Source organism: Tsukamurella sp. II2bb, assembly GCF_057815145.1.
In genome coordinates this window covers 290553-344917 of record NZ_JBYPZI010000001.1, presented here as the reverse complement: position 1 = coordinate 344917, position 54365 = coordinate 290553, and the positions used below count along the sequence as shown (strand labels likewise).

The 54365-nt window shown below is 69.8% G+C and carries 59 protein-coding genes and 2 tRNA genes (2 of these 61 cut by a window edge); 39 read left to right on the top strand and 22 right to left on the bottom strand.

Features of this window, described 5'->3' with window-relative positions:
• Positions 1 to 398, top strand: partial view of a prephenate dehydrogenase gene (locus AC21LY_RS01790; protein WP_489044425.1) — the 3' end only. 562 nt of this gene lie to the left of the window's left edge; 398 of the gene's 960 nt are visible here — the last part of the coding sequence; the start codon falls outside the window, past its left edge; its stop codon occupies positions 396 to 398.
• 13 nt (positions 399 to 411) lie between these two features.
• Here the strand turns inward: AC21LY_RS01790 and AC21LY_RS01785 are convergent, their stop codons facing one another.
• From AC21LY_RS01785 to AC21LY_RS01775, 3 genes are all read right to left on the bottom strand, one after another.
• Positions 412 to 1032 (bottom strand): putative glycolipid-binding domain-containing protein, encoded by a 621-nt coding sequence (locus AC21LY_RS01785; RefSeq protein ID WP_489044424.1) that lies wholly within the window; start codon positions 1030 to 1032, stop codon positions 412 to 414.
• Positions 1033 to 1138: 106 nt separating this feature from the next.
• Entirely contained in the window at positions 1139 to 1531 is a 393-nt protein-coding gene (locus tag AC21LY_RS01780; protein WP_489044423.1) for a RidA family protein, read from the bottom strand.
• A 2-nt stretch (positions 1532 to 1533) separates the two neighbouring features.
• A complete protein-coding gene (locus tag AC21LY_RS01775; RefSeq protein WP_489044422.1) occupies positions 1534 to 1974 on the bottom strand; it encodes a DUF6918 family protein in 441 nt (146 codons plus the stop codon).
• 246 nt (positions 1975 to 2220) lie between these two features.
• Here AC21LY_RS01775 and AC21LY_RS01770 point away from each other — a divergent pair, with 246 nt between their 5' ends.
• The 3 genes from AC21LY_RS01770 to exaC all read left to right on the top strand — a co-directional run bounded on the left by AC21LY_RS01770 (position 2221) and on the right by exaC (position 7091).
• Complete coding sequence (locus AC21LY_RS01770; RefSeq protein ID WP_489044421.1) at positions 2221 to 4203, top strand: CocE/NonD family hydrolase; 1983 nt, start codon at positions 2221 to 2223, stop codon at positions 4201 to 4203.
• Between the two features lie 31 nt (positions 4204 to 4234).
• Positions 4235 to 5467, top strand: a complete 1233-nt coding sequence (locus AC21LY_RS01765; RefSeq protein WP_489044420.1) for a GAF domain-containing protein — start codon at positions 4235 to 4237, stop codon at positions 5465 to 5467.
• Positions 5468 to 5567: 100 nt separating this feature from the next.
• Positions 5568 to 7091, top strand: a complete 1524-nt coding sequence (gene exaC / locus AC21LY_RS01760) for an acetaldehyde dehydrogenase ExaC (protein WP_489044419.1) — start codon at positions 5568 to 5570, stop codon at positions 7089 to 7091.
• Between the two features lie 93 nt (positions 7092 to 7184).
• On the opposite strand, the gene AC21LY_RS01755 is transcribed toward exaC, so the two are convergent.
• Both AC21LY_RS01755 and AC21LY_RS01750 read right to left on the bottom strand, forming a co-directional pair.
• On the bottom strand, positions 7185 to 7592 hold the full coding sequence (locus tag AC21LY_RS01755; protein ID WP_489044418.1) for a PIN domain-containing protein: 408 nt from the start codon (positions 7590 to 7592) through the stop codon (positions 7185 to 7187).
• A complete protein-coding gene (locus tag AC21LY_RS01750) occupies positions 7589 to 7834 on the bottom strand; it encodes an AbrB/MazE/SpoVT family DNA-binding domain-containing protein (protein WP_489044417.1) in 246 nt (81 codons plus the stop codon). Before AC21LY_RS01750 ends, AC21LY_RS01755 begins: the two co-directional genes overlap by 4 nt.
• Before the next feature lie 69 nt (positions 7835 to 7903).
• On the opposite strand from AC21LY_RS01750, the gene AC21LY_RS01745 reads away from it, so the two are divergent.
• Positions 7904 to 8656, top strand: a complete 753-nt coding sequence (locus tag AC21LY_RS01745; protein ID WP_489044416.1) for a hypothetical protein — start codon at positions 7904 to 7906, stop codon at positions 8654 to 8656.
• Between the two features lies 1 nt (position 8657).
• Here the strand turns inward: AC21LY_RS01745 and AC21LY_RS01740 are convergent, their stop codons facing one another.
• Complete coding sequence (locus AC21LY_RS01740; RefSeq protein WP_489044415.1) at positions 8658 to 9356, bottom strand: hypothetical protein; 699 nt, start codon at positions 9354 to 9356, stop codon at positions 8658 to 8660.
• A gap of 94 nt (positions 9357 to 9450) precedes the next feature.
• On the opposite strand from AC21LY_RS01740, the gene AC21LY_RS01735 reads away from it, so the two are divergent.
• Positions 9451 to 10161 carry a phosphatase PAP2 family protein gene (locus AC21LY_RS01735; protein ID WP_489044414.1) on the top strand — a complete coding sequence of 237 codons (711 nt, stop codon included), beginning with the start codon at positions 9451 to 9453 and terminating at the stop codon, positions 10159 to 10161.
• A 13-nt stretch (positions 10162 to 10174) separates the two neighbouring features.
• Here AC21LY_RS01735 and AC21LY_RS01730 read toward each other — a convergent pair whose 3' ends face one another.
• Both AC21LY_RS01730 and AC21LY_RS01725 read right to left on the bottom strand, forming a co-directional pair.
• Positions 10175 to 10543, bottom strand: a complete 369-nt coding sequence (locus AC21LY_RS01730) for a DUF779 domain-containing protein (protein ID WP_489044413.1) — start codon at positions 10541 to 10543, stop codon at positions 10175 to 10177.
• A 66-nt stretch (positions 10544 to 10609) separates the two neighbouring features.
• Positions 10610 to 12190, bottom strand: a complete 1581-nt coding sequence (locus tag AC21LY_RS01725; RefSeq protein ID WP_489044412.1) for an FAD-binding protein — start codon at positions 12188 to 12190, stop codon at positions 10610 to 10612.
• Between the two features lie 214 nt (positions 12191 to 12404).
• Here AC21LY_RS01725 and AC21LY_RS01720 point away from each other — a divergent pair, with 214 nt between their 5' ends.
• From AC21LY_RS01720 to AC21LY_RS01705, 4 genes are all read left to right on the top strand, one after another.
• A complete protein-coding gene (locus AC21LY_RS01720; protein ID WP_489044411.1) occupies positions 12405 to 12830 on the top strand; it encodes an STAS domain-containing protein in 426 nt (141 codons plus the stop codon).
• Complete coding sequence (locus AC21LY_RS01715; RefSeq protein WP_489044410.1) at positions 12827 to 13027, top strand: hypothetical protein; 201 nt, start codon at positions 12827 to 12829, stop codon at positions 13025 to 13027. The genes AC21LY_RS01720 and AC21LY_RS01715 overlap by 4 nt, the downstream gene beginning before the upstream one ends.
• A 398-nt stretch (positions 13028 to 13425) precedes the next feature.
• Positions 13426 to 14262 (top strand): Ntn hydrolase family protein, encoded by an 837-nt coding sequence (locus AC21LY_RS01710; protein ID WP_489044409.1) that lies wholly within the window; start codon positions 13426 to 13428, stop codon positions 14260 to 14262.
• Positions 14263 to 14525: 263 nt separating this feature from the next.
• Complete coding sequence (locus tag AC21LY_RS01705) at positions 14526 to 15377, top strand: hypothetical protein (protein WP_489044408.1); 852 nt, start codon at positions 14526 to 14528, stop codon at positions 15375 to 15377.
• Here the strand turns inward: AC21LY_RS01705 and AC21LY_RS01700 are convergent.
• Complete coding sequence (locus tag AC21LY_RS01700; protein WP_489044407.1) at positions 15374 to 15562, bottom strand: hypothetical protein; 189 nt, start codon at positions 15560 to 15562, stop codon at positions 15374 to 15376. The two genes, AC21LY_RS01705 and AC21LY_RS01700, sit on opposite strands and share 4 nt — an antisense overlap.
• Before the next feature lie 96 nt (positions 15563 to 15658).
• Positions 15659 to 16324 (bottom strand): TIGR02391 family protein, encoded by a 666-nt coding sequence (locus AC21LY_RS01695; RefSeq protein WP_489044406.1) that lies wholly within the window; start codon positions 16322 to 16324, stop codon positions 15659 to 15661.
• A 190-nt stretch (positions 16325 to 16514) separates the two neighbouring features.
• Here AC21LY_RS01695 and AC21LY_RS01690 point away from each other — a divergent pair, with 190 nt between their 5' ends.
• The gene (locus AC21LY_RS01690) at positions 16515 to 16883 is read left to right on the top strand and encodes a hypothetical protein (RefSeq protein WP_489044405.1); all 369 of its coding nucleotides are present in this window, start codon (positions 16515 to 16517) and stop codon (positions 16881 to 16883) included.
• On the top strand, positions 16876 to 17994 hold the full coding sequence (locus AC21LY_RS01685) for a tyrosine-type recombinase/integrase (RefSeq protein ID WP_489044404.1): 1119 nt from the start codon (positions 16876 to 16878) through the stop codon (positions 17992 to 17994). The genes AC21LY_RS01690 and AC21LY_RS01685 overlap by 8 nt, the downstream gene beginning before the upstream one ends.
• 79 nt (positions 17995 to 18073) lie before the next feature.
• Here AC21LY_RS01685 and AC21LY_RS01680 read toward each other — a convergent pair.
• The 4 genes from AC21LY_RS01680 to AC21LY_RS01665 all read right to left on the bottom strand — a co-directional run bounded on the left by AC21LY_RS01680 (position 18074) and on the right by AC21LY_RS01665 (position 19552).
• Positions 18074 to 18146 (bottom strand) — tRNA-Arg (locus tag AC21LY_RS01680).
• Between the two features lie 38 nt (positions 18147 to 18184).
• Positions 18185 to 18276: transfer RNA gene (locus AC21LY_RS01675), tRNA-Ser, on the bottom strand.
• A gap of 95 nt (positions 18277 to 18371) precedes the next feature.
• The gene (locus AC21LY_RS01670) at positions 18372 to 18920 is read right to left on the bottom strand and encodes a hypothetical protein (protein WP_489044403.1); all 549 of its coding nucleotides are present in this window, start codon (positions 18918 to 18920) and stop codon (positions 18372 to 18374) included.
• A 71-nt stretch (positions 18921 to 18991) separates the two neighbouring features.
• Entirely contained in the window at positions 18992 to 19552 is a 561-nt protein-coding gene (locus AC21LY_RS01665) for an RNA polymerase sigma factor (protein WP_489044402.1), read from the bottom strand.
• Positions 19553 to 19668: 116 nt separating this feature from the next.
• On the opposite strand from AC21LY_RS01665, the gene AC21LY_RS01660 reads away from it, so the two are divergent.
• From AC21LY_RS01660 to AC21LY_RS01625, 8 genes are all read left to right on the top strand, one after another.
• The gene (locus tag AC21LY_RS01660) at positions 19669 to 20142 is read left to right on the top strand and encodes an Asp23/Gls24 family envelope stress response protein (RefSeq protein ID WP_489044401.1); all 474 of its coding nucleotides are present in this window, start codon (positions 19669 to 19671) and stop codon (positions 20140 to 20142) included.
• A complete protein-coding gene (locus tag AC21LY_RS01655) occupies positions 20139 to 20465 on the top strand; it encodes a hypothetical protein (RefSeq protein ID WP_489044400.1) in 327 nt (108 codons plus the stop codon). The genes AC21LY_RS01660 and AC21LY_RS01655 overlap by 4 nt, the downstream gene beginning before the upstream one ends.
• Entirely contained in the window at positions 20462 to 20647 is a 186-nt protein-coding gene (locus tag AC21LY_RS01650; RefSeq protein ID WP_489044399.1) for a DUF2273 domain-containing protein, read from the top strand. The genes AC21LY_RS01655 and AC21LY_RS01650 overlap by 4 nt, the downstream gene beginning before the upstream one ends.
• A gap of 2 nt (positions 20648 to 20649) precedes the next feature.
• Positions 20650 to 21450, top strand: a complete 801-nt coding sequence (locus tag AC21LY_RS01645; protein WP_489044398.1) for a hypothetical protein — start codon at positions 20650 to 20652, stop codon at positions 21448 to 21450.
• On the top strand, positions 21447 to 22064 hold the full coding sequence (locus tag AC21LY_RS01640; protein ID WP_489044397.1) for an alkaline shock response membrane anchor protein AmaP: 618 nt from the start codon (positions 21447 to 21449) through the stop codon (positions 22062 to 22064). The genes AC21LY_RS01645 and AC21LY_RS01640 overlap by 4 nt, the downstream gene beginning before the upstream one ends.
• 2 nt (positions 22065 to 22066) lie before the next feature.
• A complete protein-coding gene (locus AC21LY_RS01635; RefSeq protein ID WP_489044396.1) occupies positions 22067 to 22276 on the top strand; it encodes a CsbD family protein in 210 nt (69 codons plus the stop codon).
• 118 nt (positions 22277 to 22394) lie between these two features.
• The gene (gene hisC / locus AC21LY_RS01630) at positions 22395 to 23453 is read left to right on the top strand and encodes a histidinol-phosphate transaminase (RefSeq protein ID WP_489045403.1); all 1059 of its coding nucleotides are present in this window, start codon (positions 22395 to 22397) and stop codon (positions 23451 to 23453) included.
• A complete protein-coding gene (locus tag AC21LY_RS01625) occupies positions 23450 to 23884 on the top strand; it encodes an acyl-CoA thioesterase (RefSeq protein ID WP_489044395.1) in 435 nt (144 codons plus the stop codon). The genes hisC and AC21LY_RS01625 overlap by 4 nt, the downstream gene beginning before the upstream one ends.
• Here the strand turns inward: AC21LY_RS01625 and AC21LY_RS01620 are convergent.
• The 3 genes from AC21LY_RS01620 to AC21LY_RS01610 all read right to left on the bottom strand — a co-directional run bounded on the left by AC21LY_RS01620 (position 23857) and on the right by AC21LY_RS01610 (position 27270).
• Entirely contained in the window at positions 23857 to 25104 is a 1248-nt protein-coding gene (locus AC21LY_RS01620; RefSeq protein ID WP_489044394.1) for a hypothetical protein, read from the bottom strand. The genes AC21LY_RS01625 and AC21LY_RS01620 overlap by 28 nt on opposite strands.
• Positions 25085 to 26227 carry an acyltransferase family protein gene (locus AC21LY_RS01615; RefSeq protein WP_489044393.1) on the bottom strand — a complete coding sequence of 381 codons (1143 nt, stop codon included), beginning with the start codon at positions 26225 to 26227 and terminating at the stop codon, positions 25085 to 25087. The genes AC21LY_RS01620 and AC21LY_RS01615 overlap by 20 nt, the downstream gene beginning before the upstream one ends.
• Before the next feature lie 77 nt (positions 26228 to 26304).
• Entirely contained in the window at positions 26305 to 27270 is a 966-nt protein-coding gene (locus tag AC21LY_RS01610; RefSeq protein ID WP_489044392.1) for a GlxA family transcriptional regulator, read from the bottom strand.
• 82 nt (positions 27271 to 27352) lie between these two features.
• Between AC21LY_RS01610 and AC21LY_RS01605 the strand changes: the two genes are divergently transcribed.
• Positions 27353 to 28624 (top strand): MFS transporter, encoded by a 1272-nt coding sequence (locus tag AC21LY_RS01605; protein ID WP_489045402.1) that lies wholly within the window; start codon positions 27353 to 27355, stop codon positions 28622 to 28624.
• A gap of 26 nt (positions 28625 to 28650) precedes the next feature.
• Here AC21LY_RS01605 and AC21LY_RS01600 read toward each other — a convergent pair whose 3' ends face one another.
• Entirely contained in the window at positions 28651 to 29358 is a 708-nt protein-coding gene (locus AC21LY_RS01600; RefSeq protein WP_489044391.1) for a hypothetical protein, read from the bottom strand.
• Between the two features lie 157 nt (positions 29359 to 29515).
• Between AC21LY_RS01600 and AC21LY_RS01595 the strand changes: the two genes are divergently transcribed.
• The 3 genes from AC21LY_RS01595 (at position 29516) to AC21LY_RS01585 (ending at position 32812) form a co-directional block, all read left to right on the top strand.
• Entirely contained in the window at positions 29516 to 30067 is a 552-nt protein-coding gene (locus AC21LY_RS01595; protein ID WP_489044390.1) for an FAS1-like dehydratase domain-containing protein, read from the top strand.
• Positions 30068 to 30585: 518 nt separating this feature from the next.
• Complete coding sequence (locus AC21LY_RS01590; RefSeq protein ID WP_489044389.1) at positions 30586 to 32328, top strand: alpha-keto acid decarboxylase family protein; 1743 nt, start codon at positions 30586 to 30588, stop codon at positions 32326 to 32328.
• 334 nt (positions 32329 to 32662) lie between these two features.
• On the top strand, positions 32663 to 32812 hold the full coding sequence (locus AC21LY_RS01585) for a hypothetical protein (protein WP_489044388.1): 150 nt from the start codon (positions 32663 to 32665) through the stop codon (positions 32810 to 32812).
• Between the two features lie 203 nt (positions 32813 to 33015).
• On the opposite strand, the gene AC21LY_RS01580 is transcribed toward AC21LY_RS01585, so the two are convergent.
• The gene (locus AC21LY_RS01580) at positions 33016 to 34188 is read right to left on the bottom strand and encodes a GGDEF domain-containing protein (protein ID WP_489044387.1); all 1173 of its coding nucleotides are present in this window, start codon (positions 34186 to 34188) and stop codon (positions 33016 to 33018) included.
• A 236-nt stretch (positions 34189 to 34424) separates the two neighbouring features.
• Complete coding sequence (locus AC21LY_RS01575) at positions 34425 to 35117, bottom strand: transporter (protein WP_489044386.1); 693 nt, start codon at positions 35115 to 35117, stop codon at positions 34425 to 34427.
• Positions 35118 to 35407: 290 nt separating this feature from the next.
• Here AC21LY_RS01575 and AC21LY_RS01570 point away from each other — a divergent pair, with 290 nt between their 5' ends.
• From AC21LY_RS01570 to AC21LY_RS01560, 3 genes are read left to right on the top strand one after another with little or no spacing between them, the layout of a single operon-like run.
• Entirely contained in the window at positions 35408 to 36916 is a 1509-nt protein-coding gene (locus AC21LY_RS01570; protein WP_489044385.1) for a flavin-containing monooxygenase, read from the top strand.
• Complete coding sequence (locus AC21LY_RS01565) at positions 36909 to 37808, top strand: alpha/beta fold hydrolase (RefSeq protein WP_489044384.1); 900 nt, start codon at positions 36909 to 36911, stop codon at positions 37806 to 37808. Before AC21LY_RS01570 ends, AC21LY_RS01565 begins: the two co-directional genes overlap by 8 nt.
• The gene (locus AC21LY_RS01560; RefSeq protein WP_489044383.1) at positions 37805 to 39211 is read left to right on the top strand and encodes a flavin monoamine oxidase family protein; all 1407 of its coding nucleotides are present in this window, start codon (positions 37805 to 37807) and stop codon (positions 39209 to 39211) included. Before AC21LY_RS01565 ends, AC21LY_RS01560 begins: the two co-directional genes overlap by 4 nt.
• On the opposite strand, the gene AC21LY_RS01555 is transcribed toward AC21LY_RS01560, so the two are convergent.
• A complete protein-coding gene (locus AC21LY_RS01555) occupies positions 39177 to 39827 on the bottom strand; it encodes a TetR/AcrR family transcriptional regulator (RefSeq protein ID WP_489044382.1) in 651 nt (216 codons plus the stop codon). The two genes, AC21LY_RS01560 and AC21LY_RS01555, sit on opposite strands and share 35 nt — an antisense overlap.
• A 143-nt stretch (positions 39828 to 39970) precedes the next feature.
• Here AC21LY_RS01555 and AC21LY_RS01550 point away from each other — a divergent pair, with 143 nt between their 5' ends.
• Genes AC21LY_RS01550 through AC21LY_RS01515 form a run of 8 tightly spaced genes read left to right on the top strand, consistent with a single transcriptional unit; the run spans position 39971 to position 50122 of the window.
• Positions 39971 to 41398: an APC family permease gene (locus AC21LY_RS01550; RefSeq protein ID WP_489044381.1), complete on the top strand. Its 1428-nt coding sequence runs from the start codon at positions 39971 to 39973 to the stop codon at positions 41396 to 41398.
• Positions 41399 to 41446: 48 nt separating this feature from the next.
• Complete coding sequence (locus AC21LY_RS01545; RefSeq protein WP_489044380.1) at positions 41447 to 42091, top strand: hypothetical protein; 645 nt, start codon at positions 41447 to 41449, stop codon at positions 42089 to 42091.
• The gene (locus AC21LY_RS01540) at positions 42084 to 43448 is read left to right on the top strand and encodes a glutamine synthetase family protein (RefSeq protein ID WP_489044379.1); all 1365 of its coding nucleotides are present in this window, start codon (positions 42084 to 42086) and stop codon (positions 43446 to 43448) included. The genes AC21LY_RS01545 and AC21LY_RS01540 overlap by 8 nt, the downstream gene beginning before the upstream one ends.
• Entirely contained in the window at positions 43445 to 44206 is a 762-nt protein-coding gene (locus AC21LY_RS01535) for a gamma-glutamyl-gamma-aminobutyrate hydrolase family protein (RefSeq protein WP_489044378.1), read from the top strand. The genes AC21LY_RS01540 and AC21LY_RS01535 overlap by 4 nt, the downstream gene beginning before the upstream one ends.
• Positions 44203 to 46629 carry an AMP-binding protein gene (locus AC21LY_RS01530; RefSeq protein ID WP_489044377.1) on the top strand — a complete coding sequence of 809 codons (2427 nt, stop codon included), beginning with the start codon at positions 44203 to 44205 and terminating at the stop codon, positions 46627 to 46629. Before AC21LY_RS01535 ends, AC21LY_RS01530 begins: the two co-directional genes overlap by 4 nt.
• A complete protein-coding gene (locus tag AC21LY_RS01525; protein ID WP_489044376.1) occupies positions 46626 to 47744 on the top strand; it encodes a Zn-dependent alcohol dehydrogenase in 1119 nt (372 codons plus the stop codon). Before AC21LY_RS01530 ends, AC21LY_RS01525 begins: the two co-directional genes overlap by 4 nt.
• Positions 47741 to 49207 carry an aldehyde dehydrogenase family protein gene (locus tag AC21LY_RS01520; protein WP_489044375.1) on the top strand — a complete coding sequence of 489 codons (1467 nt, stop codon included), beginning with the start codon at positions 47741 to 47743 and terminating at the stop codon, positions 49205 to 49207. The genes AC21LY_RS01525 and AC21LY_RS01520 overlap by 4 nt, the downstream gene beginning before the upstream one ends.
• A 36-nt stretch (positions 49208 to 49243) precedes the next feature.
• The gene (locus tag AC21LY_RS01515; protein ID WP_489044374.1) at positions 49244 to 50122 is read left to right on the top strand and encodes an NAD(P)-binding domain-containing protein; all 879 of its coding nucleotides are present in this window, start codon (positions 49244 to 49246) and stop codon (positions 50120 to 50122) included.
• 42 nt (positions 50123 to 50164) lie between these two features.
• On the opposite strand, the gene AC21LY_RS01510 is transcribed toward AC21LY_RS01515, so the two are convergent.
• Positions 50165 to 51385, bottom strand: coding sequence for a PucR family transcriptional regulator (locus AC21LY_RS01510; RefSeq protein ID WP_489044373.1), 1221 nt, complete (start codon positions 51383 to 51385; stop codon positions 50165 to 50167).
• 105 nt (positions 51386 to 51490) lie between these two features.
• Here AC21LY_RS01510 and AC21LY_RS01505 point away from each other — a divergent pair, with 105 nt between their 5' ends.
• The 4 genes from AC21LY_RS01505 to AC21LY_RS01490 form a co-directional block, all read left to right on the top strand.
• Complete coding sequence (locus AC21LY_RS01505) at positions 51491 to 52129, top strand: TetR/AcrR family transcriptional regulator (protein ID WP_489044372.1); 639 nt, start codon at positions 51491 to 51493, stop codon at positions 52127 to 52129.
• A gap of 184 nt (positions 52130 to 52313) precedes the next feature.
• Positions 52314 to 53150 carry a phytanoyl-CoA dioxygenase family protein gene (locus tag AC21LY_RS01500; protein WP_489044371.1) on the top strand — a complete coding sequence of 279 codons (837 nt, stop codon included), beginning with the start codon at positions 52314 to 52316 and terminating at the stop codon, positions 53148 to 53150.
• Positions 53147 to 53581, top strand: a complete 435-nt coding sequence (locus tag AC21LY_RS01495) for a RidA family protein (RefSeq protein ID WP_489044370.1) — start codon at positions 53147 to 53149, stop codon at positions 53579 to 53581. Before AC21LY_RS01500 ends, AC21LY_RS01495 begins: the two co-directional genes overlap by 4 nt.
• A 59-nt stretch (positions 53582 to 53640) precedes the next feature.
• On the top strand, positions 53641 to 54365 hold the beginning of the coding sequence (locus tag AC21LY_RS01490; protein WP_489044369.1) for an MFS transporter. Its footprint extends 754 nt past the window's final position; 725 of the gene's 1479 nt are visible here — the first part of the coding sequence; the start codon lies at positions 53641 to 53643; its stop codon lies off the right edge, out of view.

Sequence of the window (54365 nt, the reverse complement as noted above, 5' to 3'; positions counted from 1 at the left end):
TATCGCACTCCGTGCACGTGGTCGCCGAGGCCGTCGCGATCACCGCGGAACTCGACCCCGGCGCGAAACAGCTGGCGCTGTCGCTGGCCGCGAGCAGCTTCCGGGACGTCACGCGGGTGGCGGGCACGGCGCCGTCGCTGGTGAACGCGATGTGCGAGGCGAACGCGGGCGCGCTGCTCGAGGCGCTGGACGACACCATCGCCGAGCTCGTCGCGGCCCGGGCCGAGCTGGCCGAGCACGGCACCGTCGGCGGCATCACCGAGCGGGGGTACGGGGCGCGCAAGCGGTACGAGAACGCCCGCCGCACCCCGTTCACCCCCGTACTCGACGGGGCGGGGTGGCAGCGGGCGTTGCGCGAGGCCGGTCACGCCGGCGGCGTGATCACCGCTCTCCGATGACGCTGCGCGAGGCCTACTCGACGCGGCGCGACAGGCCCGGGTAGTCGACGACGAAGCCGTCGGCGTCGACCGAGATCTTCGAGCTGCTGATCGGAGAGATCACGGTGATGCCGTCGGCGGCACCGTCGTAGTTGATGACCGTCTCCTTGACCGCGAGGCTGGGCAGGTCCACGTACACCACCGGCACGTCGATGTCCTCCGGGTGGCTCTGCAGGTCGAACCGGCGGATGGTCAGCGCGTTGAAGAACGCCGACTTGAGCACGTCGACGCTCAGCGCGCCCGAGAAGAAGCCGCGCTCGGAGCCCTGTGCGCCCTGCACCAGCCAGTGGTTCTCACCGTCGCGGGCGATGGTCACCTGCGCCTCACCGGCCTCGGTCAGGGCGTGGACGGACAGGCGCTTGGTGATGCCGTCGTCATCGGTGACCAGGTCGTACGAGGCGTTGAAGGCGGGACCGTCGGCCGACGGTGCCGCGATGATCCGGCCGTAGGCGCGGATCCGCTCGCCCGTGAGCTGCACGCGGACCGACTCCAGCAGGTTCCCGTCCTCGGAACGCCAGGTGAGGATCCTGGGCCAGCTCGCCCCGGTGATCACGGTGTCCACGGCATCTGCGGATGAAGAGGTACTCACGCCCATACCGTAACCCCTGACCTCCGGCGTGCACGAACCCCTGTGTGCACCGCTCGCCCCGCGATGGCGTTGTGCCGGGGATCACACGGGCGCGCCGGGCCGGGGGCTGCGCCTACAGGGCCGCGACGGCCTCCAGTTCGACCACCTGGTCGTCGTAGCGGAGCCGGCTGACACCGACCAGCGAGAGCGGCGGCAGGTCCACGAAGATCTCGGCCAGCGTCTCGGCCGCGACCTGCAGGTCCACCTGCAGGTGCTCGGCCACGAAGACCGTGAGCCGCGCGACATCGGACAGCCGCGCCCCGCGCTCCCCCAGGATCACCCGGAGGTTCGCGACGGTCGCCCGCACCTGCCCCTGCACGTCGCCCGGAGCGAGCGTGGTGCCGCCGGCGTCGAGCGGAGCGACGCCGGCGACGTGCAGGGTCGCGCCCGGAGCGACCGTCGCGCTGTAGGCGTGGTCGACCGCGGTGGTGAGCTGGTCCGAACCGTGGAGCTCCACCTTCGCCATGATCAGGCCGCGTTCTTCTGCACGGCCGCGCCGACGCGCGGGAGCGCTGCGACCACGTTCTCCTTGGCCTTGCCGCGCAGGCTCGAGTAGGCCTTGCGCAGCGCGGGCTGGCTGGTGGACTCGGCCTTCTTGTCGGTCACCGCGAGCAGCGCATCGCCGACGGCGTCGCCGCGGGCGGCGAGGAACTGACCGAAGTCACCGGGTCCCTGCGCCTGGAACTCGGTCCAGAACGGGTCGAGCGCGGCGGCGAAATCGGGCAGCAGCTTCGTCAGCGCCGACTCGATGACCGTGGGCGAGACCTTCTTCACCGCGGCGTACGCGGTCTTGATGACGGTGCCGGACAGGCCGCTCTTGTCGCTCACCTCGGCTTCGACGACCGACGCGAAGTCGGCGACGACGGCCGGCTGGCGCGCGGGATCGAGCAGCGTGGTGGTCAGCGACATGGGATACCTCCGGGGTCATACGTGAACGGATTGCGAGAACGAGTTTATCGGGCCGTCCACAGCCGTGCGGGGTGCTGTATCCGGGCTGTTCGAGCCCGCCGGGAATGCAACTGTTCTGCATCGGATCTGCAACGACCTCATGTGCGGTTTGTGAGGTACGTCACCTGTGCTCTAAGTTGACGGTTGAAGGAAGGGGTTGCAATGGTGACCAGCCGATCCGGCAGAGCGAACGCACGGTTGTCCGGCGTGCGTTTCCCGCTCTGGGACCGTGGCCCCGCACTGCCCGCACCGGCGGGCGGCACGCACCACCCGCGCGTCGATCACACCCTCCCGCTCGGCGACCCCACGGGCGGCGCCGACGCCCTCGCCTGGCGCGAAGCCGTCGACGGCCGGCTCACCTACCCGCGGGTCCACATCGACCGCAACGTCGACATCCGCATGTCCGACGGGGTGGTGCTCCGGGCCACAGTCGTCCGGCCCGCCGAGCTCGACGGCGTCCCCGTCGAGCGGCCCTATCCCGCGATCCTCAACCTCAACCCGTACAACCGCATGCTCGTCGACGCGATCGACGAGACCACGCACGCCGCCTTCGTCGGCCCCGCCCTGACGAACGCGTCGAAGGCGCTCACCGGCGGGACCGTCGACTTCTCGGGCGGGCTCCTGCAGGGCTTCGGCATCAACCGGCGCCTGGTGCGCAGCGGCTACGTGCAGGTCATCGTCGACGTCCGCGGCACGGGCACCTCGCACGGCGTCTGGCAGATCCTCGGACCGCGGGAGCAGCGGGACTCCGTCGAGGTGCTGGCCTGGGCCCGCGCGCAGGCGTGGTGCGACGGCAAGCTCGGGATGGGCGGCTGGTCGTACTCCGCGATCAACTCGCTGCAGGCGGCCGGCCACGCCCCGGAGGGCCTCGGCGCGGTCTTCGCGATCGAAGGCAGCGAGGACATCGTCCGTGACATCTACATCACGGGCGGCCTGCCGTCGGTCTTCATCCCGCTGTGGCTGGGCGCGGTGAACGCGCTCAAGTGGCTCTACAATCCGCGCACCCTGCTGCGGGACACGGTGAACGGCAACGTCTTCCGCTGGCTGCACAGCCGCCTGGTCTCGCCCGCGACGGAGATCTCGTCGGTGGTCTCGGGCGTGCTCACCGGCCGCGATCCACGGGTCAACGACAACCCCTACTTCACCGAGCGGAACGCGAACATCGACGCGATCACCGCCCCCACCTTCCTGTTCGGCGGCTGGCACGACCTCTTCGGCCGCAGCACGCCCCGCACCTACCAGCGCCTGAACCTGCCGGCGGGCCAGAAGCAGATGGTCATCACCAACGGCTTCCACTTCGACATGGGCGCCGGCTTCGGCGGGACCCAGGCCCCGCCGCGGATCGACGTGCTCGAGCGCGCCTGGTACGACCGCTGGCTCAAGGGCATCGACAACGGCGTCGACCGCTACGGCCCCGTCACCCTGGAACAGCAGGGCGGCGGCTGGACCGCGGGCGAGGCCTTCCCCCGCCCCGGGGCGCGCACCCAGCGGCTGTACGCGACCCCGGCACCGTCGGGCACGGCGGCGCACACCAGGTACGACGGTGGCCTCGCGACCTTCCCGGCGCGCCGGCGCGAGTCGGCATCCACGCGGCTCGACCTGCGCGGCCTCGCCTCCCCCGACCTGACGATGGTGCTCGCCGGACTGACCAAAGCCGTCCCCGCCTGCGAGAACGCGGGGGCCCAGGAGCGCGGCGCCATCAGCTTCACCTCGCCGCCCGCCGCGGTCCCGGTGCAGCTGAGCGGATCGATCAACGTGCACCTCGTGACCCAATGCGAGGGCGAGGAGGCGATCTGGACCGTGACTGTCAACGACGTGGCGCCGGACGGCACCTCGACGGTCCTGTCCGGTGGCGCGCTCCTGGCCTCCAACCGCGCTGTCGACCCCGCCCGCAGCACCTTCGATCTCGACGGCGAGCTGCTCGCGGCCTTCCACCCGCTCACCTGGTCGGCGAAGCAGAGGGTGGTGCCGGGCGAGACCATCGAACTCGACATCGACGTGGTGCCCACCGACGCGCTGCTCGAGGAGGGCCACCGCCTGCGCGTGGACGTCTACGCCGGCAGCGTGCCCCGCTACCTGGCGACGGTCCCCGACCTGCTCAAGACCCGGTTCGGCAAGCAGACGGTGCTGCTCAGCCCCGAGCACCCCTCGTACATCAGCCTGCAGATCGTGGGCGATCCGGGCTGGTGACATCCCCTTCCGGGCTATCGTCGAACCCACGATGACGACCGGTTCCCGAGCCGTCGCGTCCGCCGGTGCGGCCGCGCGGCTGCACAGCATGTTCGTCGACGGTGCGGTCGACGAGGCGATGCTGCGCACCTCCCAGCTGCGACGCCTCATCGCCGAGAGCTGGCAGCGCAGCCGCGCGGTGGGCGTCAATCCGGATGGGGAGGCACCGTCGGGCGACGGGGCGCTCGACGCCCTGCGGGCCCGCACCCCGCTGGCCGGCATCATGCCCGTGATCCGCCGCCTCCTCGTGGACGACTCCGCCGGGGCGATGGTGGCGGTGGGCGACCGCGACGGGACGCTGCTGTGGGTCGAGGGCGACGATGCGGCGCTGCGGCGGGCCGCGGCCATGAACTTCGCGCCGGGAGCGAACTGGAGTGAGGCGGCGGCCGGGACCAATGCGCCGGGCACCGCGCTCGCCCTCGACACGGAGGTGCAGATCGCCGGGTCCGAGCACTTCGCCCGGCGGGCGCACCGCTGGAACTGCACCGCCGTGCCCGTGCACGACCCGATCACGCGATCACCGATCGGCGTGCTCGACGTGACGGGCGGTCCGGAGGTCGCGACGCCGCAGGCCCTGGCCCTGGTGCGAGCGGCCGCGCTCGCCGTCGAGGGACAGCTGGCGATCCTCCGGCTCAGCCCGCCCACCCCGGCGACCTCGGCGCGGCTGCGGCTGCTCGGTGGCCGCCCGGTGCTGGAGAGGGACGGGCGGGAGACGCCGCTGACCGGCAGACACGCCGACATCCTGGCGCTGCTGGCGCGCCATCGGGAGGGCCTCACCGCCGACCACCTGGCTCTCCTGCTCGACGAGCGCGACCTCGACGTGGTCACGGTCCGCGCAGAGGTCTCCCGGCTGCGCAAGACGGTCGGCGCCGATCTCCTCGGGTCGCGCCCGTACCGGCTCGTGGGCCCGCTGGCCTCCGACGCCGACGACGTCGCCGGAGCCATCCGTGCCGGCCGCGTGGCCGACGCGCTCGCCGTCTACCGCGGGCCGCTGCTGCCGAACTCGGCGGCGCCGGGAGTGACACGGCTGCGGACCGAGCTCTCGGAGAGCCTGCGCTCGGCCGTGCTGGCGAGCCGCGATCTCGGGCTGCTGCGCCGGTGGCTCGAGCTGCCCGACGCGCGCGACGACGAGCACGGCTGGCGGATGCTGCGCGCCCACGGTGACGAGCGGGCGCGCGCGGAGGCCGACGGGCGGCTCGCGGCGATCGCCATCGACCTGGCCTGAGCTGCCCTGATCAGGGTTGCAACGGACTGCAACGGTGTTGCAACGGTCCCTGCGTAGGGTGGAATGTGACTGACATCACGCCACTCATCAGGAGGTCCCTATGACCGTTTACGCACGCCCCGGGGCACCCGGCTCCCTCATGAGCTACCAGGCCCGTTACGACAACTTGATCGGTGGCGAGTGGGTCGCGCCCGTGAAGGGCCAGTACTTCGAGAACCCGTCGCCCGTCACGGGCCAGACCTTCTGCGAGGTCGCGCGCTCCACCGCGGAGGACATCGAGCTGGCGCTGGACGCGGCGCACGCCGCCGCGCCGGCCTGGGGCAAGACCTCCCCGACGGTCCGCGCCAACATCCTGAACAAGATGGCCGATCGCATGGAGGCCAACCTCGAGGCGATCGCCGTCGCCGAGTCGTGGGAGAACGGCAAGCCCGTCCGCGAGACGCTCAACGCCGACATCCCGCTGGCCATCGATCACTTCCGTTACTTCGCGTCCTGTCTGCGCGCGCAGGAGGGCAGCATCTCGGAGATCGACGAGAACACCGTCGCGTACCACTTCCACGAGCCGCTGGGCGTCGTGGGACAGATCATCCCGTGGAACTTCCCGATCCTCATGGCCGTGTGGAAGCTGGCCCCCGCACTGGCCGCCGGCAACGCGATCGTGCTCAAGCCGGCCGAGCAGACCCCGGTCTCGGTGCTCTACCTGTTCTCCCTCATCGGCGACCTGCTGCCCCCGGGCGTGGTGAACATCGTCAACGGCTTCGGCCTGGAGGCGGGCAAGCCGCTGGCCTCGTCGAAGCGGATCCGCAAGATCGCCTTCACCGGTGAGACCACCACGGGCAAGCTGATCGCCGGCTACGCCGCCGACAACCTCATCCCGGTCACGCTGGAGCTGGGCGGCAAGAGCCCGAACGTCTTCTTCAAGGACGTCATGGCCGCCAACGACGACTACCAGGACAAGGCCCTCGAGGGCTTCACGATGTTCGCGCTCAACCAGGGCGAGGTCTGCACCTGCCCGTCGCGCGCGCTGCTGGAGAAGCCGATCTTCGACGAGTTCCTCGAGCTCGGCTCCATCCGCACCAAGGCGATCATCCAGGGTGACCCGCTGGACACCGATACCATGATCGGCGCGCAGGCATCGAAGGAGCAGCTGGAGAAGATCCTCTCCTACATCGACATCGGCAAGAACGAAGGCGCCACGCTGGTCACCGGCGGCGAGGCGGCCGACCTGGGCGGCGACCTGTCGGGCGGCTACTACATGCAGCCCACGATCTTCTCGGGCGACAACAGCATGCGGATCTTCCAGGAGGAGATCTTCGGCCCGGTGCTCGCGGTGACGTCGTTCGACGGCTACGACAACGCGATGGAGATCGCCAACGACACCCGCTACGGCCTCGGCGCCGGCGTGTGGTCGCGCAACGGCGACATCGCCTACCGCGCCGGCCGCGACATCCAGGCCGGTCGCGTCTGGACGAACACCTACCACCAGTACCCGGCGCACGCGGCGTTCGGCGGCTACAAGGACTCGGGCATCGGCCGGGAGAACCACAAGATGATGCTCGATCACTACCAGCAGACCAAGAACCTGCTGGTGTCCTACGCTCCCACCGCGCAGGGCTTCTTCTGATCGATCCCGTCCACCTGGCGAAGGTGTCCGCGGCGCCGTCCCTCAGGGGCGGCGCCGCTCGCCTGTCCGGGTACCCCGCCCGACGGTGCCGCCTCACACCGTCCGGTAGGTGGCCCCGACCGCCTCGTAGGTGGTCAGCGCCCGCCGATCCCTTGTCAGAAGTGTCAGCCCGTGCGTGGCCGCCGTCGCACCGATCACCGCGTCGTAGATCGCGCCGCCACGTATGCCGGTCGCTCCCACTCGGACGATGAGGGCCCGGACCTCCGCCGGCTCGAGTGCGACCACATCGACCACGAGCGCGCCGAGCGCCTCGGCCACCGCCGCTGCCGGTATCCGATTGGGCGCGGGGGCGCGCGTCAGCACACTGAACGTCTCCGCCAGCACGTGCGCGGGGATCGCCGGGTCGCCGTCACCGACAGCGTCGCGCGCGGTGTCGTGTGCGGCGTGCCAGTCCGCGAGGAACGGCACAAGAACGCTGGTATCGAGCGCAAGCGTCGTCACCGTCTGGTCGCTTCCAGCGTTTCCCTGACGATCTCGTCCGTCAGTGGCTCCATGGGCTCCTGCGCCCGGATGACCGGAAACCGCCCGCTGGTGTCCACATGCACCAGTGCCGGCGCCACCTCGATCTCGATCCGTCCGTCTGCCAGTGTCATGTCGACCGCCCTCCCCGCGCTCAACCCCATCGCATCCCGGATCGCCTTCGGCACCACGATCCGCCCCGCCCCGTCGATGGTCGTTCTCATACCATTTTCCTACCACCCTCTCCGCCATACGTCGATGCGGTTGCACAATCACCCGCGTAGCCTGAGCGAATGCCCGACTCACCGTTCGTCCCCGCGCGCGTCCTGCACGTCTGGCCGGACGCCGACCGGCCCCCTCTCGTGGGCGTGGATCAGCTACACCCGCTCAGCGGCAAGGAACTCGGACTCTCCAGCGCGCTGGTCACCCGCGTCGGCGCCTGGCAGGCGTTGTTGGAGACCGAGCACCTCGGCGGCAGGGACGGCTGGCGCACGGCGACGGCCGAGGCGGATTACGCGCGCGAGGCTCACGCGATCGTCGACGCGCTGGTCGCCGAGCTGCCCGGCTTCGTGATCAAGTACAGCCTCTGGCCGATCGCGGAGCGGGGCTACGCCGGAGGCTGGACGACGGGGTGGTCCCCCTCGGGTGCCGAACCGCTCGCCGCCGGTACGACGGTGCGCCAGTTCGATGGAGCGCCCGAGCGGTGGATCCGGCTGATGAACGACTACTCCGGTCCGCCGCTCTGGGCCACCTACGGCGGCATCTGGCCGGAGCACCTCGACCTGTCCCCCGGCCTGGCTCACGAACTCGACGCCTGGCAGGCCGAGTTCGACCGTGACTTCCACTGGGACACCGGCTGGCGGACGGACGGTCTTGCCGCGGTCCACACCGCGGAGGGGCGCAGGCTCCTCCCGTTGGTGGCGGCGGAGCTACCGGGGCACGTCGTCGAGCTGACGACCGGCGACGTGCACGCCTACGCGGGTGCGTGGGTGGACGGCTGGCTGCCCACCCTCCCGGACACGGTCTACACCGCGTACCGGGACTGACTCAGTCCACCGGGATGGTGGTGGTGCCGAGCACATCACCGAGCTGCCACGGGTCGAGCCCATTGGCGGCGTTCATGTCGCATCGGACCCGGCCGTAGCCCTCGGGCAGCCCGTTCCCGTAGCCGCTGCCATCGGTGTACTGATGGACGACGAAGCGGCGCCCCAGTTCCGGCGCTCGGGAGAAATCGGGTAGCGCACCGTAGGAGGGCACGGCGAAGGGCATCTCGGGCATCGTCGGCCAAATGCTGATGTCGTTGGGGTTGAGGTAGCCCATGCACCGGGTGGGTCGCGGGTCGGCGCCGCCGCCGCGCCAGTCCGAGGCGCCCCAGGTGAAGCGGTTGAAGGCGCCGGAATGGTCGCCCACGATCTGCCCGCCCCAGGACTCGGCGTCGGCCATGGTCACGACGTCCGGCCGGTCCTCCCCCTGCATCTCCAGGTGCACGGTGAGGGTGTCCTCCCAGTTCGGGCGGACCACGGCGTAGACGATCGCGCCGACGAGCCGGCCCTGGTCGAGCATCCGCCGCGTCGTGTCCCAGTTGGCCGCGAAGCGCCGGTCGCGGTAGGTGCCGTCGTTGGACCGGATGGCGACCCATCGATAGGGGTAGTTGTCGGGCAGGGGCGGCTGCCATTCGGAGACGTCCGCGTACAGGGTGTCGCGCTGCAGCTGCTTGGCACGGGCGAGCCTCAGTCTCTTCCTCACGCGAACCACGCTACCCCTCAACACCCCCGCCATGAGGTCTGCTTTACCCGGTCTTGGGTTGCACGAACGACTTTCGCGCGGGCAATCTGGTGAGATGCATCATCTCACCAGCCGTGGCCGGGCCCTCCTCGCCACCGCGGTCGCGCTGCTGAGCGCCGTCGTCGTCCTCGGTCTCCTCGTCGGATGGCGCCCTGTCACCGAGGCGGACGGCGAGGTGCTCGAGGAGATGGTCGAACGCCGCAATTCCGGCGCCACCACGGTGATGACGCTCATCACCGACGTCTTCTCCCCGGGCGGCACGATCGCGCTCGGACTGGTGGTCGCGGCGCTCCTGGCGTGGCGGCGGTCCGTTTCCGCCGCCGTCTTCGTCCTCGGTTCGACCGCGGTCGCCTCGGCGATCACATCCGTGTTGAAGTACGCCTTCGCGCGCCAGCGCCCACCGGTCGTCGATCACCTGGTCCCGGAATCGGACTACGGATTCCCGTCAGGACATGTCACGGGCACGACCGCACTGCTCCTGGCGACGGCGCTGGCACTCACCGCGGGATGGCCGGCCGGCCGGCGACTCGCCGCGCTGGTGGTTCCCGCCGTCGTGATCGGAGCCGTCGCGGCGAGCCGCCTGTACCTGGGGGTGCACTGGTTCTCGGACACGGTGGCGGGGTTCGCCGTCGGCCTCGCGGGGGTGTCCGTCGGCCTGGCCCTGCTCCCGCCCGGGGCCTGGGCGCAGTGGGACCGGCGCCTCTCGGACGCCGTCACGCGCAGCCGTGCCGCGCGCAACCGCCCCGCGCGGCACGCCGCACGCTGACCGAGACCGTCCGTCACCCCTGCGGCGCAGCACCGTCGGCGCCCGCGATCCGCACCCGGGAGACGAAGCGCTTCCCGGTGGCGCCCTCCAGCGAGAAGCCCGCTGCGCGACCGGACTCGAGATCCAGGAGCAGGACGCTGTTCTCCCACACCCGGGCCTCGCCGTCCGACACCCACACCGGCACGACGCGTGCGTCCTCCAGGTCGACGGTGCCGAGCCGCACGTTCGCATCGCCGACGCGGAACTCCGCCGCCGTGAAGACCATCGGAGCGGAACCGTCGCAGCAGCCGCCGCTCTGGTGGATCAAGAGCTCGCCGTTCGCATCCCACAATTCACGCAGCATCGCCCGCGCCGCCGGCGTCGATTCGACCCGCTCTCCCATGCTCCGCTCCTTCCGCCTGCCCCGACGGTAACGCAGCGACTCCGCGATGGACGCCGGTCCCGCGGATCAGCGGCCGTGCGCACCCGCGCGGCGGCCGGAGAAGACGCAGTCCGCGAGCGAGAGCCCGCTGACGTACGAGTTCGAGCACACCCCGACGGCCGCCCGGCCGGCGGCGAACAGGCCGGGGACGGGCGCACCGTCGGACCGGAGAACGGCACCGGTCTCCTCATCGACGACGAGCCCGCCGAGCGTGAGCATCGGCATCGGATAGGTGACCCGCGCGCGGAAGGAGATGTCGAGCAGGGTGAACGGGCCGGTGCCGATCGGGCGGCGGATCCCGTCCGGCTTGCCGAGCGGGTCGGGCAGCCCGGCTTCGATCGCGCCGTTGTGCGCGTCGACGGTGGCCCGCAGCCCCACCGGGTCGACGCCCGCACGGGTGGCGACCTCCTCGATCGTGGCACCCCGGGTGGCGCCGACGCGGAGGAGCCGTTCGGTCTGCAGTCGCTGGAACCAGGTGGACTGCCGAGGGATCTGCGTGCGCGCCTCGGCGAGGAGCGGCGCGTCGACGAGGAGCATGCCGAGGTGGTCGGGGCGGTTCGCGAGAGCGTCGCCGAGCGCTGCGCCGTACCGGGATTCGTCGATCAGGCGCGCGCCGTCGGCGCCCACGGCGAGGCCCGCGAAGAAGGCACTGGGCGGGCCGATGAACCGCCAGTTGGAGATGTGGTCCATCTTGGCCGTGGCGGCGCCGGCCTTGCACGCCATCATGATTCCGCTGCCGTCGTCGGCGGCAGTACCCAGCGGTAGGCCCTCGTCCCAGGGGAAGGCGGGCCGGTGTGCCGCCACCATGGCGCGGTTCGCGATGAAACCTCCGGTCGTCAGGATCACCGACGAGGTGGCGCGGATCCGGATCACACGGCCGTACCGGCGCTCGATCCGGTCCAGGAGAGTCTGCACCGCCGCCCGGAAACCCCTGTGATAGACACCGGGTTTCGCGGAGAGCTTCGCGAGCGCCGCGAACCGACGACGGACCGCCGGCGGGGCACCGTCGAGCGTGACGGCCTCCACGCCGACCACCCGGCCCTCCTCGACAACGAGATCGACGACTCGTGTGCCCGTCCGGACCCGCACCCCGGCGTGCGCCGCGGACGCGGCGAGCGGTCGGAAGAAGGCCTTGCCGGAGACACCGGGGCCGTGGGCGCGGTGGCCGCGCCGGCTGGGCAGGGCGCGATCGGGGAAGGAGTTCTCGCTGCCCGAGTAGTAGAGGTAGTGGTCGTCGGTCGGGTACGAGGTCTTGTACGGGCAGGGCGACGGGTCGAAGGGCACACCGCGCTCGGTGAGCCAATCGATCATCGCGGGAGACTCCTCGCAGAACCGCCTGAGGGTGTCCGCCGAGACGGCGTCTCCGACCTCGCCCTGCAGGTAGGCGTACATGTTCTCCGCAGTGTCCTCGATCCCGGCCGCGCGCTGCACCCACGTACCGCCGCCGGCGTAGACGATGCCTCCGGACAGGTCCGTCGCGCCGCCGCCGAGGTAGCGGTCCAGCGCCAGCACGTCCGCCCCGCGCTCGCGCGCCGCGAGCGCGGCCACCACACCGGCACCGCCGTAGCCGACGACGACCACGTCGGCCGACAGATCCCATTCAGCCATGCACAGCCCACCCGTCCCGCGTCGATTTCTAGAACACGTTACAGAACCGCGGGACGACCAGGATGCCGTCGCGGGCGATTGTGCTTCGAACCGGTATCGGTCGGCCCCGGATGTTGATAGGCTCAGTGCGGTTGACCACAACAGCCCCTACCTGCTTCCTCAGGGTCCGTGCCCACGCGCGGCGCGCTGAGAAGCCTCGTTTCACGGGAGCTGTATGAGTTCACCATCCTTTCCCTCGTTCGAGCAGGTACCGCCCGCCCGCGCATACCGGCTCGACATCAGCTGCGCGTCTGCGTCGTCGCCCGTAGTGCTGTCCGTCACCGGCTTCATCGACGCCTCGAACGCCCGCGAGGTCGCTCGCTGCGTACAGTCCCAGTTCAGTCAGCGCAACGACATCGTGATCGACCTGTCGCAGCTCCACTTCGTCGGGCTCGGCGGGCTGTGGATCATCATCGGGCTACCCCAGATCGCGTTCTCGCGAGGCCTGTGCTGCGCGGTCGTCGCCGGCAGGCGTGTCGATCATCTACTGGACCGGGTCAACGACGGCCGCCCGCCCTGGGTCTTCGGCGATCTGAGACGGGCGTGCGACGCCGTACGCACGGGTGGGCACCACGCATCCGCGTCCAAGGCGAGCGCATGATCCGGCTCGGCACCCAGGTCGTCCTCACGGTCGGCGCCGGGAGGCGGGTGCTCTGTCGTGTCGCAGCGATCCGGCACGCACCGTTCAGCTACGTCGAACTCGAGCCCTTGGACGGCGGGGCCCGGCGGTCCCTGCCGCTCCGCGTGGTCGAGACGCTCCTCCTGGCACAGGGGCCCGATTCACAAAGCTGCGCGTAGTCTTCCGCCACTTCCGCCCCGAGGTCGCCGCCACCCGCTCCGACCTCGGGGCCCGATTCGCCGACGGCGACGTCTTCCCGGCGGGCACCTGTCGATCCACGTACAGGTCAGGCCCGGCCTCCATCTCTGGAAACCGGGCTTGACCTGCATATCTGTGCGCCCGAAGGGATTCGAACCCCTGACCTTCTGGCGCGCTAAGCCACGAACTCACATTCTACAGGTTGGTGCACATTCCGACTACTGCAGGGGCACAACGTGATCCGATGCCACCTGTTCTACTACATCCGCGGGTTGCTATCGCGTATCGGGCGCCGCTCTGATGCCCTTGCCCGCAGAATGACCTCGAAATTCGGGCATCTCGCCGCGCGCAGCCAGACCGCCAAGTACCGTCACTCGCCATGACAGTGGCAGTGATCGTCAAGGTTTATGACGGCCTTGTATTGGCCGCCGACTCCGCCACGACGCTCATGCTCGACGACGGGTCAGCCCAGGTCTACAACAACGCTGACAAGATCATCCAACTGCACAGGAAACTGCCCATCGCGATGATGGTCTGGGGCCTTGGACAAGTCGGAAACGCCAGCGTGTCGACGGTCGCAAAGGATCTCCGCAAGAGGTTCATGGGCAAGGTGAAGAGCAAGAGCGGCTGGAAGCTCGACTCGAAGGAATACACGGTCAAGGGCGTCGCTGAGCGGATCGTCGAACTGCTGCATGAGCGGATCGCGAAGATGGAGCTCCCAGAGGACAACCCCAGCGCGGTCCTCGGTGTCGCGATCTGCGGATACTCGGCTGGGTGCGACTACGGAGAAGTCTGGCAGGTCAATCTCACCGGTCGAGGTGACCCACCTGCACCGATCGAAGTTGCAGACCAGGGTGCGTGTGGTTGGCTCTCATTTGCTCAGCGCGACGCCACCAACCGGCTGTTCACTGGCTATGACGACGTGCTAGACGCCCGCCTACGAGAGCTCGTACCGCCGGATGATCATGCGAAGCTCGACGAGTTGCTGCAGGGGCAGCGGAGGTATCCCGCCGTGCCTCCGATGCCGTTCCCAGACGCTATTGCGCTCGCAAAGTTTCTTGTGGAAGTCACGGCCGGGTACTCCCACTTCCTGCTGGGACCAGATACGGTAGGTGGGCCGATCGATGTTGCGGGAATCAACCGGCACGAGGGATTCAAGTGGATCAGCCGCAAGCACTACTACAGGCCAGAGCTCAACCAGGGAGGTACCAGATGATGACCTCGAGTGCCTCTTCGTCAGGTCGGATGAAGCCGTCGACCGGCTTCGTGCAGAAGCGAGAAGCACCTACGCCCGATCCTCGGTCGCACGCTGGGAGCATGTCGCGGTCGATCGTCGCATCGGGAACTCCTGCGCGGCCGCAGCGAGACCGCCCATCCAAGTAGCGCCGCGCGCGGAGCCGAAACGTGAAGCGGGGCGCATGCCTCCATGAAGTGGAGGGGCACCCCGCACCGGTCAGAATATCGTGCGATGCTCCCGGTATGCACACGGGCGACGAGGTTCTCTGGCGACAGCCACGCATCGACCTGACGGAGAAGCAGCCGATCGACCAGGCTGGTGTGGGGCCCGAGACGCCCGACGGCTTCGCGATCGACGGCGGTGCCCTCTTTCTGTACCGACGGGGCGCTGAATACAAGAAGGCCACCTTCACGGTGGAGACCATCGAGCGCAAGGCGCCGACGCTGCTTAGAGTGCTAGGCCCCGGCGCATGGCACGAAGTGACCCCCATGTGGGCAAGCCCCGTCGACCTTCCAACCCGTAGCCGCCCCGACGCGCTATACGTCCCGCCTGTGGGCTTCCCGGGGGTCGGGGTCCCTCCCACCGGGGCTAGACCGGGGTTCTGTGGATCGCCCGTCCGACGAGTCGACGCGGCGTACTGTGCGCGCATGACCAGCATGTTCGATGTCCCTGCGGATCATCCACTCAACGAGAAGGCCCAGCCGCTCGGCTACGCCGTGTTGTTCAACAAGGTCGGCACACTGGGGGCCGATGACTTCGCTACCCGGTACGTGGTTCGGCCGTTCGGTCACCAGCACTGGAGTGGGCACGACCGATGGTTCGACACCCCTGAGCAGGTCGACGACTACCTCGACCTTGTAGCGACGTACCCGAAGTGGACGCTGAACCTCGACGACCAGTCCGCGACCGTGACGACAGACGCCGGCGGCATGCACGTCGTGCTCACGGACAACGAGACAGGGGAGACGGTCGACCTGGGAGGCTGGGCTGGGGTCTGCGGCACACGATCGAATGAGGGAATCAGCCTGAGCCGGGTCACGATCAACTCGACCGAGCCGCCGACCGTCGGGCGCTGGCGCAGGGCGGAGTTCTAGCCGATGCTGACCGAGCGGACCTCGCGGATGCCATCGTGCACAGTCTCGGCCCACACGCGCCTGTCGGAGGTGGTGTCCCAGACCTCGTACAGGCCGAGCGGAGTCTCGCGGACCTCGTAGCTGTTGCCGGTGAACACGCGCACGTTGCCGTGGAGCTGAAGGGTGATTCGTCTTCTCTCAGTCATGCCCGGAGAGTAGCCCTACGGACCGACTCGTCCAGGTTGATCTGACAGCGTCTGCGGGCCGAAAGTGGTCAAGTTGACCACTGGGAGGGCTCCGGGTCAGGTTCTCGCGGCCGCGCGGTCGAGCGCGCGCATCAGCAAGCTCGCGAAGGCGAGCGACTCAAGGGCCTCGTCTTCGGAGAGGGCCAGAGGCGCGCCGTGACCGTGTGGATTGCGGAGCGCCAGTCCGGCGCCCATGAACAGGAACTTGTAGCCCTCTGCCTGGTCTGTGATCTGGCGGCCGGTCGCGTCGGTGCTGGCGATGTTGAGCACGGGCCGTTGTTCGCTGAAGACGGTGGTCATCAGGTTCTTGCCGGAGTCGTCGCGGCCGGTCAGGTCTTGTACTCGGGCTTCGACGGCGCGGAACGCGTTGAAGACCGCCTCGCTCCAGTGCCCCTGTGCGTACGTGGCTCCGCTGGCGGCGGAGACGAGTGGATGGAGGCGGCCGATCTCCACGGGACGCGCAGGCTGGGCGACTCGCGGCCGGGCGGTGATCACGGTGTACTTGGCCTCGGTGTGGTCGAGTTCCGGGTCGCCGAACGGGCTCTGCAGGACGTCGATCGACTCGATTCGCATCACACGGTCTCTGCCGTTGGGTAGCCGGTAGCTGACGATGTCGCCTTCGATCAAGTCGGCATCGACGTCGAACGTGAGCATCCCGTTCGACAGGTCGGTGCCGTTGATCGAGAGCTCGACCACCTGGCCCGTCTCGTCGGTGCGGGTCAACGTCATCGGCGTCTCATGGTCGAACATCATGGGCACGAGTATCGCGTGTGACCGCCGCTGGGGTGGGCGAAAACGCCAGGACGACCGCACGCAGGATCTGGGGTGCTCGGGAAGTCGATCTCGCGTGCGGTGATCTCAGACTTGGAGACCGGACGCAAGAAGGCCCTCGACCTATCTGAGTTTCTGGTCATTGCGGCTGCGCTCAACACGTCCCCCCGCCGCGCTCCTGTTCGGCGACGGCCTGGTCGACGATGACGTCGAAGTGCTACCGGGACTGCGAACCTCAGCGGTCCACGGCCTGCGCTGGTTCGCAGGCGAATCACCGCTCGCCCCGGAAGGCACGGATGCCGCCATCCAGTACCGCCAGGCGAACGAAGCACTCGAGCTCGCACGCTCCGTCGCGGACAGTCGCGAGGACCTCAAGTACGCGGCGTCCGAACTGGCGCACGATGATTCGGACGAGTCCGCGGAGGTATCGCGACGCGCCCTGATTCGAGCCAGGCGCCGGGCCACGATCGCCAGGGCCAAGGGCCTCGTCGTGCGCGGCGGCGATGGGTAGGCCACCGACACCGCTCGGCACTGCGGGTGAGATCTGGTACGACGAGGACGACGACGGGGTGACCGCCCGGTGCAAGTACCGCGACGACGCCGGCCGCACACGGTGGGTCAAGCGCACCCGCAAGTCGAAGACGGCCGCGAGGAACGCGCTCAAGGAGGCGATCCGCGACCTCGACGAGCAGGCCGGCTCCGGGCCGATCACCCGGAACACGACGGTGGCCGCGCTCCTGACGGCGTGGCTCGAGCACCACCGCACGACGCCCATGCCGAACGGGTTGATGCGCGCACCGTCGACGATCGAGTTCTACGAGGCGCCGGTGCGACGGCTGACCGAGCGCGTCGGCAAGCTGCGGCTGTTCGAGGCGACCACCGCGGTCCTCGAGCAGCACCTCGGCGACGGCACCACCGCGCAGTGGCGCGCCGATCGGAAGACGCTGCGGCTCGCATTCACGTACGCGGTGCGGATGGGCGCGGTCGCGGTGAACCCGGTCTCGGAGACGACGGCGGCGCCCGGGCCGACGATGGCGCCGCGGGCCTTGACGCCGGCGGACGTGGCCGCGGTGCGAGCCCGGATCGCCCAGTGGCAGGGCGCCTCGAAGTACGGTCCGAAGCGGATGCCGGACCTCGGGCACATCGTCGACGTGATGCTCGGCACCGGCCTGCGGATCGGCGACGTGCTGAACCTCCGCTGGACTGACATCGACCTTGAGGCGGACCCACCGACCGTGGCGGCCGCGGTACAGAAGGCGCGCGGGAAGCGCATGACATTCGTGCTGCCGACGTTCGCGGCGGACGCTCTGCGCGCCCAGCTCGCCCGGGAGCTGCCGTCCGTCGACGGGATCGTGTTCCCGACGCGCACGGGGACGGTGCAGTCTCGGCGGAACGTCTCGACCCGGCTCCGCGAGGCCCTGGCCGGCGACGAGTCGCTGTCGTGGGTCAGCTCGCACAACTTCCGGAAGACGACCGGGACGCTCGTCGAGCGCGCGTACGGGATCGAGGCGGCGTCGAAGCAGCTGGGCCACTCGGGCGTGGCGGTGACCGAACGGCACTACGTCGAGCGGGCTGCGGTGGCACCCGACACCCGGGCGGCGCTGGACCAGCTCTCGCGCTGAATCGGTGCCGTTCTGGTGCCCTGATACGAGTCAGGGCCGGAATCCTGTATCGGAAACCGGCCCTGACCTGTATTTTCTGTGCGCCCGAAGGGATTCGAACCCCTGACCTTCTGATCCGTAGTCAGATGCTCTATCCACTGAGCTACGGGCGCATACCCATATTCAATTCTCGCCGACCCGAAGGCCGACGTGGCGGAGGCGAGAGGATTTGAACCTCCGGTCCGGTGTTGGCCGGACAACTCATTAGCAGTGAGTCCCATTCGGCCGCTCTGGCACGCCTCCAAATCGGACGCGATGCGCGAGCGATCCTTCCGGGCCGCGCGCAACCGCCGAGCAGCTACTTTACACAACCTCCCCGAAACCCACAAAACGCCTGGTCACTCCTGGTTCTGGCGCTCAGCGGCATCGAGCGGCTCCGGGGTCAGGAGGTCCTCCCACGTGAGGTCGACGCGGACGTCCGCCGCCCCCGTCACCCGCCGCACGGCGTCGAGCGTGAGCGCCCGCAGGCGGTCGCCACCGTCGAGCAGCGACCCGCTCCTACCGTCCGTTCCGACGGCGATGAGGTGTACGTGCACCGCGGTCAGCGAGCGGGCCTCGACGTCCAGGGCCACGTCCGCGACGGCCGCCGACTCCACCGCCGCGCTGTCGGAGAGCGCGGCGGTGACCGCCCGCGACAGCGCCAGCTCGCTCACCGTGATCCCCGGCCGGTCCGTCGCAACCGGGCGGGACCGCCGGGGAAGCGTCGCGACCTGCCGCGCGACCACGTCCCGCAGCCGATCGAGAGCATCAGCCCCCCACCGCGGATCGACCTCGGGCGCCTCCGCATCGGATCCAGCCAGCCCGGATAGCCGACGCGTCGCGTCGGCTATCCAGTCGGTGGCCTGCGCCGGTCCGGCGCCATCGCCTTCCACATGCCTGAAACTCATCGCTCCCCCAGTGTGACCGCGCCGCGCCGGAATGCACAACGCCTCGTCCCCCGCGGGTCGTCTGCGCGCGCTCATCCCCGGTACCCCGCCAACGCGTCGGCGAGCCGCTGGCGCGTCCGCTGCAGGTGCCCGCGCACCGATCCCTCCGTGGTCCGCAGGACGTCCGCGATCTCCGCGACCGACAGCCCGTCGACCTCGCGGAGCCACCACGCCGCGCGCGCCGGATACGGCAGTCGGCCCAGCTCGCGGCCGAGGGCGTCGAGGAACTCCCGGTCGGTCGCCTTCTCGACGGGGCCCGGCCCGCTCGCGACCACCTCGGCGACGGCCTCCGAATCGACCACCGGAGCCCGGCGACGCAGCTGGTCAGCGGTCTTGCGCGCGGCGATGGAGAACAGCCACGTCCGAACACTGGACCGGTGGGCGAAGGACGGCAACGCCTTCCACGCGGCGATGAGCGACTCCTGCACGATGTCGTCACAGTCGCTCCGCTCGGGCATGGTCCGCGCGACGAATCTCTGCAGCGCTGGCGCATGGCGTTGCACCAGGACATCGAAGGCGGCGGCGTCGCCGCGCTGCGCACGCCTGGTCAGCGTCTCGTCGGACAGCGATGGCAGCAGGTCCGCGTCGAACAATCACCCTCCCGGTGTGAGGTGTGCCACATCCGCGTGCCGATTCCGCGGGCACCGCGACTCACCCAGTGTGCCGGAAAGGATCCCGGTACATCAGTCGACACAAGGGAGCGAAGAAGATGACCTCGACCACCACCAAGCCCGCCACCGCCTCCTCCCCGGCCGAGACGAAGAAGCCGGGCTCCGAACTCTCCACGCAGGTGGGTCGCGGCACCACGAGCATCGCCGACGTCGTCGTGTCCAAGATCGCCGGCATCGCCGCGCGCGAGGTCGACGGGGTGTACGACCTCGGCGGCCAGGCCGCGCGCGTCGTCGGCCGCATCCGCGAGACCCTGCCCGGCGCCCCCGACCTCACGCAGGGCGTCACCGTCGAGGTGGGCGAGAAGCAGGCCGCGGTCGACATCGCCATCGTCGCCGAGTACGGCGTCGCGATCCACGACCTCGCGGCGGGCATCCGCAGCAACGTCATCGACGCCGTGGAGTCCATGACCGGCCTCGAGGTGACCGAGGTCAACGTCACCGTGCACGACGTGCACTTCGCCGACGACGACGATGCCGCCGACGATTCCTCGACCCCGTCGCGGGTCCAGTGACCAGCACTCAGGGCGCGCGCATCGACGACGTCGTCGCCGCGGTGACGTCGGTCGACGGAGTGGTGGGCCTCCACGCCGGCGGCCCCGGTGCGCCCGCGACCCACCTGCCGGGCCGGACGGTCCGCGGCATCCGGCTCGACGACGGTGGCGGACAGGTCGCGGTCGTTGTCGAGCTCCGCCCCGACGTCGACATCATCGGCGTCGCGGACCGCGTCCGACAGGCCGCCACCGACGCCGCGGGAGTACCCGTCGACGTGATCGTGTCCGACATCGCGGTGTCCGATCGACCGGACGCCGCCTCATCGAAGGAGTTCAGCGCATGACGCCAGGAAACTTCACCGTGTGGGGAGGCGTGATCGGCCTGCTCGTGGCGATCGCCGTCCTCGTGGGCGGCCTGCTCGGCTTCCTGCTCGCGATCGTCCTCGGCGCTGCCGGCATGGCCATCGGCGCCCACTTCGACGGTCTCATCGACCTCACCGCTCTGCGGCGGCGCGACCGGAGCTGACCATGACCACCGACGAATCGGTGAGCCCCGGCGCCTCCACCTCCCTCGACACCGGGGCGGGACAGCGGGGTGTGCCCGACACCGCGGGCCGGGGACGCACCGTCATCGACGACCGCGTGCGGCGCAGGCTGATCGAGCACGCCGTCCTGTCCGTGCCCGGTACGGAACGGCACCGCGGCCTCGCGACCCGGCAGCTGCCGGCGGTGCGGTTCGCCGACCGCACCGGCGACGAGGTGGACGTGCAGATCGCTGCGCAGTGGCCCCTCGACGCGGCCCGCCTGGTCCCGTCGGTGCGCTCCGCCATCGACCACGAACTGAGCCGCAGCCTCGGTTCCACGCCGGAGGAGGTGCACGTGCACATCACCCGCGTCAGCGATGAACGCACCACATCGGACGCCGCGTTCCTGCACCACGATCCCGTCCCCGCCGGCGCGGAGACGACCCCCGACGCGGCGTCCCGGCGCAGACACGCGCCCCGTCGGGTCGCGGGCGCGAGCATCGCGACGGTGCCGCTCCTCCTGGCCGTCCTGGCGCTCGGCATCCTGGCGGTCCGTGACACCGCGGTGTCACTGGGGTGGGTCGCCGGAAGCCGGTGGCTCGACGCCGTTCCGCGCGTCGCGGACGACATCCGGTGGGAGTGGTGGGCCTGGCCCGCGACGATCGGCGCGATCGTCGTCGGACTGGTTCTGGTCATCGCGGCCCTCAAGCCCCGCAGGCGCAGCCACGCGCCGGTGACCGACGAGCTCTGGTTCAGCCGCCGCCTGCGCGCCGGCCGCCGGACAGCAGAGGAGGTGGCCCGATGAAGCCCTCGACCCGAGTGATCGACCGGCTCGTCGCCGGGCTGGTCGGCCTCGTTCTGCTCGGCGGGGGCCTGTGGGCCCTCGGCACCCGGCTCGGGCAGCGCACCGCGACCGACGCGACCGAACGGGTGTCCACCGCGACGATCGCCCGCCTGCCCGACGAGCCGTGGTGGCCCCCGGTCGTCGGCGCCGCCGGAGTGCTGCTGATCCTGCTCACGCTCTGGCTGCTCGCGCGGCATCTGCGCAGCTCCGGCACACGGACCGTCGTCACCGAGGGCGGGGGCACCGTCGACCTGGGACGCGTGGCGGACGCTGTCGCGGCGGACCTGGAGCGGAACCCCCTCATCCGCCGGGCCCGCGCCTCGACCGCCGTGGAGAAGGGCCGGCCGATCATCCGGATGACGGTCGGCATCACACCGACCGCCTCGGTGGAGGACCTGTCGGCGCTCGCCGCCGCGGCCCGCCGGGAGGTCATCGCCGCAACCAACCCCGACGTCGGATTCCAGGTGCTGGTGAACGACCGACGGGGCGGCACACGACGTGGGGTGTCCGCCCGCGAGGAAGAACGCGGGGAGCACCTCCGAGAAGAACACCGATCCACCATCGAAAGGACGTAGCCATGGGAATCGCAGACGACGCCAAGAACAAGGCCGAGGACCTCAAGGGGCGCGCGAAGGAGGCCGCCGGCGCGGTCACCGGCGACGACGACCTCAAGGCCGAGGGCCAGGCCGATCAGGGCCTCGCCGCGGCGAAGGAGAAGATCGCGGAGGTCGCGGACAAGGTCAAGGAGGGCGTGGACGCCGTCAAGGACAAGCTGAGCGGCCACTGATCACACTCTCCCGGGCCACCGGGGCCGGTCACCGCGACCGGCCTCGGTGGCCCCGGTCCGCGCACCGTCGGACTACCCTGGCCAGGTGGCCACCGAGAACCCGCACCGCACCGCGCCGCTGAGCATCCGCGCCGACCTCGACGCCCTCCCCGCGTACGTCCCGGGGAAGTCCGTGCCGGGCGCCGTCAAACTCGCCTCCAACGAGATCGTCGACGGTCCCCTGCCGTCGGTCGCCGCGGCCCTCGCCGACGTGCTGGGTGGTGCCAATCGCTACCCCGACAACGGTGCCGTCGCCCTCAAGGCCGAGCTGGCGAAGCTCACCGGCGCCACCGAGGAACAGCTGCACGCGGGCTGCGGCTCGGTCGCGCTGTGCCAGGACCTGGTGCAGGTCACCTGCCGCCCCGGCGACGAGGTGATCTTCGCGTGGCGCAGCTTCGAGGCCTACCCGATCGTGACCCGCGTCGTCGGCGCGACACCCGTGCAGATCCCGCTCACCGCCGACCACGCGCACGATCTCGACGCGATGGCCGCCGCGATCACCGACCGCACGCGACTGATCTTCGTCTGCAACCCGAACAACCCCACGGGCACAACCGTGTCCGAGGCGGCGCTCGAGGCGTTCCTGCAGAAGGTTCCGCCGCACGTGATCGTGGCCCTCGACGAGGCCTACTACGAGTACCACCGCGCCAACGAGCAGACCGGAGAGCGCATCGACGGCGTCGCACTGGTCGCCCGGCACCGCAACGTGATCGCGCTGCGCACCTTCTCCAAGGCGTACGGCCTTGCGGGTCTGCGGGTGGGCTACGCCATCGCCGACCCGGAGCTCATCGCCGCGCTCACGAAAGTGCACCTCCCGTTCTCCGTGAGCGTGCCAGCGCAGGCCGCCGCCATCGCCTCGCTGCGCGCGAACGACGAGCTGCTCGCCCGCACGGAGTCCGTCGTCGCCGAGCGCGCGCGTGTCCGAGACACCCTGCGGGAGGCGGGTTTCGACGTCCCGCACACGCAGGCCAACTTCGTCTGGCTCCCCCTCGGGGCCGACGCACTACGGTTCACCGCGGACGCCGCCGAGGCCGGCCTCCTGGTCCGGGGCTTCGACGGTGCCGGCGTCCGTATCACCGTCACCGTCCCCGAGGAGAACGACGCCCTCCTCGCCTTCGCCACGGGGTGGAATCGATGACCCTCGGCAAGCACGAGTTCGCCTTCACCGCACACGTTCCCGTCCGCTGGTCGGACATGGATGCGCTGGGACACGTCAACCACGCGCGGATGGTGACGCTGCTGGAGGAGGCCCGCATCCAGTGGTTGCTCTCCGCCGGCGAGAAGTACGCGCCGCTGATCAAGAGCGCTTTCATCGCCGACGTCGCGATCAAGTACAAAGCGCAGCTGTACCACGAGGATTCACCGGTCCAGGTGGGCATGTACATCGCGTCCAACCGCAGCGTCGACTTCACCATCGGCTACGAGGTGCGAGCGAAGGACGCCCCGCCCGAGTCGAAGCCCGCGATCCTGGCGACCACGCAGATGGCAGTCGTCGATATCGAGAAGCGCAGCCTCCGGCGCCTCACCGAGGACGAGAAGACCTACCTGGCGTCCTGGTCGCGGGGCTGAACGGGCTTCGGCCGCCACGCCTTCGGCGCCTCCCCCGGGAGCGCCGCGCCCGATGGCCGCGCTGCCGGGGGCCTCGCCCCCGGGAGCGCCGTTGCCGACGGGGCCGCTCCCGGCGACCCCGCTCCGGGCAGGGCCGGCCGCGCACCGTCGGGCAGCTGGAGCGGGAGGTCGCCCCGTGCGCCCATGATCTGCCCGGCGACGCGGCGCGCGCTCTGGGTGGAGATCTCGCGCTCCCCGGAGCGCTGCACCAGTTCGTGGATCTGCTGATCGATCGACTCGATGGACATGCGGCGCGGCCGCTTCGAGTCGGCGACGTCCACGAGATCGCCCACGCGGGTCAGCGCGGTGACCCGGTCCACCAGCTCGTCCCACACCTTGTCCAACTCGCCCGATCGCGTGCCGTCCGCGAGGCCCGGCGCGTACCGCAACTGGCCCCACACGGACTTGAGCTGCACCACGTCGGCGGAGATCTGCACGAGGTCGGTGGGCAGGTCCAGCTGCAACAGTTGCTCGTCGAACTCGCCGGCGCTGACCGACCGCGAATAGCTCACCTTGTCGTAGACGAGGCCCGCGACGAACAGGAGCACGTCGTAGCGGTCCTCGAAGACGAGCAGGCCCTCGTCGGGCGCGCCGTGCCCGTCCACCCACCCCGCGAGCTGCGGCGCGAGACGCAGGGCCGGGCCGGCGACCCGGGCGACGGTGCGCGCGGCCACCGCCGCGGCGGACGGGGTCAGCGGCAGCGGCGTCCGGCACAGCGCGTCGAAGAGTGCATCGCGCTCGTCGAGGTCCAGGTGCACCGCGTCCTTGCGCGCCCGCCGCACCGCCCGGACACCGGCGGCGAAGGAGAGGCGGTTGAGTGTGAAGGCGTGCCGGAAGCCGGCGAGCTTGCGCCGGGCGTCGGCACCGCGCACCGCGTCGGCGGCTGCCTTCGCCTGCCGCAACGGACTCGGCGGGTCGTCGCGCGCCGCGGCCGCGGGCGCCTCGTGCTCGGCGATCCGGCTGAGCCTGCGCAGCTTGCTGTACCCGCCGATGTCCGGGAAGGCGCGCTCGGTGTCGAAGCGGTTGAGCACCACCTCGCGGGCCGCGGGCGACAGGTGCCCGGCCGCGATGAGGAGGGCCGCCTCGTCGGACAGTTCGCGGCGGGGCATCGGGATGGCACGCGCGTCGCACCAGCGGCGCACCGGCGCGTCGATGTGCACCTCAGGCTCCTGCCCGGACATCCGTCACCCCCTCACTCGTTCGTCGGCCACCCCCATCATCCCCGAAGGGCAGGGCTGCGCGCAGGGCCCAGGCGAGCGGCACGCTCACCACGGAGGTCGCCAGGAAGGCGATCGCGGTGCTCCCGGAGAACATCCGCCACCCGAAGACGTCGAGCAGCAGCACGTCCATGACGATCAGGTGCACCAGGAAGTACTCGTAGGAGATCTCGCCGAGCCACACCATCGGGCGGCTGCCGAGGAACCGGTGGTACGCCGAGCGGGACCGGGGAGCGAGGCCGATCGGCGCGATGAGAGCGGCCGCCACCACCAGGTAGAGCGCGGACTTCACCAGCGCCTCGACGGGACTCTTCGGCACCATCGTGGGCGGCCCGCCGATCACGGGCAGCGCCGAGACGACGAACGCCGTGCCGGCACCGGCCAGACAGGCGGGCGTGGCGCCGCGCGGCCACCGTCGGACCAGGGGGGCCGCGACCGTCAGAGCCATGCCCGCGACGAACCACCACAGGTACGCGGGCGGCCACATCCGGGCGGTCAGCTCGATGCCCGGGGCGATCATGATCCACACCGGGGTCACCGCGGCGACCGCGGCGAGCCCCGCGAGCAGGCGCAGCGGCCGCCACCGGTACCGGCACAGCAGCGCGGTGAGCGCCCAGCCGATCAGCGGCAGCGCGAGGTAGAAGGCCACCTCGACGGCCAGGCTCCATGCCTGGGTGAGCCCGACCCGCAGGTGCCCGAAGCCGTAGATCTGGGTGAAGGTGAGGTTCCGGACCAGGCCGTCGACCCCGCTGCCGGACGGGTTCAGCTCGTGCCGGACGATCCCCAGCGCATAGACCGCCACCACGACGACCCAGTACGCCGGAACCACCCGCCGGAATCGGTGCCACGCGTAGCGCCGCAGGTCGGGCTGGTGACCGGAGCCGTCCTGCAGTAGCCGGACCCACGGCCGGAACAGCAGGAAGCCGGATAGCGCGAAGAAGATCGGCACGCCGATCTCGAGCCGCGCCCACAGGTGACCGGCGAGGTCGTCCGTGTAGTGCCCCGTCGAGAAGGCGGCGTGCGTGAGGCACACCGCGGCCGCCGCGACAGCGCGCAGCCCGGTGAGCGGCGCGACCCGACTCTGCATCCGACCATCTTGCCCGCTCGCTCGCGGGGCCGGTCCGGCGCCCGGGCGGCGCTCGCCCGGGCCCGACGGTGCGCCGCTCACGCCACCGGCGCCTCCCGGAAGACCCGCCGGTAGCCGAGCGGCGTCATCCCCGTATCGCGCCGCAGGTGGGCGCGCAGGCTGGCGCCGGTGCCGAGCCCGGCTTCGCCGGCGACGGCGTCGACCGACAGCTCCGTGGTCTCCAGCAGCTCGCGAGCGCGGTCGAGGCGGCGCCGCAGGACCCAGGCGCCGGGCGTCTGGCCCGTCTCCTCCCGGAACCGGCGGTTGAACGTGCGCACCGACATGCCCGCGCGCCGGGCGAGTACCTCGACGGACAGGTTCTCCCGCAGGTTGCGGGTGGCCCAGTCCCGGGGCTCTTTCGTGCTCCCCGCCCCGCTCACGGGCACCGGAACGTCCACGAACTGCGCCTGCGTGCCCTCACGGGCGGGCGGTATGACACAGTGTCGTGCGACCTTGTTCGCCACGGCAGCGCCATGATCGCTGCGGATCAGATGCAGGCACAGATCCAGCCCCGCGGCGAGACCCGCGGAGGTGAGCACGTCCCCGTCGTCGGTGAACAGCACGTGGTCGACGAGGCCGACCCCGGGATAGAGCTTGCGCAGCTGCGCGCCGTACTTCCAATGGGTGGTCACGTTCCGGCCGTCCAGCAGGCCGGCCGCGGCGAGGACGAACGCGCCGGTGCAGATGGAGACGATGCGCGTGCCGGGCCGGATGGTCGCCAACGCGGCGCGCACGTCGTCGGGCAGCGTGCCCTCGAACCGAGGTCCGGCGATCTTGGTACCGGGGACGATGATGGTGTCGGCCTCGGCGAGCACCTCGAGCCCGGCCTCGGGAGCGATCGTGTAGCCGCCGGTGGCGCGCACGGGGCGTCCGCCGATACTGCACGTCACGACCCGGTACAGCGGGCGGTCCTGCTCGTCCGTCGCCTCGGAGAAGCACAGCGGCGGGATGGCGGCGTCGAAGCCGACGATGGGTTCCAGCAGGACGACCGCGACGGTATGCATGGCACGATTCTTTCATATATTGACATAAATGCCACTGGTTCGGGGACGCCGCGTCCGGGAATCTAGTGCGGTGACCACTCCGATGAAGCGCCTACGAGCGCCCCACTACGCCTGGATCGTGGCCGGCGTCGCCTTCGTGACGATGCTCGGCGCGGCCGGTTTCCGCTCCGTCCCCGGTGTCATGATGGACCCGCTGCACATGGAGTTCGGCTGGTCGCATGCGACGATCGGCGCCGCCATGTCGGTGAACATGACGCTCTTCGGCCTGACCGCGCCGTTCTCCGCCGCGCTCATGGACAAGCTGGGCGTGCGTCCCGTGGTGATCGGGGCGCTGGCCCTCGTGGCCGCCGGCACCGGGCTGGCGGTGTTCATGACCGACGCCTGGCAGTTGGTTCTGCTCTGGGGTGTGCTGGTGGGGCTGGGCACCGGCTCGCTGTCGACGGCCTTCGTCGCCACCATCGCGATGCGCTGGTTCGTCGCGCGCCGCGGGCTGGTCACCGGGGTGCTCACCGCGGCCGGCGCGACGGGGCAGCTGATCTTCCTGCCCATCGTGGCCGCCCTGTCCGAGGCGCACGGCTGGCGCATCGCGACGCTCGTGGTGACCGGCGTGGCGGTCGCGGTGATCCCCGTGGCGGGCCTGCTGCTCCGCTCCTGGCCGGCGCAGCTGGGCCTGCCGCCGTACGGCGGCAGCGAGGTGGTGGCCCCGGCAGCCCCCTCGGGCGGCGCGGTGAAGGCGGCCTTCGCCGGCCTGACGCTCGGCGCCCGGAGTCCGGCGTTCTGGCTGCTCGCCGGGAGTTTCGCGATCTGCGGCGCGACGACCAACGGGTTGCTGCAGACGCACTTCATCCCCGCCGCGGGCGACCACGGCATGCCCGCGACGACCGCGGCATCGCTGCTGGCGGTGATCGGCGTCTTCGACGTCGCCGGCACGATCGCATCCGGTTGGCTGACCGACCGCGTCGATTCGCGGATCCTGCTGGTGATCTACTACCTGGGGCGCGGCGGCGCGCTGGCGCTGCTCCCGGCGCTGCTCTCACCGGGGATCGCGCCCGGCCTGCTGGTCTTCATCCTGTTCTACGGCCTCGACTGGGTCGCCACGGTTCCCCCGACGATGGCCCTGGCGCGCGAGCACTTCGGCGAATCGACCCCCGTCGTCTTCGGGTGGATCTTCGCCTCGCACCAGCTCGGTGCCGCCGTCGCGGCGTTCGGCGCCGGCTACATCCGCGACGCGTCCGGCGGCTACGACCCGGCGTTCTACGCCGCGGGCGCACTCTGTGTCGCGGCCGCCGCGATGTGCTGGGTGGTCCCGCGCGCTCGGGCCCGCGCCGCCGCACCGGAGCCGGTCGCCGCCTGATCAGCGCCGCAGGCGGGATAGCCGATTCAGCAGAAGCCGCACTCGCCGTTGGCGGCGAGCTGGGTGAAGCAGTTGGGGCAGAGCTTCGCCGGACGGGGCTCGGGCTTGGCCGGGGCCGCCGCCTTCGCCGGCCGGGCCGACGGTGCCTTCGCCGCCCGCGGGGCCGCGGGGGTGCGAGCCTTGACGACCCGGCCGTTCGACGCCGCCTTGGCGGGCTTCACCCTCGCCGCGCGGGCCGCGGCGGCACGACGGACTTCCTCGAGCTTCGGAGTAAGTTGCGGTGCCGCACCGGCGGGCATCGTCGCCCCGAAGTGCAGGTAGCAGGCGAACCGCGCGGCGGCGGCGTGCTGGTCCAGGTTCTCCGGGACCGGGAGATCGGCCGAGGCCACGGCATAGGCGTAGCCCTCGCCGACGGTCTGATCGTGCGCCACCATCAGCGCGACCAGCGGCGGCTCGCCCGCGGCCTGGCAGCGGTCGGTGATCCGGCGCTGCAGTGCGGCGACCCACAGTCGCACGGGGGCGCGCGTGGCGACACCGGCGTCGGCCTGTGCGCGCGCGGCGAGTTCCGCGTAGGTGATGAAAGAGCCGTACCGGCCGGCGAGCTCGGCAAGGGCGGAGTGAGCCGCGTCGGCCCACAGATCGAGCGCCTCGGAGAAGGGCACGGACAATTCGTTGGCGGTGCGCCAGGCTTCGAGGTCGATCGGGTCTTCGGGGGCAGCGCCGGCTTCGCTCACGTCTCATATTTTACGGCGAGCCATGGGGTGCAACGCAAACCGCCGACCTCCACGTGAAGTCGACCACACCGGCGCAGGCGGCCGGACCAAGCCGCCGGAGGGATTCTTGGAGGATCGGACAAGGGGCGGGAGCGCCCGGAACGATACGTTGGACCGCATGCCGAACAACGCCGCCGCCCCCGCGCTGACCCCCGAAGAGATCAGCGAGCGAGCCGCGTCCGCGGTCGGTTACAGCTACGTGCATCCCGACACCTACCTGGTCGGCCGGGAGAAGGTGCGCGAGTACGCGCGTGCCTCCCAGTTCACCGACCCAGTGCACTACGACCTCGAAGCGGCCAGGGCCGCCGGCCACGACGATCTCGTCGCACCGCCGATGCTGGTCAGCATCGCCGGCGTCGTCGCGAACCGCACCCTCTTCGAGGACTCCATCCTCGGCTACGGCGCCAGCCAGCTGATCCAGGCCGACGAGTCGATGGTCTACCACCGGCCGGTACTAGCCGGGCACGAGCTGACCATCCAGGTGCACGTGGACAAGCACCGCCGCGTGGGCGGTTTCGACATGGTCACGATCCGCAACGAGATGCACTCGCAGGACGACGAGCACCTGGTCACCTTCTCCACCACCCTGATCGGTGGTTCCCCCGACGGTGCCGTCGACTTCGGCGATGCGGCCGAGCAGGTCGTGATGCACGGCGTGATCAACGCCTGACTCCGAGCCGCGCCCTCGCCGCGGTCGCCCACGAACTGCAGTTCGTCGACGGCTGCACCTTCAACTTCGCCTACGTGGGCAGCCGCGTTACGGTTACGTCGGCGGCAAGTACGTTGCACTTCGCGGGCCGGGCAGTTGCCGCCCATTCATGAGTTCTGGTCGACTTCTAGTACCAGTCGCCCGTGAAGACAAGGAGACCAAACTGTCTTCCGCCCCTCGGGGGATCGTTCCAGGGGTTCAGGCGTCTGTACGGGCCGAAGCCGGAAGCCTGAACAGCTGCTCGAAGACGCCCAAAGTCGGCAAGAACACCTAATCCATCTCTCGCATATGGCACCCCAGGACGCCGCCGAGATCTTCGCTCAAGAGATCTGGGCGGCGTCTTCGGCTCTCCCCTGGGTCAGCGAACGTGGGGCCGCCGCGCCGAGCTGCGCTCGCGCGGCCGCCGAGCACAGCGCGAGGTAACGTCGCAGGCGCATTGCCTAGCAAACACATAAAACCGGACCGCGGAGGAGCAGAGTATGAGCGCTGTTGAACACTCACAGACACTGGAGGCGCCCCGCGCGGAGCCGACCGTCGCTGAGTACGTGGTGGCGCGGCTCGCAGCCCTGGGGATCGAACATGTCTTCGGCGTACCCGGCGACTACGCGTTCGCGCTCGACGATGCCGTCGAGGCGCATCCCGGCCTGACTTGGATCGGCAGCGCCAACGAGCTCAACGCTGGATACGCCGCGGACGGCTACGCCCGGATTCGCGGCGCCGCGATCCTATGCACCACGTATGGGGTCGGTGAACTCAGCGCCTTGAACGCGGTGATGGGCTCGAACGTGGAGCGACTGCCGGTGTTCCACCTGGTGGGACAGCCGAGTACTAAGCTACAGCAGGCCCGCGCCTGCACGCACCACAGTCTGGGCGACGGGGTCTTCGGCCAGTTCGAGCCGTTGTCGGCGTCCGCGGCATGCGTGCATGTGAGCCTGACGCCGCAGAACGCGATCTCAGAGCTGGAACGGGCGATCACTACGGCCCTCAACGAGCGCAGGCCCGCGTACATCTCGGTGCCGCAGGACCTGGCAGTTCTCCCGGTACTCGGAACCCCGCCTACCGGGCAGCCGCTAGCATCGACCGCCCTGCCCCCCAGCTCTCAGCCCGCCCTCGACGCCGCCGTGGACGCTATCGTCGCGCGATTCGCCCGCGCGACCTCACACGTGGCGCTCATCGCCCACCCGATCGCACGGTTCGGGCTGCGGGAGCAGGCATTACGCCTGCTAGACGCCACGGGCCTGCGCTACGCAACCCTCCCGATGGACAAGGGCACCGTCACCGAGAGCACGCCGGGATTCCTCGGCATGTACGCCGGAGCAGCCTCGGCCGCCGCGGTGGCGAAGGCGGTGGAGAGCGCCGAGATCGTCCTCGATCTCGGCGGTGTCGCGCTGGTCGACACCAACACCGGCGGGTGGAGTGACCAGCTCGACCCCGCGCGGATGATCAGCGTCCGCACCGATCATGTACGGATCGGGGACACCACGTACGGGCCCGTGTTCCTCGCCGATATGATCGCACGCCTGACCGCGGCGCTGCCCACACAAGCGTCGCCGTCCCCGGCAGAGCGGACCGAGCCGGCCACCGTCCCAATGCCCGGATCTGCGGCCGATCCCGTTACCTCAGCGTGTTTCTACCCACGACTTCAACGGTTTCTGCAGCCCCACGACATCGTCTTCACCGAGACCGGTCTCGCCGCGCAGCACGTCGCAGCCCTCCCGTTTCCCGACGGAGCGGAGTATCACAACCAGACGCTGTGGGGGTCGATCGGCTGGGCCACCCCGGCCGCGTTCGGCGCGAACCTCGCCGCGCCTGGCCGCCGTACCGTCCTGATCACCGGTGACGGCTCACACCAGCTCACCCTCAACGAGATCGCGGCGATGGGCCGCTACCACGCCACGCCGATCATCGTCGTGCTCAACAACGGGAAGTTCGGGATCGAAGAAGTCCTCGCCACGCGGCAGGGTCACGAGTACAACGAACTCGCACGCATCGACTACCACCGGCTGCCCAAGGTTCTCGGCTGCCACGACTGGTACACCGCCCGCGTGTCAACCAACGGGGAACTGGACGACGCCCTGGCCACCGTCGCCGCCCACGGCGGTGCTGCGTACATCGAAGTCGTCCTCGGTCCGAACGACATCGGACCCTCCGCACCAGCCACAGTCCTCCACCGCATGTACCAGACCGACCAACGCGCTCCCAGCAGCAAGATCGGTCACTAAACAGAACGTGGCTGTGCTCCTCTCCACCGCGCACCGCCGGACATCGCGATAATTCCCGCCCTCCTGACGGTGAGCGCGGCGATCGTGCTGCGCTCGCTGTTCGCGACAGGGCTGGCCCGCTGGAACGTGGGCGCCCCCGTCGCCACGGTGGAGGCGGGCGGTGCCGTCGGCATGTTCGGTCCCTCCGCCTTCGGCACGATCGTCGGCACCGACACCGTCTTCGTGCAGCACACCGCGGAGATCATCCTGCTCTTCGTCGATGCGACCGAGGTCAAGGGGCGCCGCCTGTGGGGACGGGTGGCCGAACCTCGTCGGGCGGGTGCTATTCATTGCGATGCCCATCGACTTCGCCCCGGCCGACAACGTGGTCCGCGACCAGTCGCGGCCGACGAAGGTGCGCAGCGTTCTCAACGTCGAGAGCGGGTACAGCGACGGTCTCGTGTGGCCGATCTTCCTGTTCACCCTCGCTCTCGCCGGCGGGTGACACGCGGAGGGGCAGTCACCCCTCGACGCGCTGAGCTCAGCCCTACCGTCGTCGGGGCGAAGGCGATCGCCGTGGGTCGGGTGCTGAGCGCGTCGATCACGGTGGTCATGGACTGGGCCACCGAACGCGACCGGAAGATGTCCCCGTAGCGGCTCCCTCGAATACCGGACCGCCCGACGCGCCGCCGTGACCGCCGACGGCCATCAGTCGAGGTATCCCGACGCCCGATGGGTACGGTTCCGACCGCTCAGCTTCGCGAGGTACAGGGCTTTGTCCGCCGTCCCGAGTAGGTCGGCTAGGGAGGCACCACGGGCACCGTCGGCCATGCCGAAGCTCGCCGTCACCCGGAGCACGTGATCCTGGAACGGGATCAGCTGCGCTGCGATCCTGGTGCGCGCGCGTTCCGTCCACTGCTCGCCCTGACGAACCGAGCTCTCGGGCAGCACGACCGCGAACTCCTCGCCGCCGAGCCGCCCGACGATGCGGGGGCCGCCCGGAACCTCGGTGAGAATTCTGGCCACGACCCGGATCACCTCGTCGCCCGCCGCGTGCCCGAACTCGTCGTTGATCGCCTTGAAGTGATCGAGATCGGCCACGACGACGAAACACCGGCTGGAACGGCGCAGCGCGCGCTCCGCCCGGCGGTGGAAGCCGCGCCGGTTCAGCAGTCCGGTCAGGTCGTCATGGTCCCTCTGGGCACCGAGATCGAGGACCGTATCACCCACCGACGCCGCGAGAACGGCGATCATCACGGCGGGAAAGGCGACGGTGCCTCCGAAGGCGAGGCTCCAGCCCAGTGCGGAATCGAGGAACGCCTGCAGGTCCGCAACGGACCGGATCTCATGTGGCGCCGCAGATGTGAAGCACAGGGCCACGGTGACGACCGCGGACGCCGTCAAGGCACATACCGCGCCGATCACCAGCCGGTCCGTCCACCGCTGTCGCACCTGCGCCCGCAACCGTGCCGTCGTGTGGACCAACAATACGGCCACGGTCGCGTACTGGATCAGCACCCGGCCGGCCAGATGCGGTTGCACGTACGCGAAGAAGCAGGTCCCCGCCCCCACCAGTGCGACGACGGCCACAGCGGACCCGATCGTCAGGCCCTGGGCGACTCGGCCGAGGAGCCCCTGCGCGAGCAACACTGAGGCGATCACGAAGAGGACGCCCTGGATCATCGACGCCTGCGCTACCGACAACGGCAACGACAGTACGGCGGACGCCGCCGCGTACCCGAAGATCGCGATACCGCACAGAAGCGCCGCTCGCTGCCGCCCGGCGGAGTATCCCGCGGCACTCCTGCCGATCCTCCACAGCACGATGAACAGCACACCGATGCCGAGCAGCATGATCGACCCCAGGTTGGTGATGATCACCCATTCGAGGATCAACGCACCCGCCCCCTTACTCGGCCCGATGCTCGTGCCACGGCACCGTCTCCTCCGGGAGGGGACACCGGAAGAGGTGTTGCCCGCCCGCAGTCGACTCAGGACGTCTGCGGAAGCGGAGGGATTCGAACGACGGCGGTTTCACCCACGCTCGCTTTCACGTCACCGCTAACCAGGTGAAGTGATCGTAGCTGAACGGTGTCGAGCCCCAGTGCTTACGCACTTCACCCTTCGCTGGCGACGACCCGTCGCGCGCCGACCGCACCGCCGGCGGCGCGGTTGTGCGCGTCGAAGGCGACGTACGAGCGGTAGACCACGAGCATCGCCAAGCCCCAGGTGAACAGCGCGAGGATGTAGAACAGCGTGTGGTTGGCGTCGTCGCCGGGGATGTGCCAGAAGTCGTAGATCGACGCCACGACCACGTTGAGCGCGGTGGCGAACCACACCCATCCGGCCTGTGCGCGCTCGCCGAGCCCCCACAGCCGCTGCCCGTAGTACACGAGGAAGGCGCTGACGCCGAGCGCCATGACGAGGAAGAACACCTTGCCGGGGGTGCCGATCTCGACGGCGAACTCGGAGAGGAAGTAGCCGAGCACGGCGGCGAGGGCGAATGCGCCGATCTCGACGGCCCTCGACGGGTGGTAGCGGTGAGTGACCGCGAGCAGGCCGAGCACCAGGATCACCGTGAAGCCGATCGACCGGGAGAAGGCGTCGAGGAAGTACGCGATGTGGTACATCGGCGAATCGGTGCCGGCCTTCGTCACGCCGTAGATCAGGAAGTTCGTTCCCGACGTGGCCATGATGATCCACTCGAGGCCGATCAGCCAGTTCGAGTACTTCCTGATGAATGTGATGCCGCAGATGAATCCGATGGCGATCATCCAGATGTCCGCTGCGGCGAAGAGCAAGTCGCGCATGCTGCCGTTCCTTCGTGAGATGTGTGATCCGTGTCTCGTGACGTTTCTCACGCTCTCGCGGCGAATCCCGCACGCGCTACAACGAGGTGCAACGCCTATGGGCGAGTAGCGCAACACCTTGCACCAGACGATGCGATCTCCGATAGCCGCCCCCAGGGAGCGTGTGCACATTGCACTACCCCTTCGCAGAACTAGGAGCAGTGTGTTGTGGCTCACATGACGCCTGACCCGGCACCGTCGTAGGCACAACAAGTGACCACGGACACAACGTCACCACCGAAAGGCCCCCGATGAAGACACTCCCCCAGACCGAAGAATTCGACATCATCATCGTCGGTGCCGGCATCTCCGGCATCGGCGCCGCGAAGTACATCACCGAGGCGTTCCCCGGCAAGCGGGTGGCGATCCTCGAGGGACGCGAGAACATCGGCGGCACCTGGGACCTGTTCAAGTACCCCGGCATCCGTTCCGATAACGGCCTGCACACCTTCGGCTACGAGTTCAAGCCGTGGACGGACCCCGACGCCATCGCGGAGGCCCCGAAGATCGTGAACTACCTGCAGGAGACGATCGACGAGTTCGACCTGGCGCCCCTCCTACGCATGGAGCACGCCGTACAGCGCGCCTCCTGGTCGAGCGCCGACGCCCGCTGGACCCTCGACGTGAGCACACCTGAGGGCGACAAGCGCATCACCGCCAACTGGATCTTCGCCGGCACCGGCTACTACCGCTACGACGAGGGCTACACCCCGCACTTCGAGGGCCGCGAGGACTTCGCCGGCGACATCCTCCACCCGCAGCACTGGCCCGAGGACTACGACTACGCCGGCAAGAAGGTCGTGGTGATCGGCAGCGGCGCCACCGCCGTGACGCTGATCCCGTCGATGCTGAACCACGATGGTGCTGCGGCGCACGTCACCATGCTGCAGCGCACTCCGACGTACGTTATCCCCTGGGCGAAGGTCGATTCCGCAGCGCTGATGTTCACCAAGTGGTTCGGTGAGAAGCGCGGCTACGCGCTGACCCGGTTCACCAACATCTGGATCGAACGAGGCATCGTCAAGGCCATGCGCGGATTCCCGAAGTTGGCACGCGCGGCCATCCGGCGCGTGAACATCAAATCCCTGCCGCAAGGATTCGACGTGGACACCCACTTCAACCCGCCGTACGACCCGTGGGATCAGCGCCTGTGCCTGTGCCCCGACGGCGACTTCTTCGAGGCGCTCAGTGACGGCAGCGCTTCGATCGTCACCGATAAGATCGAGCGGTTCACGGAGACCGGCATCGCGCTCGAATCGGGCGAGCACCTGGACGCCGACGTGATCGTCACCGCGACCGGCCTGAACATGCGCCTGCTCGGCGGCATCGAACTCGACGTCGATGGCGATCCGGTATGCCTACCGGACACCGTGGCTTACCGCGGAAACCTCCTGTCGGGAATCCCGAACTTCGCCATCGCGATCGGCTACACGACATCCCCGTGGACGCTGAAGATCAGCATCCTGTGCCGATACTTCTGCGCACTCGTGGCACACATGGACGCCTTCGGCTACGACAGCGTCCGCGTCGAGGCCGACCCGGCCATGGAGCGCCGGCCGATCGTTGACCTGAGTTCCGGTTACGCCCAGCGCGCGAAGGACATCATTCCGAAGCAGGGCACGGGCCTGTTCCAGATGTCCATGTCGTACCAGCAGGACGCCAAGATCCTCCGCGGTCCGCTGCTCGACGACGCCCTGGTTTTCAGCTCCACGACGGATGACGCAGCACCGTCGGCGGCGAAGGAGGCCGTCCGTGCCTGAGCACACCGAGGACAGGTTCGCCCAGCTCCCTAGCGGCACCCGCGTCTGCTACCGGATGGACGGCCAGTACGGCGCGCCGCCCGTACTGCTCATCGCCGGACTCGGCGAGGACCTCACGACCTGGTCGGACCGGTTCGTCTCCGCGCTGACCACCACGGGATTCCTAGTGATCCGCATGGACAATCGGGACTGCGGGCGGTCGACGTACGCAACGACACCGCCGCCGAACACGCTGCAGCAGCTTCTGGGTAAAGCGCGCCGTGACGCCTACACGCTGGCGGACATGGCCGACGACGCGGCCCAGCTGATCGAGCATCTCGGGCTCGGCCCCACGCATGTCGTGGGGCGGTCGATGGGCGGCATGATCGCGCAGACCGTGGCCGCGCGGTACCCCGAGCTGACCGCGTCGCTGACGTCGCTGTACTCCACCACCGGGAATCCGAAGGTGGGACAGCCCGCGGCGTCGACCAAGGCCCTCATCGCGAGCCCGCCCCCGCGGGATCGGGTGGGCGCCGTCCGCGCGCACCTGCGGATGACGGCCCACCTCGCCGGCACGGCCTACCCGATCGACGAGGTCGAGGAGGCGGCGCACGCCGTCACCACCTGGAACCGCACAGCGGGCGACGGTGTCGCCGGCACCGCCCGGCAGATCCAGGCGATTGCCGCCTCGGGTGATCGCACCGCCGAGCTGGCCCGGATCGCCGCGCCCACCCTGGTGATCAACGGCGACCGCGACCTCATCGTGGCGCCGTCGGGCGGCGATGCGACGGCCGCCGCGATCCCGCACGCCCGCCACATCGTGATCCAGGGCATGGGGCATCACCTTCCCGACGCGCTCGCCCTGCGCATCGCCGACCACGTCGTCTCACACATCGAGAAGGTTGCGGTATGACCGAGCAGCGCACCGTCGACGTCGTGGTGATCGGCGCCGGGATCTCCGGGCTGACGGCCGCACGGCGGCTCACCCAGGCCGGGCGTTCCGTGGCGGTGATCGAGGCCGGCGACCGCGTCGGCGGCCGGACGGTCAACCTGCAGGTGACCGACGCCGTGATCACCGAGGGCGGTGGGCAGTGGGTCGGCCCCGGCCAGGACCGCGTCCTGGCACTGATCGACGAACTGGGCCTCACGACCTTCAAGACGTTCACCGACGGCAAGTCGATCTACCACCGCCGCGGACGGTCGAAGCGCTACGACGGAACGATCCCGCCGATGAGCCCACTCGCGATCGCCGACTTCGCCCAGCTGCAACTGAGGCTCGAGCGGATGGCGAAATCGATCCCCCTCGAAGCGCCGTGGACGGCGCGCCGGGCCCAGGAGTGGGATGCGACCACCTTCGGCCGCTGGATCGACGAGCACTCGTTCACCGCGGAGGCCAGAGAGATGTTCACGATGGCCTTCACCGTGACCAACGCGGAGGACCTGCACAGCACCTCGCTGCTGGTCCAGCTCGCACGGATCAAGGGGGGCGGCGGTATCGACCACGCCGTCAACATCACCGACGGCGCGCAGGAATCACGCGTAGTGGGCGGGACGGCGGCGATCGCCGACCGGATGGCGGCGGACCTCGGACCGAAAGTGGTGCTCGACTCCCCCGTGTCCGACGTCCACCAGGACGCCGACGGGGTGCTCGTCCGGTCCGCACGGCTCGACGTCCGCGCGGATCGTGTCATCGTCTCGATGTCGCCGGCGGACGCGACCCGCATCCGGTTCACTCCCGATCTCCCGACCCGGCGCAGCATGCTGCAGCGACGGTGGAGCACCGGCTCCGAGAACAAGCTGTTCGCGGTCTACGACCGGCCGTTCTGGCGCGAGCAGGGGTTGAACGGCCAGGCCGTCACCGACCTCCCGGTCGCGAACTACGTGGTCGACAACTCGCCGCCGGACGGGAGCGTCGGTATTCTGCTGACCTTCCACGGCACCGCCGGCGCGGGAGGCGGCCAGCACTGGTCCGACGCGATCCTCGACGATCCCGCGGTGCGCCGTGACGCCTTCCTCGCCGACCTCACCACCCTGTTCGGGCCCGAGGCCGCGAATCCGGTGGCGTACCTGGAGAAGGACTGGACCCACGAGCAGTGGATCAGCGGCTGCGTGGGCTCCCGCACACCCGGATCGCTGACGCAGTACACCGACGCCGACCGGCGGCCCATCGGCCGGATCCATTGGGCCGGAACGGAGACGGCGATCCTGAACCAGGGCTATATCGACGGTGCGGTCAGCGCAGCGGAACGCGCAGCCCAAGAGGTACTCGACGCCGCGCCGCTCAGGGTTCCCAATCAACCCGCGGGATCATCGTGAAGTCGAACACTGGGACGTCCTCGATCGAGATTTCCCGTCCATCCCGGCGGGCGCTGACCGCAGCGAGGCCGATCCCGACGAACCCCCGGCAGATCGACGGGCCGTCGTCCGCTCCCGCTGGCCGGTACCACTCGCTCACGCTGGAACACATCGACAACAGCGCGATGCGGGTCAGCCGCTGGTCGGCAACGCGGAACACGCCCTGGTCTACCCCGTCGCGGAGGGCGTCACGCCACAGCGCCTCGTACCCGTCACGCAAGCCGACGATCTCGTCGTGCTCAGCGCTCCCGGGCGCGAGCGAGCGGATCTCGCCGTCTGACACCAACCCCGTCTTCGGGTTAATGACATGAGCCCCCGCGAGTCCGCTGATCAGCAACGCGAGACGGTCTTCGGGGCGTGTGATGCCGTGCAACGCCGTCTCCATCGACAATGTCAGCCCGCGCTGCATCTGCCGCATGATGTCGACGAGAAGCACCTCCTTGTTCGCCACGAAGTGGTAGATCGCCGCGTTGGAGACGCCGGCGTGCTTGGCAATCTCGCGGATTCCGGTGGCGGCGTACCCCTGCTGCGCGAACAGCGCGACGGCCGCCGATCTGATCCTGGTCTCGGTGTCCATACTCGAAGATCTTACTGATCGTTCGTCCTGTTAATCCTCGAAATTCCTGATTGCCTTTCATCACGACCTTGACACTTACCGATCGATCGGTAATCTTGTGTGACCCCTATCACCAGTATCCCTTCTCGAACGGAGCATTCGCCATGACTCAGCAGCGCGAAGTGCCGATACCGCAGGTCGGCGCCGGTCTCGAGCGGACGCTCGGCGTCCCGCAGATCGTCTTCATGGTGGTGGCGTTCGCCGCCCCTTTGACGGTTTTCGCCGGGCTGATCCCGCTCATGCTCGGCACCGGCAACGGCATCGGCACCCCCGTCGACTTCGTGATCGTCGGGATCGTGCTGGTGCTGTTCACCGTCGGCTACTCCGCGATGACCCCCGAGGTCCGGAACGCCGGCGCCTTCTACTCGTACGTCCAGCGCGGCCTCGGCACCACCGTCGGCCTCGGTGCCGCGGCGCTCGCCCTGGTCACCTACGCCGTCCTGATCGTCTCCGTGACGGGCTACCTCGGTGCCGCCGCCCGCAACGTGATCGTCACGTTCACCGGGGTATCGGTGCCGTGGTGGATCCTCTCCGCTGCCGGGCTCGCGGCGATCGGCTACCTGGGCTACCGCAACGTCGAGGTGAGCGCCCGCGTGCTCGGTGTTCTGCTGGTCGCGGAGATCGGGATCGTCGCGCTGGTCGACCTCGCGATCGTGCTCCGCGGCGGCGCGGACGGCCTCTCGGCCCAGCCGCTCTCCTGGAGCGCGTTCACCAGCGGCGCCACCGGAACCGGGATCATGTTCGCGGTCTTCGGATTCGTCGGCTTCGAGGCGACCGCGGTGTTCCGGTCCGAAGCGAAGGACCCCGACCGCACCGTGCCCCGCGCCACCTACATCGCGGTGATCCTCATCGCCGTGATCTACGCCTTCTCCTCGTGGGCGATGATCAACGGTCTCGGGGTGTCCCGCGCCGCCGAGCTCGCCGGGCAGGACCCCGAGGGGCTCGCGCCGGGGCTCGCGACGCGCTACGTCTCGCAGGTCGCGCACGACGGCGTGCAGGTGCTCCTGGTCACCAGCTTCTTCGCGTGCATCCTCACCGCGCATAACGTGGTCTCGCGGTACCTGTTCGCCCTCGGCCGGCAGGACGCACTGCCCCGGCGTCTCGGCGAGGTGCACCCCGTGCACCGGTCGCCGCACGTCGCGTCGCTCCTCACCTCCGCGGTGATCAGCGTGCTCGTCGCGGTCACCGCGATCGCCGGCCTCGACCCCGTCACGCAGGTCTACGCGTGGTTCGGCGGCGCCGGGACGCTCGGGCTGATCACGCTGCTGGCCCTCACCTCGGCCGCGATCGTGGTGCACTTCCTCCGGGAGCGGACGACGAGCCTGTGGCGCGGCACCGTCGCTCCCGTCCTCGCGCTCGCCGCACTCGGGGCCATCCTCGTGCTGGTCGTGAGCAACTTCGACGTACTCATCGGCTCGGCCACCCTCGCCGACGTCTTCCTCGCCGTACTGGCCGCCGCGTTCGTCGCCGGCCTCCTGTGGGCGCTCGCGCTGCGCCGCAGCCGGCCGGACGTGTACGCGACCCTCGAGTGACTCCGGCCACGCACAGCGGGCCACCCCCTCCAGAAAGTAGAAAACGCCATGGAAACCACCATTCCCCCAGCCGGGGTCGCGAATGCCGTCCGGATCTCGATCGACGACGACGCGACGCCGATCGTCCGCCTCATCGGCCGGATCCTGCGGGACGCGAGGCGGACCGGCCACGCGGCCGACGTGCTCGGCCGCGGTTCCGGATCCGTCGCCATCCGCTCCCACTCGACCCCGCAGGCCGCCACCGTCACCTTCACCGACGGCCTCGTCGCCGTCACCGGAGGTGTCTTCGCCCCTGTCGACGCCACCGTGGTCGTCGACCTCGACAGCCGGTGCGCACGGGTCGATGCCGAAGGCGATGCAGACCTCGCCGATGCGATGCTCCGCGCGCTGCAAGTCCCCCTGCCCGATTGGCAGGAGGCGGGTGCCCGCTTCTGGGATCAGACCCGCGCCATCCCCGGCATGCCCGACGTGTTGACCGTGGTTGCCCGCGGAATCGAGGGCGAGCACGAGGCGAGGTTCGGCGTCGGGGACGTCGCCTATCGCATCGTCGGCAGCGCAGACGCACTGGCCGGATTCTTCACCGGCAACGATTTCCTGTTCACCGCCCTGGAGCGCGGCCTGCGGGTCCAGGGTTCTCTCGCGCAGCTGTCGGTCATGACCGCTGCCTCCTGGAAGGCCCGTTACGATGTCTGATCCCAACCGGTCCGGAGCCGGTGCACCCGGCGCGGCCAAGGCCTACCGCGTGGAGGCGACCAACCACGACGGCACCTTCATGGGCAAGAACGTTACGCCCGCGAAGTTCGCGTCGGGCCGGGAATCCGGCTTCGCCTTCGCCGACGTGCTGTTCGCCATCGACATGGGCACCGAGATCGTGTTCGGCGACGCCTACCCCGAGTGGCGCGGCAATCTCTACGACATCTCCCTGATCCCCGACATGAGCACGCTGGTGCGGTGGAAGCCCGGCGTCGACTCCGTGATCGGCGACTTCTGGATGAAGGACGGCCGCCCCGTGCCGATCTGCCCGCGGAACATGGTGCGCGGCCTGATCGACCGGCTCGCAGGCCTGGGCTACACCGCCACTGTCGCCGTGGAGATCGAGACGACGCTGTTCGAGGAGTCGATCCAGGAGGCCAGGGCGCGCGGCTACCGCGACCTCACCGCGCTGGGCGGCGACACCGGCTCCACCTACAACCTCGCGCGGTCGGCGGACTGGATCGAGTACATGGAGGCCGTCACCGACCGCCTGGACGAGCTCGGCATCGTCTGGGAGGCCTGGACCGACGAGGCGGCGCCCGGCCAGACCGAGCTGAACATCGCTCCCACCGAGCCGCTGGCGCTCGCCGACGCATGGGTGCGGACCAAGCAGGTCATGCGCGAGATAGCTTGCGAGAAAGGCCATTCGGTCACCTTCATGGCCAAGCCGACCGCCGGTTTCGGGCAGGGCGCGCACATCAACCTGTCGCTGCAGCGCGACGGCGTGAATCAGTTCTACTCCCCCGACGGCCCGTCCGAGGTGATGCTGCAGGCGGTGGGCGGCCTCATGGCGACGATGGCCGGGAACACCCTGCTCGCGCTGCCGCAGATCACCTCGTACCGCCGGCTCGTGGACGTGTCCGGGCCGCCGACCACCATCTCATGGGGCGTGAACAACAAGACCGCCGCGCTGCGCGCCATCGCCGGTCACCCGAAGTACTCGCGGCTGGAGTACCGCGTGCCCGGATCGGATGTGAATCCGTACTACGCCCTCGCAGGCGTCCTCGCGGGTGTCGTCGCGGGCATCGAGCGGAATATACTGGCCCCGCCGCAGGTCGACGACATGGCGTGGTGCCTACCCGACGACTGCGGTGTCGAGCGCATCCCCGACTCCATCACCAAGGCGATCACCGCACTCGACCGCGACGAGATCCTCCGCGAGTACCTCGGCGACGAGTTCGTGGACTTCTGGACGGCGTCGCGGCGCTGGGAGTGGATGGAGTTCCACACCAAGGGCGGCGACCCGTACGCCGAACTCTCCGAGTGGGAGTCCCGACGCTACTTCGAGTTCTCATGAGCCGCCGGCCACTGATCGGAATCACCGGCCGCCGCTTCGAACTGAGCCTGATCGCCGGATCCGACCCCCGCTACGGCGCGGCGTGCATGGACTCGTTCATGTCCGCGTTCGCGACCCGCATCGCGCAGGCCGGCGGCGTGCCGGTGCACCTGCCCTACGACGCCGCCCCCGACGACGCCTGCGAGTGGCTGTCGGGCGTGGTGATCACCGGCGGGCAGGACGTCCACCCCTCCCTCTGGGGCGGCGACACCTCCGTCGTCCGCGACGTGGACCCGCGCACCGACACAAATGCGCACGACCCGGAACGCGACGAGTACGAATTCGCCCTCACCCGTACGGCCATCGACCGCGGCATCCCGCTGCTCGGCGTGTGCCGGGGACTGCAGGTGCTCAACACCGCACTCGGCGGGACGCTGATCGCGGACCTCCCACCGGGACCGATCCCGCACCTGTCACCGCAGGCCGCCCCCACCGACGGCGACGCCGTCCACGTGGTGCGGTTCGAGCCCGGCTCGACCGCCGCGCGGGTCTTCGGCCCCAGCATGACCACCAACTCGTGGCACCACCAGGCCGTCGACCGGTGCGGCAGCGGCCTGATCGTCACGGGCCGGACGTCCGATGGCGTCGTCGAGGCTGTCGAGATGCCCGGCGCACCGATCCTCGGCGTGCAGTGGCATCCCGAGTGGATGGACAGCGACGACCCGGCGATGAGTTGGATCGTCGACGAATCGAAGAGCCGACAGGAGGCCTGGCAGTGACCACCACATCGCACACCGACGACGTCGGGCGGCGGATCGCCGTCGACCCGAGCGAGCTCGGCGACGCCCCGCGGATCGGCACCGTCACCGGACTTCTGGCCGACGGTGCCGCCCGCACGCCGGGCGCGGAGCTGCTGCGGTTCGGCGACGAGTCGTGGACGTACGAGCAGGCCGACGCGGCGTCGTCGCGGCTCGCGCACCTGCTGATCTCGGACCACGGCATCGTCCCGGGAGACCGGGTCGCGATCATGCTGCCCAACATCGCCGGCTGGCCACTCACCTGGTTCGCCGTGCTCAAGGCCGGCGCGGTCGCCGTGCCGGTCAACTCCGCCTACCGCGCGGCCGACCTGCGGTTCGTGCTAGAGGACTCCGGCACCCGCGTGATCGTGACCGATGCGGACCACCTGCCGCTGGTGCGCGAGGTGATCGCGAGCGATCCGGCGGTCGCCGGCGTCGGCGTGGTCGACATCGCGGAGACCACCGGCACCGAACACCCGTCGACCGCCCCCGCCGTGGACATCCGCCCGGACACCCTCGCGAACCTGCAGTACACGTCGGGCACCACCGGATTCCCGAAGGCGTGCATGCTTACGCACGACTACTGGACCCGGATCGGCTGGACCTGCGCCGGAGCCGCCGGCCTCGGCCCCGACGACGTGCTGCTGACGGCACAGCCCTTCTCGTACATGGACCCGCAGTGGAACACCGTGCTGGCGTTGACGACCGGCGCACCGCTGGTGGTGCTGCCGAAGTTCTCGGCGTCCGGCTTCATGCGCGACGTGCGCCTCCACGGCGCGACGTTCTGCTACGTGCTCGGCTCGATGCCGACATTGCTGTTCAAGCAGCCGCCCGGCCCTGACGACCGGGACAACCGGCTGCGCGCGGTATTCTGCTCCGCGATCCCCGTGGCGCTGCACGCCCAGCTCGAACAGCGCTGGGGCGCGCCCTGGCGTGAGGTCTTCGGGATGACCGAGAGCGGCATCGACATGATCAGCCCGTTCGACGACACCGCCGCCGTCGGCAGCGGAACACTCGGAAACCCGATGCCCACCAAGCAGGTCCGGATCGTCGACGCCGACGGCGCCGAGGTCCCAGCCGGAACACCGGGCGAGCTGACCGTAGCCGGCGCGCCGATGATGCTCGGCTACTGGAACCGCCCCGAGGAGACCGCGCGGACCCTGCGCGACGGCCGCCTGCACACCGGCGACCTGGCCGTCAAGGACGAGCACGGTGGGATCCGCCTCGTCGGCCGCCTCAAGGACATGGTGCGGCGCGGTGGGGAGAACGTGGCCGCCGCGGAGGTGGAGGCCGCGCTCGAGCGCGACGACGCCGTGGTCGCGACCGCGGTGGTCGCTGAACCCGACGACGTACTCGGCGAGGAGGTCAAGGCCTTCGTGCAGCTCGCGGCGGGCGTCGCCGCGGACCGCTCCACCGCCGAGGCGATCGTCGCCAGCGTCGCCGAACGCCTCGCCCGCTTCAAGGTGCCGCGCTACGTCGAATTCGTCGCGGACTTCCCGCGCACCCCGTCCGAGCGGGTGTCCAAACCCGCACTCAAAGCCCGCGCCGCGCAGGCCCCCGGCACCGTGTACGACCTGCGCACGCCGGCACCATCGAACAAGGAGAACCAGGTGGAAGGCACCGACCAGGCGACCGAGCACGTGCTCGTCGAGGTGACCCGAGAGGTCGCCGTCATCACGCTGCGCCGCCCCGAGAAGCTGAACGCGCTGACTGCGCCGATGCGCCGGCACCTCTCCGCGCTGATCCGCGAGTACGGCGCCGGCGACAAGGCCAGGGGCATCGTACTCACCGGAACCGGGCGCGCGTTCAGTGCGGGCGAGGACCTCGCCGCCGCGCCCACGTCCTTCGCGGAGATGCGGGAGAGTTTCGAGAGCTTCCACGACGTGACCCGCGCCGTGATCGAGACCCGGGTGCCCGTGATCGCGGCGATCAACGGCATCGCCGTGGGCGGTGCGTCGGAGATCACCCTGTGCTGCGACGCCCGGCTGGGCACGCCCCAGACCGAGTACTACCAGCCCGAGAACGGACGCGGCCTGACCATCTCCAACGCGTCCAGCATCCTGCTGCCCCGCATCGTCCGCGGACACGCGATGCGGATGGTCCTGGCCTCCGAGCGCGTCGGCGCCGACGAGGCACTGGAGATCGGCCTGCTCGACGAAATCGTCGAACCGGAAGCACTGCTGGACCGCGCCATTGACACCGTGCACGCGTGGACCCCCGAGGGCGTCAACAACACCGCCCTGCACCTCGAGCTGCTGCGGCCGTCGATCGAGGAGATCGAGCGCGCCTTCGAGCGCGAGGACGCGGCGGCCGACGAGTCCTGGAACAGCGGCGCGTTCACTGCTGGTGTCCAGGGCTTCTGGGACGCACGCACACCCGCCACCGCGAACGGAGCGAACCGATGATCACCACCCGCGCCGCCGTGCTCACCGAGGTGGGCCGGCCTCTGCACCTGACCGACATCCACGTCGACGATCCCGAGCCGCACGAGGTCCGCGTCGCCGTCACGCACGTGGGGCTGTGCCACAGCGACCTGCACTATATGACCGGCACCGTCGAATCCGAGGTACCGGTCGTCGTCGGGCACGAGGTCGCGGGCGTCGTCGAGTCGGTCGGCTCCGCCGTCACCGACCTGAAGCCCGGCGACCGCGTGACCGGCGCACTGACCCCGTCGTGCGGGCAGTGCGCGAACTGCAACGCCGGCCGGTCCACCCAGTGTCAGCGGCAGACGGAGATCCGGCGCAGGCCGCGGCCCGCGTACTCGCTTCCCGACGGGACGCCCGTGGCCCGCCTCGGCGACGTGGGCGCGTTCTCCGAGCACATCCTTCTCCGCGCGAACGCCGCTGTGAAGCTGCCCGACGACGTGCCCACTCGCGTCGGCTGCCTGCTCTCCTGCTGCATCGTGACCGGCGTCGGCGCGGTGTTCCGTGGGGCGCAGGTGCGCCCGGGTTCCACCGTCGCGGTGATCGGCTGCGGAGGAGTCGGTTCGGCCATCATCCAAGGCGCGCGGCTGGCCGGCGCGTCCGCGATCGTCGGTATCGACCTCGACGACGCCCGGCTCAAGGCCGCACACGAGTACGGCGCCACGCACACCATCAACGGTGCGGGCGACGTGCAGGCCGAGATCACCGAACTGCTCGGCGACGGCGTGGACTACGCCTTCGAGGCCGTCGGGTCGGCGCGCACCGCCGCGACCGCGCTCGCGATCGTGCGGGCCACCGGCACAGCGTGCCTGGTGGGCATCGCACCCGACGACACCGACGTGCCCGTCCCCGCCTCCGACTTCTTCTTCAGCGAGAAGCGACTGATCGGCTCGTACATGGGCTCCGGCCAGGCGCGCGAGGACATCGGGCAGTTCGCCCGCCTGTACCAGCAGGGCCGACTGCTGCTCGACGAGATGGTCACGGCCGTCATCCCGTTCGAGGAGATCAACGAAGGCTTCGAGGCCATGAAATCGGGCGACGTCACGCGGATCGTCGTCGCCATGCCCACCAGTTCCGAGACCGAGGTGACCCAGTGACCACCGAAACCACCACCACCCTCCCCCAGCCCCGCAGCTACATCGCCGGGGAGTGGGTCGAGTGCGAGACGCTCGACAGCTGGAACGTCGACCCGAACACCGGCGAGCCCGTGCACCGCACGGTGACTACGACCCACGCCGATCTGGACCGGGCGCTGGACCTCGCGCAACGCGTCTACGACGCGACGGATTTCACCGCCGACGAATTCCGGATCGACCGCGCCGAGGCGCTGGAACGGGCCGCGGCGAACGTCGAGCAGCGGCTCGAGGAGATCGCGCGCGTCGACGCCCTCACGAGCGGCACAGCGATCGGCGCCACTCGCAAGCTGGCGGCGTTCCTCCCCGACCGCCTGCGCGGCGCGGCTGCTGAGGCGCGGAACATCGCCCGGGTCACCGCTCTCCCCGCGGGCGGCCGCGACGTTCGGCTGCACCGGATCCCGTGGGGCCCTGCGGCGATCCTCACCCCGTGGAACGGCCCCAGCTTCATCCCGGCGGCGAAGGTCGCGAGCGCGATTGCCGCCGGCTGCCCGGTGCTGCTCAAGCCTTCCGAGCACGCACCCGCGAGCGCGCAGGTGATCGCCGAGTGCTTCGTCGACGCCGGCCTGCCCGACGGTGCCCTCCAGCTCGTGCACGGCACGGGCGACATCGGCGCTGCACTGACGGGCGACCGTCGGGTCCAGGTCGTGTCGTTCACGGGCGGCCCGGGGGCGGGACGGGCGATCGCCCGCGCCGCGGCGGAGGACTTCAAGGTCCTGCAGTTGGAGCTGGGCGGCAACAACCCGGTGATCGTGCTCGACGACGCCGATCTCGACGTGACCGCCGACGGGATCCTCACGGGCATGACGAATCTCAACGGCCAGTGGTGCGAGGGACCGGGCAAGGTGCTCGCGCCGCAGCACCTGGTGCAGCCGCTCCGCGAGGCGCTGGGCGAACGCATCGCGAAGCTGCGCATCGGGCACTCGCTGGACGAGACCACCGACATCGGCCCGATCTCCAACGAGCCGCACTTCCGCACGCTGCGGCAGCGGATCGACGGCCTACGCGCCCTCGGGGCCGAGATCGACCAGCCGGGCGAGCTGCCTGCGCTGGCGGGGTTCTTCCTATCGCCCACCGTCGCCACCGGGTCCGACCCCGACCGCACGACGGCGGAGCTGTTCGGGCCGGTCGTCTCGCTGCACGGCGTGGACTCTGAAGCAGAGGCGCTGCGCGCGGCGAACGCGCACCCGTCGGGCCTGGACGCGTACGTCTTCGGCACCGACACCGACCGCGCGATCGCCGTCGGCGCCCGGATCAAGTCCGGCGAGGTGCGCGTCAACGGCGCCAAGGTCGCCGACCTCGGCGACGACTCCGCGCAGAGCTTCTGGGGCCCGTCCGGGATCGGCGGCCACGGCCCGGCCGAGTCGATCCGGGTGTTCTGCGGCGACCGCGTGGTGGGCGTCGACTCACCGGATCTGCCGATGTAGGCCGTGACCGGACTCGAACGAGAAGGAGAAGCACCGATGGAGAAGAACACCACCCATGACGTCACGGTGCTCGGCTGCGGGCTGATGGGCGCCGCACTCGCACGCGCACTTGCCGGTGCCGGCCACAGCGTCGCCGTGTGGAACCGGACGCACGCTAAGGCCGAGGCGCTGGCGAGCGAGGCGATCACACCCGTGCGGGAGGTCGCCGACGCGGTCGGCGCCGCGCCGCTCGTGCTGGTCTGCCTGTCCACCTACGACGACGCGCTCGCCGTCCTGCGGGACGTGCCCAACTGGACCGGCGTCACGCTCGTCAACGTGGGCAGTGGCACTCCCGTTGAGGTCGAGTCGTTCGGAGAGTGGGCCCGCGGACGCGGCGCCGACTACCTGGACGGCTCGATCCTCAGCTACCCCGCCGACATCGGCACCGAGGCGGCGGCGATCCTCTACTCCGGATCCGAACCCGCCTGGGCCGCACACGGCGAGACGCTCATGGCCCTGACGCCGATGTCGGTGTGGGTGTCGACGGAGGACAGGACGGCGAGTGTCCTGAACACAGGACTCATCGGCATGTTCCTTGTGCCCGCTGTCAGCGCGTACGTCGAGGCGGCGACCTACATGCTCGGGCAGGGCGTCGATCGGTCGCTCCTCGACGACCTGGCGCCGGCTGTGTTCGCATCCATCCAGGCGGAGACCGCCAGGGCCGCCGCCGCGATCGACGGCAACGACTTCGCGACGGACCAGGCCACGATCGCGACGTACGCGCAGGGCCTCGACGGTGCCGCCGCCATCATGGCGGAAGCCGGGATCCGGGCCCGCGTGTTCATGGCCGCCGTCGAGAACCTCAACGCCGCCGTCGACGCCGGCCTCGGCGATCTCGGCTTCGCCGCCCAGGCGAAGCTCGTCGCCCTGGGGTGACACCGAGGCCGAAGGCCCGGGTCGAGGACGCCGCGGGTGTCGTCAGTCGCGCAGCTGCACGAGCATGAGCGCGGCGACGACGCTCGCGGCGTTCTCCGCGAGCGGCACGGGCAGGAGCTGGTCCGCCCGCGCCAGCCTCCGCTCGACGGTGTTCCTGTGCGTGAACAGGCGCTCGGCGGCGGCAGAGCCGTTGAACCGCTCCTGGACGTAGGTGAGCACCGTCTCGCGGAGTGCGGGATCGGCGGTGGCCAGATCGCCCAGCGTGTCGGCGACGAACTGGTCGGCCTGCGCCATGTCGGCGGTGAGCACAGAGACCAGGGCGACGTCCTCGTAGCGCACGACGGTCCGGTTGGAGCCGAGCCGGGCCAGCATCCGTTGGGCGGAAGCCGCGTCGAGGTGGCTGCGGCGGAATCCTTCGAGGTCCTTCCCCGGGCGGCCGAACGCGAGGTGGATTCCCGGTGTTTCGGCGACGATCTGTTCGGCGACCTCGGCCGGGGGGATCACATGCGCTGGGACCCACACCCACAGGGCCGTGGTACTCGCGTTGAGCGTGAGCCGGCGCCCGGCCCCGCACATCCGCATCACCGCCTCCGCCGCTGTGTCGAGGACCGCAGCCTCGTCTGCCGAATCGCTCCAGATGATCGCGGCCACGTGATCCCCCGTCAGCGCGTAGCCGAGGCGCGATTCCGCCCTCGCGCGACCGATCGGCGCGCCCTCGAGGAGCAGCTGGACTGTGGCGTGGCGTTCGGCGTTCGCCCCCTTGGCGAGAACGGCCCGCTCCTGCTCCACGAACTCGTCGAGCGCCGCGATCGAATCATCGATGAACGTCGCCGTCGACCGCTCCGACACCTTCATCAGATCTCTCAGCTCGTCGAGGTCACTGGTGGCGGCGAAGCAGCCGTCGACCCACATCGACCACGCCCCGTGCTGAGCACCGCGCCAGGAACCCAGGTCGTGCAGATCCAGCCCACGGCGCACCACGTCCCGGGCGAACTGCAGGATCTCCGGATCCGTGCTCGGCGGAACCCTCATGCCCGGATCCTGAATGTTCGCGGACAACCAGTGCAGCATATTGGTCCGGTTCATCCGCCGGTCGGCCTCGACGAGCTGCGGATCTTCGAGGAGGGCACGGTAGTCCGCGGACTGGTGCGCTGAGGCGCTCACCTCTTCAGCGGCCGCGTCGACCGCCGCGAGCATATGCTCGGCGACCTCGCGGATCAGCGCGGCGGTGCGCATGTTCGGGCGTGGCCAGGACGACTCCATCGTCGCACTGTAGCGCTGCGCGGGTTCGATCGGTTCGACTCCCACACACGACGTCCACGGTGTCCGATCTGGGTGCCGGACGCCCGGCCCTATAGGCTCTCTGCGATGGTCGAAGACTCGAACCCGGCTCGCGGCCGCGGTTCCGGTGCGCAGCGCGGGCGCCCTCCGGGAGATCACACCGAGCGGCGCGCAGAGCTGCTGCGCGCCGCGACGTCGATCATCGCCGCCGACGGCTACGGGGCGTGTTCGCTGCGGAAGGTCGCCGAGGCCGCGGGCTGCACCACGGGTGCTGTCACGTACTACTTCAAGAACAAGTCCGAACTGATCGCCGCGCTCGCCGAGCAGCGTTTCGACACCTACGAGAGCCTGGTGCATCCAGACGAGGAACGCGCAGGCGTCCGGTCGCTGCTCGAGCGCTGGCTCGCCATGACGGTAGGCGACCACGAGCAGTGGCCAGTCATGAGCCAGCTGGTGTCCTCCGCACGGCAGGAGCCCGCCCTCGCGGAGATCTTCCAGCGGCGGTACACGCGGTTCCGCGCGAAGCTCGCCGACACCATCCTCGAGGGCCAACGCCACGGCACCATCCGGGCGGACATCCGCGCGGACATCCTCGCCGAGAACGTCACCGGGATGGGCGACGGATGGGCGATGCTCGCCCCGGTCGAACCGGACCGGTTCACCCCCGCCCGGATCGACGAACTACTCGACGCGGTCGAAACCCTGCTGCGGCCCGCCGCGGTCTGACACCCCTCCCCATCAACGTCGCGCGCTCGCCGCGCGCGGCGTGCTTCGACGTGCCCACCGGCTGTCGCGGCGTGAACGCAAAGGTCAGGGCCGTTTCACTTTTTTCATAACAACTGTTGTGTAAATCCTCGGATCGCGCTACTGTGGCTCGCGTCACACCGTGAAACACACAGAAGGAGCAGCCATGTCAGTCACCGACGAGCAGATCCGCCAGTTCCGCGAGGACGGGATCACCGTCGTCCGGAACTGCCTCGACGAAGCACAGCTCGCGGCGTGCTACGAGACGTTCACGTGGAACGTCGCGAACCCCGGCCCGTACCACTTCCGGGCGCTCGAGGGGACGTCGCTCGCGACGCACATCGACAACGCGAACCCGCACTCGAAGGCAAAGCTCGACGCGCTGGTCCAGACGCTTCCGTTCGCCGGAATCTTCCAGCAGCTCTGGGGATCCGAGCACGTCTGGTACTTCGCCGAGGAGGTCTTCGTCAAGGAGGGCGGCAACAGCGGCCGCGGCCCGTTCCACCAGGACACCGCCAACCTCCCGTGGGCGGGCCCGCACTGGGGCAATGCGTGGATCTCGTTCCAGCACATCCCGAAGGCCAATTCACTCGAGGTCGTCCGCGGAAGCTGGGCCGGGATCGAGTACGACGGTTCGACGTTCGCCAACCCCGACGATCCGACGGAGCCGCTCCACAACGACGGCGTGCTGCCCCGTCTTCCACACATCGACAGGGACCTCGCTGCCGACCCCAACGCTTGGGACCTGGTTTCCTTCGAGGTGAACCCCGGCGACGTCGTCTTCCTCCATCCCCGCTCGATCCACGGCGGCGCACAGGTCGACGCTCAGACTCCGAACCGCCACACCCTGGTGCTCCGGTTCTTCGGAGACGAGTCGAGGTTCCGTGAGCTGCCGAAGACGAACCCCCGGTACGCCCGCAACGGCTTCCTCTTCGCCGACGAGATGGCCAAGCTCAACGAGGGTGACCTTTTCCGCTCTCCGATCTTCCAGCAGATCGCATGAGCGCGGCCCAGAGCATCCCGACCGCGCACCGGGCCCGCGAATTCTTCAATCCCGACGACCGAGCCCGGAAATACTACGACACACTCCATTTCGCCACGGCCACCCGGTATGGGGACCTCGTATGGATTTCCGGCCAGGTCGGGATCGACCCCACCACCGGGTTACCCGCCGAAGGCATCGAAGCCCAGGCCCGCCACGCCTTCGAGGGGGTGCGAACGGCGCTCGAAGCGGCCGGCTCGTCGCTCGCCAACATCATCGAACTCTCCACGTTCCATACGCACCTCTCCCGGGACTCCGCGACCTTCGCGAAGGTCAAAGACGAGTTTCTCGCTGAGCCGTATCCGTGTTGGACAGGTGTCGGCGTCACCGAGCTCGCGCGGCCGGAACTCCTCGTCGAGATCCGCGTCGTCGCGTTCGCCGACCCCGCCTGAGCCGCGCAGGCTCCACCTCCCCACGCGACCCCGGTCGCGATTTCCCAAGCGAGTGACCCATGTCCGAAATCCTCGTCCCCCACCACTCCGACGTCGCACGCGGTCGCGAAATCCTGGCCCGGATGGACCGCCTCCCCGTTCTCCGATCGCACCTCGTGTGGATCGTCCTGCTGGCGATCAACATGATGATCGAGTACTACGACAACGGCCTGAACATCCCGCTGGCCACCGAACTCCCGCGCGATCCCCGGACCGGCGTCGCGCCCGAGGGCGTCGGGAACGTGATCTCGATCTTCTACGCCGGCATGATCGCGGGCGCAATCGTGGGCGGCCGACTGGCCGACCGATTCGGCAGGCGCCCCGTCTTGATCTGGGGCACGGTGCTGTACTCGTGCGCCTCACTGGCGACGGCCGCATTCCCGCACTACGACACGCTACTGATATCGCGATTCGTCACCGGCATCGGCGTCCAGGCGGTGACCTCGGCGCTGGTGATGTACATCGCCGAACTCTTCCCCTCGGCGAAACGCGGCCGGTTCGTGGCGGTCTCGACGATCTCCTTCACCGTGACCGCGCCCGTCCTCGCAGCACTCGCGGCATTCATCCTCCCTGCCAACCCGCCGGGCGCGTGGCGGATCCTTCCCCTCGTGGGCGCAGTCGGGCTACTCGTGATCCCGTTCGTCCGCGTCGTGCTGCCTGAATCACCACGCTGGCTGGTGGCGAACGGCCGGGTCGATGATGCCGAGCGCCTCGTTGACCGACTTGAGAGCGAGGCACTGCAACG

Excerpts from the sequence above, each read along its gene's own strand:
- AC21LY_RS01560 (WP_489044383.1), top strand. The coding sequence starts at position 37,805 with ATGACCGAGCAGCGCACCGTCGACGTCGTGGTGATCGGCGCCGGGATC.
- AC21LY_RS01615 (WP_489044393.1), bottom strand. The coding sequence starts at position 26,227 with ATGCAGAGTCGGGTCGCGCCGCTCACCGGGCTGCGCGCTGTCGCGGCG.
- AC21LY_RS01510 (WP_489044373.1), bottom strand. The coding sequence starts at position 51,385 with ATGGAGTCGTCCTGGCCACGCCCGAACATGCGCACCGCCGCGCTGATC.
- AC21LY_RS01575 (WP_489044386.1), bottom strand. The coding sequence starts at position 35,117 with ATGCGCGACTTGCTCTTCGCCGCAGCGGACATCTGGATGATCGCCATC.
- AC21LY_RS01570 (WP_489044385.1), top strand. The coding sequence starts at position 35,408 with ATGAAGACACTCCCCCAGACCGAAGAATTCGACATCATCATCGTCGGT.
- AC21LY_RS01610 (WP_489044392.1), bottom strand. The coding sequence starts at position 27,270 with ATGCATACCGTCGCGGTCGTCCTGCTGGAACCCATCGTCGGCTTCGAC.
- AC21LY_RS01545 (WP_489044380.1), top strand. The coding sequence starts at position 41,447 with ATGGAAACCACCATTCCCCCAGCCGGGGTCGCGAATGCCGTCCGGATC.
- AC21LY_RS01525 (WP_489044376.1), top strand. The coding sequence starts at position 46,626 with ATGATCACCACCCGCGCCGCCGTGCTCACCGAGGTGGGCCGGCCTCTG.
- AC21LY_RS01715 (WP_489044410.1), top strand. The coding sequence starts at position 12,827 with ATGATCCGGCTCGGCACCCAGGTCGTCCTCACGGTCGGCGCCGGGAGG.
- AC21LY_RS01735 (WP_489044414.1), top strand. The coding sequence starts at position 9,451 with ATGCATCATCTCACCAGCCGTGGCCGGGCCCTCCTCGCCACCGCGGTC.
- AC21LY_RS01515 (WP_489044374.1), top strand. The coding sequence starts at position 49,244 with ATGGAGAAGAACACCACCCATGACGTCACGGTGCTCGGCTGCGGGCTG.
- AC21LY_RS01750 (WP_489044417.1), bottom strand. The coding sequence starts at position 7,834 with ATGAGAACGACCATCGACGGGGCGGGGCGGATCGTGGTGCCGAAGGCG.
- AC21LY_RS01660 (WP_489044401.1), top strand. The coding sequence starts at position 19,669 with ATGACCTCGACCACCACCAAGCCCGCCACCGCCTCCTCCCCGGCCGAG.
- AC21LY_RS01780 (WP_489044423.1), bottom strand. The coding sequence starts at position 1,531 with ATGGCGAAGGTGGAGCTCCACGGTTCGGACCAGCTCACCACCGCGGTC.
- AC21LY_RS01505 (WP_489044372.1), top strand. The coding sequence starts at position 51,491 with ATGGTCGAAGACTCGAACCCGGCTCGCGGCCGCGGTTCCGGTGCGCAG.
- AC21LY_RS01700 (WP_489044407.1), bottom strand. The coding sequence starts at position 15,562 with ATGACTGAGAGAAGACGAATCACCCTTCAGCTCCACGGCAACGTGCGC.
- AC21LY_RS01605 (WP_489045402.1), top strand. The coding sequence starts at position 27,353 with ATGAAGCGCCTACGAGCGCCCCACTACGCCTGGATCGTGGCCGGCGTC.
- AC21LY_RS01540 (WP_489044379.1), top strand. The coding sequence starts at position 42,084 with ATGTCTGATCCCAACCGGTCCGGAGCCGGTGCACCCGGCGCGGCCAAG.
- AC21LY_RS01670 (WP_489044403.1), bottom strand. The coding sequence starts at position 18,920 with ATGAGTTTCAGGCATGTGGAAGGCGATGGCGCCGGACCGGCGCAGGCC.
- exaC (WP_489044419.1), top strand. The coding sequence starts at position 5,568 with ATGACCGTTTACGCACGCCCCGGGGCACCCGGCTCCCTCATGAGCTAC.
- AC21LY_RS01685 (WP_489044404.1), top strand. The coding sequence starts at position 16,876 with ATGGGTAGGCCACCGACACCGCTCGGCACTGCGGGTGAGATCTGGTAC.
- AC21LY_RS01775 (WP_489044422.1), bottom strand. The coding sequence starts at position 1,974 with ATGTCGCTGACCACCACGCTGCTCGATCCCGCGCGCCAGCCGGCCGTC.
- AC21LY_RS01495 (WP_489044370.1), top strand. The coding sequence starts at position 53,147 with ATGAGCGCGGCCCAGAGCATCCCGACCGCGCACCGGGCCCGCGAATTC.
- AC21LY_RS01725 (WP_489044412.1), bottom strand. The coding sequence starts at position 12,190 with ATGGCTGAATGGGATCTGTCGGCCGACGTGGTCGTCGTCGGCTACGGC.
- AC21LY_RS01555 (WP_489044382.1), bottom strand. The coding sequence starts at position 39,827 with ATGGACACCGAGACCAGGATCAGATCGGCGGCCGTCGCGCTGTTCGCG.
- AC21LY_RS01590 (WP_489044389.1), top strand. The coding sequence starts at position 30,586 with ATGAGCGCTGTTGAACACTCACAGACACTGGAGGCGCCCCGCGCGGAG.
- AC21LY_RS01625 (WP_489044395.1), top strand. The coding sequence starts at position 23,450 with ATGACCCTCGGCAAGCACGAGTTCGCCTTCACCGCACACGTTCCCGTC.
- AC21LY_RS01585 (WP_489044388.1), top strand. The coding sequence starts at position 32,663 with ATGCCCATCGACTTCGCCCCGGCCGACAACGTGGTCCGCGACCAGTCG.
- AC21LY_RS01745 (WP_489044416.1), top strand. The coding sequence starts at position 7,904 with ATGCCCGACTCACCGTTCGTCCCCGCGCGCGTCCTGCACGTCTGGCCG.
- AC21LY_RS01645 (WP_489044398.1), top strand. The coding sequence starts at position 20,650 with ATGACCACCGACGAATCGGTGAGCCCCGGCGCCTCCACCTCCCTCGAC.
- AC21LY_RS01500 (WP_489044371.1), top strand. The coding sequence starts at position 52,314 with ATGTCAGTCACCGACGAGCAGATCCGCCAGTTCCGCGAGGACGGGATC.
- AC21LY_RS01730 (WP_489044413.1), bottom strand. The coding sequence starts at position 10,543 with ATGGGAGAGCGGGTCGAATCGACGCCGGCGGCGCGGGCGATGCTGCGT.
- AC21LY_RS01620 (WP_489044394.1), bottom strand. The coding sequence starts at position 25,104 with ATGTCCGGGCAGGAGCCTGAGGTGCACATCGACGCGCCGGTGCGCCGC.
- AC21LY_RS01635 (WP_489044396.1), top strand. The coding sequence starts at position 22,067 with ATGGGAATCGCAGACGACGCCAAGAACAAGGCCGAGGACCTCAAGGGG.
- AC21LY_RS01765 (WP_489044420.1), top strand. The coding sequence starts at position 4,235 with ATGACGACCGGTTCCCGAGCCGTCGCGTCCGCCGGTGCGGCCGCGCGG.
- AC21LY_RS01705 (WP_489044408.1), top strand. The coding sequence starts at position 14,526 with ATGCACACGGGCGACGAGGTTCTCTGGCGACAGCCACGCATCGACCTG.
- AC21LY_RS01550 (WP_489044381.1), top strand. The coding sequence starts at position 39,971 with ATGACTCAGCAGCGCGAAGTGCCGATACCGCAGGTCGGCGCCGGTCTC.
- AC21LY_RS01535 (WP_489044378.1), top strand. The coding sequence starts at position 43,445 with ATGAGCCGCCGGCCACTGATCGGAATCACCGGCCGCCGCTTCGAACTG.
- AC21LY_RS01720 (WP_489044411.1), top strand. The coding sequence starts at position 12,405 with ATGAGTTCACCATCCTTTCCCTCGTTCGAGCAGGTACCGCCCGCCCGC.
- AC21LY_RS01785 (WP_489044424.1), bottom strand. The coding sequence starts at position 1,032 with ATGGGCGTGAGTACCTCTTCATCCGCAGATGCCGTGGACACCGTGATC.
- AC21LY_RS01710 (WP_489044409.1), top strand. The coding sequence starts at position 13,426 with ATGACAGTGGCAGTGATCGTCAAGGTTTATGACGGCCTTGTATTGGCC.
- AC21LY_RS01595 (WP_489044390.1), top strand. The coding sequence starts at position 29,516 with ATGCCGAACAACGCCGCCGCCCCCGCGCTGACCCCCGAAGAGATCAGC.
- AC21LY_RS01650 (WP_489044399.1), top strand. The coding sequence starts at position 20,462 with ATGACGCCAGGAAACTTCACCGTGTGGGGAGGCGTGATCGGCCTGCTC.
- AC21LY_RS01640 (WP_489044397.1), top strand. The coding sequence starts at position 21,447 with ATGAAGCCCTCGACCCGAGTGATCGACCGGCTCGTCGCCGGGCTGGTC.